49 protein-coding genes, 1 tRNA gene and 1 riboswitch (2 of these 51 only partly in view) are annotated in these 57,671 nt (G+C 46.9%); of the genes, 41 read left to right on the top strand and 9 right to left on the bottom strand.

Features of this window, described 5'->3' with window-relative positions:
* The 21 genes from J2Z28_RS15565 to J2Z28_RS15465 form a co-directional block, all read left to right on the top strand.
* A protein-coding gene (locus tag J2Z28_RS15565) for a universal stress protein (protein WP_047840488.1) crosses the window boundary here: on the top strand, positions 1 to 408 show its 3' portion. 27 nt of this gene lie to the left of the window's left edge; 408 of the gene's 435 nt are visible here — the last part of the coding sequence; its start codon lies beyond the left edge, outside the window; it ends in the stop codon at positions 406 to 408.
* Positions 409 to 678: 270 nt separating this feature from the next.
* Positions 679 to 780, top strand: a riboswitch (purine riboswitch).
* Between the two features lie 194 nt (positions 781 to 974).
* Entirely contained in the window at positions 975 to 1,460 is a 486-nt protein-coding gene (purE, locus tag J2Z28_RS15560; RefSeq protein WP_211083161.1) for a 5-(carboxyamino)imidazole ribonucleotide mutase, read from the top strand.
* Positions 1,457 to 2,659, top strand: a complete 1,203-nt coding sequence (gene purK / locus J2Z28_RS15555) for a 5-(carboxyamino)imidazole ribonucleotide synthase (RefSeq protein WP_211083160.1) — start codon at positions 1,457 to 1,459, stop codon at positions 2,657 to 2,659. Before purE ends, purK begins: the two co-directional genes overlap by 4 nt.
* Complete coding sequence (purB, locus tag J2Z28_RS15550) at positions 2,656 to 3,954, top strand: adenylosuccinate lyase (protein ID WP_211083159.1); 1,299 nt, start codon at positions 2,656 to 2,658, stop codon at positions 3,952 to 3,954. Before purK ends, purB begins: the two co-directional genes overlap by 4 nt.
* 251 nt (positions 3,955 to 4,205) lie before the next feature.
* A complete protein-coding gene (locus tag J2Z28_RS15545; protein WP_211083158.1) occupies positions 4,206 to 5,078 on the top strand; it encodes a phosphoribosylaminoimidazolesuccinocarboxamide synthase in 873 nt (290 codons plus the stop codon).
* A 563-nt stretch (positions 5,079 to 5,641) separates the two neighbouring features.
* On the top strand, positions 5,642 to 5,887 hold the full coding sequence (gene purS / locus J2Z28_RS15540; RefSeq protein WP_017690695.1) for a phosphoribosylformylglycinamidine synthase subunit PurS: 246 nt from the start codon (positions 5,642 to 5,644) through the stop codon (positions 5,885 to 5,887).
* 4 nt (positions 5,888 to 5,891) lie between these two features.
* Positions 5,892 to 6,581 carry a phosphoribosylformylglycinamidine synthase subunit PurQ gene (gene purQ / locus J2Z28_RS15535; RefSeq protein ID WP_036606071.1) on the top strand — a complete coding sequence of 230 codons (690 nt, stop codon included), beginning with the start codon at positions 5,892 to 5,894 and terminating at the stop codon, positions 6,579 to 6,581.
* Positions 6,559 to 8,802 (top strand): phosphoribosylformylglycinamidine synthase subunit PurL, encoded by a 2,244-nt coding sequence (gene purL / locus J2Z28_RS15530; RefSeq protein ID WP_211083157.1) that lies wholly within the window; start codon positions 6,559 to 6,561, stop codon positions 8,800 to 8,802. The genes purQ and purL overlap by 23 nt, the downstream gene beginning before the upstream one ends.
* Complete coding sequence (gene purF, locus J2Z28_RS15525; protein ID WP_036606069.1) at positions 8,787 to 10,265, top strand: amidophosphoribosyltransferase; 1,479 nt, start codon at positions 8,787 to 8,789, stop codon at positions 10,263 to 10,265. The genes purL and purF overlap by 16 nt, the downstream gene beginning before the upstream one ends.
* A gap of 566 nt (positions 10,266 to 10,831) precedes the next feature.
* A complete protein-coding gene (gene purM / locus J2Z28_RS15520; protein WP_101314736.1) occupies positions 10,832 to 11,872 on the top strand; it encodes a phosphoribosylformylglycinamidine cyclo-ligase in 1,041 nt (346 codons plus the stop codon).
* Positions 11,872 to 12,489: a phosphoribosylglycinamide formyltransferase gene (gene purN / locus J2Z28_RS15515; RefSeq protein WP_211083156.1), complete on the top strand. Its 618-nt coding sequence runs from the start codon at positions 11,872 to 11,874 to the stop codon at positions 12,487 to 12,489. The genes purM and purN overlap by 1 nt, the downstream gene beginning before the upstream one ends.
* A gap of 295 nt (positions 12,490 to 12,784) precedes the next feature.
* Positions 12,785 to 14,332 carry a bifunctional phosphoribosylaminoimidazolecarboxamide formyltransferase/IMP cyclohydrolase gene (purH, locus tag J2Z28_RS15510; protein WP_091019800.1) on the top strand — a complete coding sequence of 516 codons (1,548 nt, stop codon included), beginning with the start codon at positions 12,785 to 12,787 and terminating at the stop codon, positions 14,330 to 14,332.
* 129 nt (positions 14,333 to 14,461) lie between these two features.
* Positions 14,462 to 15,727, top strand: coding sequence for a phosphoribosylamine--glycine ligase (gene purD, locus J2Z28_RS15505; RefSeq protein ID WP_211083155.1), 1,266 nt, complete (start codon positions 14,462 to 14,464; stop codon positions 15,725 to 15,727).
* 706 nt (positions 15,728 to 16,433) lie between these two features.
* Positions 16,434 to 17,771 carry a hemolysin family protein gene (locus tag J2Z28_RS15500; RefSeq protein ID WP_211083154.1) on the top strand — a complete coding sequence of 446 codons (1,338 nt, stop codon included), beginning with the start codon at positions 16,434 to 16,436 and terminating at the stop codon, positions 17,769 to 17,771.
* Between the two features lie 285 nt (positions 17,772 to 18,056).
* Positions 18,057 to 19,139 carry a hemolysin family protein gene (locus J2Z28_RS15495; protein ID WP_211083153.1) on the top strand — a complete coding sequence of 361 codons (1,083 nt, stop codon included), beginning with the start codon at positions 18,057 to 18,059 and terminating at the stop codon, positions 19,137 to 19,139.
* Between the two features lie 255 nt (positions 19,140 to 19,394).
* Entirely contained in the window at positions 19,395 to 20,345 is a 951-nt protein-coding gene (locus tag J2Z28_RS15490) for a ring-cleaving dioxygenase (RefSeq protein WP_244988316.1), read from the top strand.
* A gap of 14 nt (positions 20,346 to 20,359) precedes the next feature.
* Positions 20,360 to 20,965 carry an alpha/beta hydrolase gene (locus J2Z28_RS15485; RefSeq protein WP_211083171.1) on the top strand — a complete coding sequence of 202 codons (606 nt, stop codon included), beginning with the start codon at positions 20,360 to 20,362 and terminating at the stop codon, positions 20,963 to 20,965.
* A 216-nt stretch (positions 20,966 to 21,181) separates the two neighbouring features.
* On the top strand, positions 21,182 to 23,473 hold the full coding sequence (locus J2Z28_RS15480; RefSeq protein WP_211083152.1) for a beta-glucosidase family protein: 2,292 nt from the start codon (positions 21,182 to 21,184) through the stop codon (positions 23,471 to 23,473).
* 359 nt (positions 23,474 to 23,832) lie between these two features.
* A complete protein-coding gene (locus J2Z28_RS15475; protein ID WP_211083151.1) occupies positions 23,833 to 24,723 on the top strand; it encodes an alpha/beta fold hydrolase in 891 nt (296 codons plus the stop codon).
* A 292-nt stretch (positions 24,724 to 25,015) separates the two neighbouring features.
* Positions 25,016 to 26,308, top strand: a complete 1,293-nt coding sequence (gene ilvA, locus J2Z28_RS15470) for a threonine ammonia-lyase IlvA (protein WP_017690682.1) — start codon at positions 25,016 to 25,018, stop codon at positions 26,306 to 26,308.
* A 14-nt stretch (positions 26,309 to 26,322) separates the two neighbouring features.
* Positions 26,323 to 26,910: a GNAT family N-acetyltransferase gene (locus tag J2Z28_RS15465; protein ID WP_211083150.1), complete on the top strand. Its 588-nt coding sequence runs from the start codon at positions 26,323 to 26,325 to the stop codon at positions 26,908 to 26,910.
* Positions 26,911 to 27,066: 156 nt separating this feature from the next.
* Here the strand turns inward: J2Z28_RS15465 and J2Z28_RS15460 are convergent, their stop codons facing one another.
* Entirely contained in the window at positions 27,067 to 28,035 is a 969-nt protein-coding gene (locus J2Z28_RS15460) for a hypothetical protein (protein ID WP_211083149.1), read from the bottom strand.
* A 316-nt stretch (positions 28,036 to 28,351) separates the two neighbouring features.
* Here J2Z28_RS15460 and J2Z28_RS15455 point away from each other — a divergent pair, with 316 nt between their 5' ends.
* Together J2Z28_RS15455 and J2Z28_RS15450 are read left to right on the top strand one after the other, a co-directional pair.
* Positions 28,352 to 31,510: a stalk domain-containing protein gene (locus tag J2Z28_RS15455; protein WP_211083148.1), complete on the top strand. Its 3,159-nt coding sequence runs from the start codon at positions 28,352 to 28,354 to the stop codon at positions 31,508 to 31,510.
* Positions 31,511 to 31,902: 392 nt separating this feature from the next.
* A complete protein-coding gene (locus J2Z28_RS15450) occupies positions 31,903 to 32,808 on the top strand; it encodes an AraC family transcriptional regulator (protein ID WP_211083147.1) in 906 nt (301 codons plus the stop codon).
* Between the two features lie 26 nt (positions 32,809 to 32,834).
* On the opposite strand, the gene J2Z28_RS15445 is transcribed toward J2Z28_RS15450, so the two are convergent.
* Positions 32,835 to 33,647, bottom strand: coding sequence for a DUF1129 family protein (locus J2Z28_RS15445; RefSeq protein ID WP_211083146.1), 813 nt, complete (start codon positions 33,645 to 33,647; stop codon positions 32,835 to 32,837).
* Between the two features lie 412 nt (positions 33,648 to 34,059).
* Here J2Z28_RS15445 and J2Z28_RS15440 point away from each other — a divergent pair, with 412 nt between their 5' ends.
* From J2Z28_RS15440 to J2Z28_RS15430, 3 genes are all read left to right on the top strand, one after another.
* The gene (locus J2Z28_RS15440) at positions 34,060 to 34,293 is read left to right on the top strand and encodes a hypothetical protein (protein WP_047840502.1); all 234 of its coding nucleotides are present in this window, start codon (positions 34,060 to 34,062) and stop codon (positions 34,291 to 34,293) included.
* 254 nt (positions 34,294 to 34,547) lie between these two features.
* Entirely contained in the window at positions 34,548 to 35,378 is an 831-nt protein-coding gene (locus J2Z28_RS15435; RefSeq protein ID WP_036606057.1) for an alpha/beta hydrolase, read from the top strand.
* A gap of 103 nt (positions 35,379 to 35,481) precedes the next feature.
* Entirely contained in the window at positions 35,482 to 36,267 is a 786-nt protein-coding gene (locus J2Z28_RS15430; RefSeq protein WP_211083145.1) for a DODA-type extradiol aromatic ring-opening family dioxygenase, read from the top strand.
* A 172-nt stretch (positions 36,268 to 36,439) separates the two neighbouring features.
* Here J2Z28_RS15430 and J2Z28_RS15425 read toward each other — a convergent pair whose 3' ends face one another.
* Both J2Z28_RS15425 and J2Z28_RS15420 read right to left on the bottom strand, forming a co-directional pair.
* A complete protein-coding gene (locus J2Z28_RS15425; RefSeq protein WP_017690673.1) occupies positions 36,440 to 36,652 on the bottom strand; it encodes a hypothetical protein in 213 nt (70 codons plus the stop codon).
* Positions 36,653 to 36,812: 160 nt separating this feature from the next.
* A complete protein-coding gene (locus J2Z28_RS15420; RefSeq protein WP_036606056.1) occupies positions 36,813 to 37,355 on the bottom strand; it encodes a DoxX family protein in 543 nt (180 codons plus the stop codon).
* 338 nt (positions 37,356 to 37,693) lie between these two features.
* Here J2Z28_RS15420 and J2Z28_RS15415 point away from each other — a divergent pair, with 338 nt between their 5' ends.
* The 4 genes from J2Z28_RS15415 to corA all read left to right on the top strand — a co-directional run bounded on the left by J2Z28_RS15415 (position 37,694) and on the right by corA (position 42,018).
* The gene (locus J2Z28_RS15415; RefSeq protein ID WP_211083144.1) at positions 37,694 to 38,767 is read left to right on the top strand and encodes a DUF3048 domain-containing protein; all 1,074 of its coding nucleotides are present in this window, start codon (positions 37,694 to 37,696) and stop codon (positions 38,765 to 38,767) included.
* A 317-nt stretch (positions 38,768 to 39,084) separates the two neighbouring features.
* The gene (locus tag J2Z28_RS15410) at positions 39,085 to 39,705 is read left to right on the top strand and encodes a DUF47 domain-containing protein (protein ID WP_017690670.1); all 621 of its coding nucleotides are present in this window, start codon (positions 39,085 to 39,087) and stop codon (positions 39,703 to 39,705) included.
* 14 nt (positions 39,706 to 39,719) lie between these two features.
* Positions 39,720 to 40,709: an inorganic phosphate transporter gene (locus J2Z28_RS15405; RefSeq protein ID WP_036606054.1), complete on the top strand. Its 990-nt coding sequence runs from the start codon at positions 39,720 to 39,722 to the stop codon at positions 40,707 to 40,709.
* Positions 40,710 to 41,058: 349 nt separating this feature from the next.
* Positions 41,059 to 42,018: a magnesium/cobalt transporter CorA gene (gene corA, locus J2Z28_RS15400; RefSeq protein WP_036668386.1), complete on the top strand. Its 960-nt coding sequence runs from the start codon at positions 41,059 to 41,061 to the stop codon at positions 42,016 to 42,018.
* A gap of 289 nt (positions 42,019 to 42,307) precedes the next feature.
* Here the strand turns inward: corA and J2Z28_RS15395 are convergent, their stop codons facing one another.
* Positions 42,308 to 43,396: a DNA alkylation repair protein gene (locus tag J2Z28_RS15395; protein WP_211083143.1), complete on the bottom strand. Its 1,089-nt coding sequence runs from the start codon at positions 43,394 to 43,396 to the stop codon at positions 42,308 to 42,310.
* Positions 43,397 to 43,530: 134 nt separating this feature from the next.
* Positions 43,531 to 44,166 carry a tyrosine protein kinase gene (locus J2Z28_RS15390; RefSeq protein WP_211083142.1) on the bottom strand — a complete coding sequence of 212 codons (636 nt, stop codon included), beginning with the start codon at positions 44,164 to 44,166 and terminating at the stop codon, positions 43,531 to 43,533.
* A gap of 454 nt (positions 44,167 to 44,620) precedes the next feature.
* Between J2Z28_RS15390 and J2Z28_RS15385 the strand changes: the two genes are divergently transcribed.
* The 3 genes from J2Z28_RS15385 (at position 44,621) to J2Z28_RS15375 (ending at position 45,785) form a co-directional block, all read left to right on the top strand.
* Entirely contained in the window at positions 44,621 to 44,911 is a 291-nt protein-coding gene (locus tag J2Z28_RS15385) for a YerC/YecD family TrpR-related protein (protein ID WP_017690665.1), read from the top strand.
* A 1-nt stretch (position 44,912) separates the two neighbouring features.
* On the top strand, positions 44,913 to 45,710 hold the full coding sequence (locus J2Z28_RS15380; protein ID WP_211083141.1) for a sirohydrochlorin chelatase: 798 nt from the start codon (positions 44,913 to 44,915) through the stop codon (positions 45,708 to 45,710).
* Between the two features lie 3 nt (positions 45,711 to 45,713).
* Positions 45,714 to 45,785 (top strand) — tRNA-Ala (locus J2Z28_RS15375).
* Between the two features lie 343 nt (positions 45,786 to 46,128).
* Here the strand turns inward: J2Z28_RS15375 and J2Z28_RS15370 are convergent.
* Positions 46,129 to 46,566 carry an Lrp/AsnC family transcriptional regulator gene (locus J2Z28_RS15370; protein WP_074093493.1) on the bottom strand — a complete coding sequence of 146 codons (438 nt, stop codon included), beginning with the start codon at positions 46,564 to 46,566 and terminating at the stop codon, positions 46,129 to 46,131.
* A gap of 162 nt (positions 46,567 to 46,728) precedes the next feature.
* Here J2Z28_RS15370 and J2Z28_RS15365 point away from each other — a divergent pair, with 162 nt between their 5' ends.
* A complete protein-coding gene (locus J2Z28_RS15365) occupies positions 46,729 to 48,312 on the top strand; it encodes an MFS transporter (RefSeq protein ID WP_244988315.1) in 1,584 nt (527 codons plus the stop codon).
* 158 nt (positions 48,313 to 48,470) lie between these two features.
* Here the strand turns inward: J2Z28_RS15365 and J2Z28_RS15360 are convergent, their stop codons facing one another.
* On the bottom strand, positions 48,471 to 49,040 hold the full coding sequence (locus J2Z28_RS15360) for a TetR/AcrR family transcriptional regulator (protein WP_211083140.1): 570 nt from the start codon (positions 49,038 to 49,040) through the stop codon (positions 48,471 to 48,473).
* A gap of 168 nt (positions 49,041 to 49,208) precedes the next feature.
* Here J2Z28_RS15360 and J2Z28_RS15355 point away from each other — a divergent pair, with 168 nt between their 5' ends.
* Both J2Z28_RS15355 and J2Z28_RS15350 read left to right on the top strand, forming a co-directional pair.
* Positions 49,209 to 50,135, top strand: coding sequence for a ketopantoate reductase family protein (locus J2Z28_RS15355; RefSeq protein WP_211083139.1), 927 nt, complete (start codon positions 49,209 to 49,211; stop codon positions 50,133 to 50,135).
* Positions 50,136 to 50,206: 71 nt separating this feature from the next.
* Positions 50,207 to 50,623, top strand: coding sequence for a DUF4395 domain-containing protein (locus J2Z28_RS15350; protein ID WP_211083138.1), 417 nt, complete (start codon positions 50,207 to 50,209; stop codon positions 50,621 to 50,623).
* Between the two features lie 95 nt (positions 50,624 to 50,718).
* Here J2Z28_RS15350 and J2Z28_RS15345 read toward each other — a convergent pair whose 3' ends face one another.
* A complete protein-coding gene (locus J2Z28_RS15345) occupies positions 50,719 to 51,435 on the bottom strand; it encodes an NPP1 family protein (protein ID WP_211083137.1) in 717 nt (238 codons plus the stop codon).
* Positions 51,436 to 51,960: 525 nt separating this feature from the next.
* Between J2Z28_RS15345 and J2Z28_RS15340 the strand changes: the two genes are divergently transcribed.
* From J2Z28_RS15340 to J2Z28_RS15320, 5 genes are all read left to right on the top strand, one after another.
* On the top strand, positions 51,961 to 52,845 hold the full coding sequence (locus J2Z28_RS15340; RefSeq protein WP_211083136.1) for a diacylglycerol kinase: 885 nt from the start codon (positions 51,961 to 51,963) through the stop codon (positions 52,843 to 52,845).
* Positions 52,846 to 53,053: 208 nt separating this feature from the next.
* On the top strand, positions 53,054 to 54,835 hold the full coding sequence (gene rlmD, locus J2Z28_RS15335; RefSeq protein WP_211083135.1) for a 23S rRNA (uracil(1939)-C(5))-methyltransferase RlmD: 1,782 nt from the start codon (positions 53,054 to 53,056) through the stop codon (positions 54,833 to 54,835).
* A gap of 974 nt (positions 54,836 to 55,809) precedes the next feature.
* Positions 55,810 to 56,049: a phosphopantetheine-binding protein gene (locus J2Z28_RS15330; protein WP_017690656.1), complete on the top strand. Its 240-nt coding sequence runs from the start codon at positions 55,810 to 55,812 to the stop codon at positions 56,047 to 56,049.
* Complete coding sequence (locus J2Z28_RS15325; protein ID WP_211083134.1) at positions 56,046 to 57,539, top strand: class I adenylate-forming enzyme family protein; 1,494 nt, start codon at positions 56,046 to 56,048, stop codon at positions 57,537 to 57,539. The genes J2Z28_RS15330 and J2Z28_RS15325 overlap by 4 nt, the downstream gene beginning before the upstream one ends.
* Before the next feature lie 49 nt (positions 57,540 to 57,588).
* Positions 57,589 to 57,671, top strand: partial view of a hypothetical protein gene (locus J2Z28_RS15320; RefSeq protein WP_211083133.1) — the 5' portion only. 973 nt of this gene lie beyond the right edge of the window; only the first 83 of its 1,056 coding nucleotides appear in the window; its start codon is at positions 57,589 to 57,591; the stop codon falls past the right edge of the window.

Below are 57,671 nucleotides of genomic sequence, written 5' to 3'. Positions count from 1 at the left end.
TATGATGGTTCCAAAGCTTCAAATAAAGCACTTGATCGTGCGATTGAGCTAGCTAAAGTGTCCCCAAATGCAGTACTGGATGTCATTCATGCTTTTGATTTCCCGCGTGTATTCATCGGTGAGGGACTGGCTCCACTGCCACCTTCACTTAATAATGACTACTACAATCTGGCTGTGCAGACAACAGATGAAGCGAAAGAACGAATTCAGGCTGCGGGTGTAACGGCCAATGTGGATCTGATTCAAGGAGCGGCAGCGGAAGTGTTGCTTGATTTTGCCAAAGAAAATGATTCTGATATCATTATTATTGGTAGCCGCGGACTGGGTGGTATTCGGGAATTTGTCTTGGGTAGTGTCAGTCACAATGTGGTGCAGCATGCGCAGGTTCCAGTACTGATCGTAAAATAATGGATGAAGTGTGGATGCACTGAAAAGCAGGAAGCCGGTTGTCTTCGAGAGATTGAAGAGGAGCCGGCTTTCTTTTATGGGATGAAATGGATGGTTAAGCGAATTTAAAGAAGCAATTCCCGAACATTATATTTGTCAATATGTTAAATGTTCGTCTTTAAGTTGACATTAGCTGTAGGGGATTGTTAGAATGTTAGATGTGTCGATCAGGTAAGAATAAGGTCGAGTAGGAACGAAATATGTAATAAGAGATTACAAAAATAAACGAAGATAGTTTGATAGATATTTGCTCGTATAACGCCGGGAATAGGGCCCGGAAGTATCTACCCGGAAACCGTAAATTTCCGGACTACGAGGAGATACGGCTGAGAGTCGCATGCAACCAGATGCGGACAGCAAGCCCCCTTTTGGCATGCCCAATTGAGGGATACGTATTTCTTGGAGTCCGGTGTCCGGAGAAAATGTGATGTTTTCGCGGGTAGCGGATTTTTTCATTTCACACGTAATAAGAGTCCCTTAATAGTCAGATGTAATCAAAAAAGCGCAGACGGGAGTTGGATGTATTCATGTCACTGCAAGTCGCTGTAATTATGGGCAGCAAGTCGGATTGGGAAACGATGAAACATGTGTGCGAGGTGCTGGACGAGCTGGAGATTGGGTATGAGAAAAAGGTGGTCTCCGCCCATCGTACACCGGATTTGATGTTTGAATACGCAGAGCAAGCAATTGACCGAGGATTCAAGGTGATCATTGCAGGCGCAGGCGGGGCAGCACATCTACCCGGTATGGTTGCCGCCAAAACGATGCTTCCAGTCATTGGCGTACCGGTTCAATCCAAAGCGTTGAACGGTCTCGATTCCTTGTTGTCCATTGTTCAGATGCCTGGTGGTATTCCCGTCGCAACTGTGGCGATTGGCAAGGCAGGGGCAACGAATGCAGGATTGCTGGCAGCTCAAATGATCGGTGCTTTTGACCCGGATGTCCAACGTCGCTCTGAAGCTCGCCGAGAGCGCATCAAACAAGAAGTACTCGAAAGTAGTGAAGAACTATGAATAGAGTCGGGAACCAATCCGGTATAGCAGGAGAGCTAAAAAAAGTCCTGCTGCCCGGGAAAACAACCATCGGCATTCTTGGAGGCGGACAGCTCGGACGTATGATGACGCTCGCAGGAACGGCAATGGGTTATCGATTCGTTACTCTTGATCCCGCTGCGGATGCACCTTGTGGTCAAGTTGCTCGTCAGATTGAAGCTGGTTATGACGATGCCAAAGCTGCACTTGAACTGGCTCGGCAATGCGATGTCATTACGTATGAATTCGAAAATGTGGATGCAGAAGTCGCTGGGCTGCTCGAGCGTGAGTCTTACGTTCCACAAGGAAGTGCGTTACTGTACACCACACAACATCGGTTGCGTGAAAAACGTGCGATCGAAGCTGCTGGAGTAAGAGTCGCGCCTTATCGTGAGATCAAAAGTGCGGATACGATGCTTGCTGCTGTTAGCGAACTTGGAGTGCCATGTGTACTGAAGACGGTGACTGGAGGCTACGATGGCAAAGGTCAACGGGTCATCCGGGAAACAAGTCAGGCTGTTGCGGCATACGAAGAACTTGCGGCTACTGGTGCGGAACTGGTGTTGGAACAATTCATCAAGTTTGAATGCGAGATATCGGTCGTTGTAGCGCGTAGTACAAATGGGGAGATCAAAACTTTCCCGCCAGCGGAGAACATTCATGTGAACAACATTTTGCATGCTTCAATTGTACCGGCTAGAGTTGCCGCAGATATCCAGATTGAAGCGCAAAAGCTGGCAGCAGCGGTGGCAGAATCGATGAAGGCTGTTGGACTGCTGGCTGTGGAACTGTTTGTAGCGGCGGATGGAAGACTGTACGTCAATGAGCTGGCACCAAGACCGCATAATTCTGGTCACTATACGATGGAAGCTTGTGCGACTTCTCAGTTCGAACAACATATCCGTGCCATCTGCGGGTTACCACTTGGGGACACTTCGTTATTGAGTCCGGTTGTTATGGTCAATGTGCTTGGAGAACATCTGGAAGGCATTATCGCCAGAACAGGGCAACCTGATGTAGAAGCGATAGAGCTCGGTGTGATTCCCAAGCTTCACATATATGGTAAAACCGAAGCAAAAACAGGAAGAAAGATGGGGCATGTGAATCTGCTCTGTCAGGATGTTGAAGAAGGATTGCAATGGATTGAACAAACTAATCTCTGGAGGAATACAAATTCATGATTGAACGTTATAGCAGACCCGAAATGAGAGCCATCTGGACCGAAGAGAACAAATTCCAATCATGGCTGGAAGTTGAAATTTGTGCATGTGAGGCGTGGGCCGAACTGGGTGTTATCCCTAAGGAAGAAGCAGCATTGCTTCGTCAGAACGCATCTTTTGACATCGATCGCATCTATGAGATTGAAAAAGAAACACGTCATGACGTTATCGCATTTACACGTACGGTATCTGAAAGTCTGGGTGCGGAGCGGAAATGGGTGCACTACGGACTGACTTCCACAGATGTCGTGGATACGGCTCTGGGTTATGTACTGCGTCAAGCGAATGAGATTCTGGAAAAGGATATCGTGAATTTCATTGAAATTCTTCGTGAAAAAGCATTGGCTTATCAGCACACACCAATGATGGGACGTACGCACGGTGTGCATGCGGAGCCAACGACATTTGGACTGAAAATGGCATTGTGGCATGAAGAGATGAAACGGAACCTGGAGCGTTTCCGCCATGCAGCAGACAATGTACAATACGGCAAAATCTCAGGCGCAGTAGGAACGTACGCGAACATCGATCCGTTTGTTGAAGAGTTTGTCTGCGAGAAGTTGGGCACGAAACCTGCGCCAATTTCGACTCAAACATTGCAACGTGATCGTCACGCGGAGTATATGGCTACACTGGCGTTGATCGCAACGTCCCTGGACAAGTTTGCTACAGAGGTACGTGCACTGCAGAAGAGTGAATTCCGTGAAGTGGAAGAAGCTTTTGCAAAAGGTCAAAAAGGATCTTCTGCGATGCCGCACAAGCGTAACCCGATCGGTAGTGAAAACATCTCCGGTCTGTCCCGCGTCATTCGCGGACATATGGTATCGGCATACGAGAACGTAACGCTCTGGCACGAGCGCGACATCTCGCATTCTTCTGTAGAACGTATCATTCTACCGGATGCAACGATGCTGCTGAACTACATGCTGAACCGTTTTGGTAACATCGTGAAGAACCTGACGGTTTTCCCTGAGAACATGAAACGCAACATGGAGCGCACCTACGGGGTACCATTCTCCGGTCGTATCATGACTAAGCTGATCGACAAAGGCTTCAGCCGCGAGCAAGCGTACGATACCGTTCAACCACGTGCGATGCAAGCATGGGAAGAACAACGCCAGTTCCAGGATATCGTGAAATCCACACCGGAAATCACGGAAGTGCTGAACGAAGAAGAAGTCGCAGATGCTTTCAACCCGTCATGGCACCTGAAGCACGTAGACACGATCTTCAAAAAGCTCGGCTTGAACGACTAATATATTAAGGTTTTGAATTATTCTACTCTCTAAAAGTATAGGTTGATTATGTGTTCACGCTGGAACGGAGAAGGCAGAAAAAACCTGAAGAAGCAAAGCGCTCGCCTTTATCACCGGATTACCCCCTTGAGAAAGGGATCAGAAAAATCCGGGGATAACAGCGATCGGAAGGTTATTCTGCATTCGGAGTGGCCCCGCGTGATGAGGGGAATTGGACGTATACTTTACATCTCCTGAAAGAAGGTGAGCCCATGGCACTGTCCACTGCGGCAGATCTCGTTAAAGCACCTCTGTTATATAAAGGAAAAGTACGTGAATTATACGATCTGGGTGAACATTTTCTGATCGTGGTTACGGACCGTATATCGGCATTTGATTACGTGCTGGACCCGGCGGTTCCCGAGAAAGGAAACGTACTGAATAAACTCAGCAGCTTTTGGTTCGAACTGACGGGTGACATGATGGAGAATCACGTCGTTCATACCGATGTGAATCAACTGGGTGATCTCATCACAGACCCTGAATTGCTCAAAGACCGCATCATGGTAACCCGCAAAGCAGAACGCATTGATATTGAATGTGTCGTGCGTGGATACATCACGGGTGGGGGATGGAGACAATACGAGACGAGTGGTGAAGTGAATGGCATTAAACTGCCTGACGGACTTCGCAAAAACGCCAAGCTCGAAGTTCCCATTTTCACCCCGGCAGCCAAAAACGATGTTGGTCATGATGAAGATATCCCAATGGATCGCATGAAAGAACTGGTGGGAGACGCACTCGCAGTTGAGCTTCAGGAAAAAAGCCTGCGACTGTACGAATTCGCCCGTGATTACTGTGATCAGCGTGGCATCATTCTGGCAGATTGCAAATTCGAGTTCGGCATTGTGGATGGCAAGGTCATCCTGATTGACGAAATCTTCACCCCAGATGCTTCACGCTTCTGGGCCAAAGAGAATTATGAACTCGACATCGAGATCGACAGTATGGATAAAGAGCCAGTGCGCACCTATCTCGCCGGAACCGATTGGGACAAGAACAGCAAACCTGATCCACTTCCACAAGAGGTAGTTGAAGCAACAACCGCAAGATACGTCGATATTTATAACCGTTTAACGAGATAATAACGTTTGAGTAAGCTGCGGGAAAGTTTGGCTTTCGATCGCTGTTGCCCCCGGAATGTTTTGATTGGAATCCTTTTTTCAAAAGGAAACATTCCGGGGGCAAAGGCGAGCACTTCGTTTCTCTAGCTCAAATCTTTCCCTCCGCCAGTGTTCAAACTGGTGGGTGAGGCAATTAAGAGCGGTGGCTTCCCACAGGCAGGGGAAGCCTGAAAAATTAAGAGAATTAAATTCACTAATTACTAAAGTAACTTAAAGACCATTCGCCATTCACTGTTTTGAAGGAATGGTCAGGCTAGACCATTACACACCGTGCAACGTAAAAGGTTTAGGCCTTTAAAAAACGTCGCATGGACTAGCGGAGGGGCGGAATTGTTCTTAAAGGAGCGATAGCGTTCGCCTTTGTCCCCGGGTTTTGACCGCACAGCGGGCCAAAACAATCAAAAAAACCTGGGGACAACAAGCGACCGGAAAGAACAATCCGCCCCGGAGCAAGCGCCCAAGCCCCACCTTTTAACAGCATAAAGCATTTATCCCGTTCATTACTGAGGAGGAACATAAGGATCATGATCAAAGCAACCGTATATGTCACTATTAAGCAAAGCGTACTCGACCCGCAAGGCGTAGCTGTTCAAGGAGCCCTGCATTCTATGGGATTCAACGAAGTGGAAAGTGTACGGATCGGTAAAGTCATGGAATTGAACCTGGATACAACAGATCGTGCGGAAGCGGAGAAACGATTGAAAGTCATGTGTGAAAAGTTGCTGGCCAACACCGTTGTTGAAGATTACCGCTACGAATTGGAGGGTTAATCTCATGAAATTTGCAGTTCTTGTGTTCCCTGGCTCCAACTGCGACATCGACTGTTACAAGGCAGTGGAAGATGCCATTGGGCAAGAGGTTGATTATGTATGGCACACCGCTACAGATCTATCGGCTTATGATTGTATTTTAGTTCCGGGTGGTTTCTCTTATGGTGACTACTTGCGTTGCGGAGCGATTTCCCGCTTTGCACCGGTAATGAACGAGGTAGCGAAGGCTGCTGAACAAGGTAAATATATTCTTGGTATTTGCAACGGATTCCAGATCCTGACGGAAGCGGGATTGCTTCCAGGTGCATTGATCCGTAACACTTCCCTGAAATTCCGTTGTCACGATACGGTATTGAAAGTGGCGAATGCAGATACACCATTTACACGTGACTATGCACCGGGCGAAGAGATTATCATCCCGATTGCTCACGGTGAAGGAAACTATTATTGCGACGAGGAGACGCTCGCGAGTCTGCAAGCGAACAACCAGATCGTATTTACGTACGGGACCAACCCGAACGGTTCCCTGGGTGATATTGCAGGAGTCTGTAACGAGGCTGGAAACGTGGTCGGCATGATGCCGCATCCAGAGCGTGCAGTGGATTCACTGTTTGGTTCGGAAGACGGCAAACGTATGTTTACATCTATTTTGAAAGCATGGAGGGATCGGCATGACGCAGCAGCTATCCGCTAAGGAACCAACAGCAGAACAGGTCGCAGAACATAAACTTTACGCACAAATGGGCGTATCTGACAGCGAGTATGAGCTGATCTGTGAGTTCATGGGGCGCAAGCCAAACTACACGGAAATTGGTGTGTTCAGTGTAATGTGGTCTGAGCATTGTGCTTATAAAAACTCCAAGCCATTGCTGCGGCGTTTCCCAACCACTGGACCACGTGTCCTGATGGGACCTGGTGAAGGTGCCGGTATCGTGGATATCGGTGATAATCAGGCCGTTGTATTCAAAATTGAAAGCCATAACCATCCTTCCGCGGTTGAGCCTTATCAAGGTGCGGCAACAGGTGTGGGCGGCATTATCCGTGATATTTTTTCCATGGGTGCAAGACCGATAGCCATACTGAACTCCCTTCGTTTCGGCAAATTGGAGAGCGATCGCGTTAAATATCTGTTCGAGCATGTCGTATCAGGTATTGCTGGATACGGTAACTGTATCGGTATTCCTACCGTTGGTGGCGAAGTGATGTTTGATGAGAGCTATGAAGGCAATCCGCTGGTTAACGCGATGTGTGTAGGTCTGATTGATCATGATAAGATTCAACGCGGTGTAGCTAAAGGTGTAGGTAACCCTGTGTATTATGTTGGGCCGCCAACAGGCCGGGATGGTATTCATGGAGCAACCTTTGCATCGGTTGAATTGACGGAAGAATCCGAGTCCCAACGGACAGCTGTTCAGGTTGGTGATCCATTTATGGAGAAACTGGTGATGGAATCTTGTCTGGAATTGATCGACACGGGAATCGTGCTGGGAATTCAAGATATGGGTGCCGCGGGTCTGACATGTTCGAGTGCAGAGATGGCAAGTAAAGCGGGTAACGGTCTGGAATTGTATCTGGATCAGGTACCACAGCGTGAAGAAGGCATGACGCCTTACGAGATGATGTTGTCCGAGTCCCAAGAACGGATGTTGTTCGTCGTTGAGCCGAAGGATGAGGCGCAGGCGATGGAGATCTTTGAACGTTGGGGCGTAATCTGTGCCAAAGTTGGTAAAGTAACGGATGATGGTCGTCTGAAATTGATCCACCACGGCGAAGTGGTCGGAGATATGCCGGTAACGGCTTTGGTTGACGAATGTCCAGTGTATGACAAACCTTCTTCTGTACCTGCCTACTACGAGCAAAGTGCTTCCATCGACACGCTTCGTTATGACGAAGTGTCGGATCTCGGCGGAGCACTGAAACAAGTTCTGGCATCACCAACAGTAGCAAGTAAAAAATGGATTTATGATCAATATGACTACATGGTGCGTACAAGCACGGCCGTTCGTCCGGGTTCGGATGCGGCTGTAGTTACGATTCGTGGCACACGCAAAGGTCTCGCGATGACAACGGACTGTAATGGACGTTATGTGTACCTTGATCCTGAAGTTGGTGGACGGATTGCCGTAAGTGAAGCAGCGCGTAACATTGTATGTTCCGGTGCAGAGCCGCTGGCAATTACGGACAACTTGAACTTCGGTAACCCGGAGAAACCGGATATTTTCTGGCAAATGGAAAAAGCGGTAGATGGTATGGCGGAAGCTTGTCGTGTGCTGGATACACCGGTCATCGGTGGTAACGTAAGTTTGTATAACGAAAATGCCAAAGGCTCCATCTATCCAACGCCAGTTGTCGGTATGGTAGGTCTCGTTCATGATACGGATCATATCACGACACAAGCATTCAAATCCGAAGGTGATGTTATCATCCTCCTCGGCGAAACAAAAGCTGAACTGGGTGGCAGCGAGCTGCAATACGCGGTTCATGGTCAGACGGAAGGTCGTCCACCAGAACTGAACTTGCAAACAGAAAAAGCGTTGCTCAGCACGGTGCTGGAAGCTATTCAATCCGGTCTCGTTCGCTCGGCACATGACTTGTCTGAAGGCGGCTTGGCTGTTGCACTCGCAGAGTCTTGCATCAGCGGTAACGTAGGAGCACAGGTGAATGTGGAGACGACGTTGCGTGCAGATCACGCCCTATTCAGTGAGAGCCAATCCCGTATCTTGTTGTCGGCTACGCCAGAGCTAGCGGGTAAACTTGAAGCATTTGTACGTGAGCGTGGTGTACCTGTAGCTGTGATTGGACGTGTAGAAGGAAGTAACCTGACGATTGAATTGAACGGAACATCAGCCGTGAGCGAACCTGTAGGAGGTTTGGCTCAGGTCTGGGAGGATGCGATTCCATGTCTCATGAACTGACGACAGGACCGTTGTGGACAGGCGATTATTATAATGAAGGGTCCGGCAAGGAAGGACTCGACAAATTGAAGGAAGAATGCGGCGTGTTCGGGGTGTTCAGACACCCTGACGCGGCTTCTCTCTCCTATTATGGACTGCATGCGCTGCAACATCGGGGCGAAGAAAGTGCAGGCATGTGTGTGAGTGATGGCAGCCAGTTTAACTATCATCGCGGCATGGGTCTGGTGAAGGAAGTATTCACCAAAGACCTGATGCAGACGCTGACCGGGGATATTTCCATTGGACATGTCCGTTATTCAACGAGTGGTGACAGTAAACTGACAAACGCACAGCCATTGGTATTTAAATACCGTGATGGTGATCTGGCAGTAGCAACCAACGGAAATATTGTGAATGCACCAACGATCCGGCGTGAGCTGGAGCAGAGCGGTTCCATTTTCCAAACAACAAGTGATACCGAGGTCATTGCGCATCTAATTGCACGATCCTCCAAAGGGCTTGTGGAAGCGGCAAAAGAGGCGTTCCAACGCATTGTGGGTGGTTATGCATTTCTGATCATGACCAATGACAAACTGCTCGTGGCTTCCGATCCGCACGGACTTCGTCCGCTGACGATGGGTAAGCTGGGAGATGCATATCTGTTTGCATCTGAGACGTGTGCACTGGAAACAATTGGCGCAGAGTTAATCCGTGACATTGAACCGGGTGAACTACTTGTGTTGGATGCAGATGGTCTACATGAGGATCGCTTTGATCATCACAAACACCGCAAGGCATTATGCGCGATGGAATATATTTATTTTGCCCGTCCGGATAGTGATATGAATGGTACGAACCAGCATGCAGCTCGTAAACGGATGGGAAGCCGGATGGCGATTGAGTCGTTTGTGGATGCGGACTTGGTTACGGGGGTACCAGATTCCAGCATCTCGGCAGCAATTGGATACGCTGAACAGACAGGTATTCCGTATGAGATGGGTATGATTAAGAACAAATACACCGGACGTACGTTTATCCAGCCGAGCCAGGAATTGCGGGAGCAGGGCGTGAAGATGAAGCTGAGCGCTGTGCGTCGCGTTGTGGAAGGCAAACGTGTGGTTATGATTGACGACTCCATCGTACGGGGAACAACCTCCCGTCGGATCGTGAACATGCTACGTGATGCAGGAGCAACGGAAGTACATGTACGGATTACATCACCACCTTTCAAAAACCCGTGTTTCTACGGTATTGATACGCCTGACAGCCGTGAATTAATTGCTTCACAGTTGTCGGTGGAAGAAATTTGCCGTGAAATTAATGCGGACTCCCTGGAGTTCCTCAGTCCTGATGGACTGATTGCATCGATTCAGGGAGATAATCAGGATGATCCTAAAGGCGGACTATGTCTCGCATGTTTTGATCATGATTACCCAACCCGCCTCGACTTCGGCGGCGAAGAAAAATTCGGCTGCAGCTGCTAGCTGTTATGTGGCGAGACAAACGTATCTCGCCGCCCCGTGCGTAGCCCGAGCCCTCAGCCCCGCCTTGCGGAGCAACAGGGGCCAGGGCAGCCGAGCGAAGCAACTGCCCCCGGGCGCAGCCCGAGCCCTTAAGCCCCGCCTTGCGGAGCAACAGGGGCACGGGCAGCCAGGCGAAGCAGCTGCCCCCGGGCACAGCCCGAGCCCTTAAGCCCCGCCTTGCGGAGCAACAGGGGCACGAGCAGCCAGGCGAAGCAGCTGCCCCGGGCCTAGCCCGCGCCCTTAAGCCCCGCCTTGCGGAGCAATAGGGGTTAGGCAGCCGAGCGAAGCAGCTGCCCAGCGGGCTTGCCCCGCAGCGCAGCTGAGCGGGGTTCGCCGACCGATGGCTTGCAGCCAACGGAATCGGCGAACAATCCCGCGAGATCACGCACGAACCAACCATAGCAAGATCACACCAGCCACCTCTGCACCGCTTTTTTGGCGGGTGTCCAGAGGGCCTGCCAAGGTCCTATGGGGTCCTCCCGGGCGGGAGGATTTAGGTGGGGCGAAAAAAAAGGAGATGATTCCACTTGTCTGAAGCATATAAAAAGGCCGGCGTTGATATCGCGGCAGGTAATGAAGCGGTTGAACGGATGAAAAAACACGTGAAGCGTACCTTCCGTCCGGAAGTGATGACAGATCTGGGAGGCTTTGGCGCCCTGTTCGGTTTGAACAAAGATAAATACGATGAGCCAGTGCTTGTATCTGGTACGGATGGCGTAGGCACCAAGCTGAAAATTGCATTTGCCATGGACCGTCACGATACCATCGGAATCGACGCGGTAGCGATGTGTGTGAACGACATTGTGGTACAGGGTGCAGAACCACTTTTCTTCCTTGATTATCTGGCATGTGACAAAGTCATTCCTGAGAAGATCGAAGCTATTGTTGCGGGTATCGCTGAAGGCTGTCATCAATCTGGTTGTGCGCTGATCGGTGGCGAGACGGCGGAGATGCCGGGCATGTACAGTGAAGGCGAATACGATATTGCCGGATTCACGGTGGGTATCGTAGACAAAGCGAAGATCATCAATGGTACAACCATCGCCCCTGGTGACACAGTAATTGGCCTGGCTTCCAGCGGTGTGCATAGTAACGGATTCTCGCTGGTACGCAGACTTTTGTTGGAAGATGCGGGTCTTGATCTGCATGATGAAGTAGCGGAACTGGGCGGTAAGCTGGGTGATTCCCTGCTGGAACCTACGAAGATCTATGTTAAACCCCTGTTGTCCCTGCTTGAAAAGGTAAAAGTAAAAGGCATGGCTCACATTACAGGTGGTGGCTTCATCGAGAATATCCCACGTATGTTGCCTAGCAACGTGAATGTGGATATTGACTACGGCTCTTGGCCGATCCTGCCGATCTTCAACCTGTTACAGGAAAAGGGTGCTGTCTCGAACCGTGACATGTTCACCACATTTAACATGGGTGTCGGGCTTGTATTGGTCGTTAATGAAGCAGATGCATCGGAAGCGCTGCAACAACTGAAAGCATCTGGTGAAGAGGCGTACATCATTGGCCGTGTTACTGAAGGAGATGCGCGAGTAACCTTCACGGGAGCGGATGTTTAATGGCGAACTACCGCATAGCTGTATTTGCCTCGGGTGAAGGGACTAACTTTCAGTCATTGGTCGATGCAGTACGGAATGGTGGGCTGAATGCATCCGTTGATCTGCTCGTGTGTGATAAACCGGCTGCACGTGTTGTGCAGCGGGCACAGGACGCAGGCGTGGAATGTCATCTGTTTACTCCGAAAAATTATGCTTCCCGTGAAGCCTATGAGTCAGAGATCGTGGAAGTGCTTGAATCCAAAAAGATCGACCTGGTCGTTCTTGCCGGATATATGAGATTGCTGACTTCCGTTGTGGTGGATCGTTACGCAGGGCGGTTGATTAACATTCATCCGTCCTTGCTACCGGCATTTGCAGGTAAGGATGCGATTGGACAGGCATTGGAATACGGTGTGAAAGTTACGGGTGTGACCGTGCACTTTGTGGACGGAGGCATGGATACCGGACCGATTATTGCCCAGCATCCGGTTCCCATTTTGCCAGAGGATACGCCTGAGTCAATCAGCCGTTCCATTCATGCTGCCGAGCAGCAGCTTTACCCTGAAGTGGTATCCTGGTTCGCCCAAGGTTTGGTTCAGTTAGAAGGGCGTTATGTCACTGTTAACAAACCGGTTTGATATAGTTTTAAACTTTTTCACACATTAACGGAGAGGACAGAAATAAGCTGTAGAAGCGAAGCGCTCGCCTTTATTACTGGATTTTTACCATTGAGAAATTGTTCAAAAAAATCTAGGAATAACAGCGATCGAAAGATTATTCTGGACTCGTAGTGTTTTAGTGTGAAAATCTATTTATCAACTGTATAACAGAAGTCGAATATTGGTACGCATTTTGTGATATTTCTCGGGAAATAAATCGGCTGTGTTTCGTCAGGAAACGCGAAGCCATGGGACATTAAAGGAGGAGCATATTGTGAGTATCAAAAGAGCGCTGGTCAGCGTATCGGATAAAACGGGCATCGTGGACTTTTGCCGCGAGCTGTCGCAAATGGGTGTGGAGATTATTTCGACAGGAGGTACAAGCAGCCTGTTGTCGAAGGAAGGCGTACCTGTCATCGGAATTTCGGATGTGACCGGATTCCCGGAAATTATGGACGGACGTGTAAAAACATTGCATCCGGCAGTTCATAGTGGGTTGTTGGCTGTGCGTGATAACGAAGAGCACACACGCCAGATGGAAGAACTCGGTCTCGGCTATATCGATCTGGTTGTCGTGAACCTGTATCCATTCCAAGAGACTATTGCGAAACCGGACGTGGCATACGAAGATGCCATCGAGAACATCGATATTGGCGGTCCAACGATGCTTCGCTCGGCAGCCAAAAACCATGCCTTTGTCAGTGTCGTTGTAGACGCATCTGATTACAGCCAAGTGCTGGAGGAAGTGCGCAACGATGGAGATACCACTCTCGAAACTCGCAAACGGCTTGCGGCAAAAGTGTTCCGTCATACGGCGGCTTACGATGCACTCATCTCCGACTACCTGTCTAACGTAAATGGCGATCCGTTGCCAGAGCGTCTGACGGTTACTTACGAAAAACTCCAGGATTTGCGTTACGGCGAAAATCCACACCAGCAGGCGGCATTCTACCGCAAACCGCTGGCTGCTCAAGATACGTTGACAACAGCCGAGCAATTGCATGGCAAAGAGTTGTCTTACAATAACATCAACGATGCGAACGCAGCATTGCAGATTGTCAAAGAGTTTGAAGAACCAGCCGTTGTCGCGGTTAAACATATGAACCCATGCGGCGTAGGTATTGGCGCAAGTATCTATGAAGCTTACAGCAAGGCATATGCTGCAGATCCAACGTCTATCTTTGGTGGCATTGTGGCAGCGAACCGCATTATCGACAGCGATACAGCAGGCAAATTGAGTGAGATTTTCCTGGAAATCGTACTTGCTCCTGACTTTACACAAGAGGCTCTCGATATCCTGACGAAGAAGAAAAACATTCGTTTGCTCAAAACGGGTGAGTTGAATGCTGCTCGTAAACGGGAGAGCCAATTCGTGGTAACGTCCATCGACGGTGGTATGATCGTGCAACAGTCCGATGTACACTCCATTGAAGCGAGCGAGTTGAATGTTGTAACCGATCGTGCGCCATCGGAAGAAGAACTGAAACAGCTGTTGTTTGGCTGGAAAGTAGTTAAACATGTAAAATCCAACGCGATTGTACTTGCTGCGAATGACATGACGGTAGGTGTGGGCGCTGGACAAATGAATCGTGTGGGTGCAGCCAAAATTGCGATTGAGCAAGCGGGCGAGCAAGCAAAAGGTGCTATTCTGGCATCGGATGCGTTCTTCCCAATGGGTGATACGCTGGAACTGGCTGCAAAAGCCGGAATTACAGCGGTAATTCAACCTGGTGGTTCGATCAAAGATGAAGAGTCCATCAAAGTAGCCAATGAATACGGAATTGCCATGGTTTTCACAGGCGTTCGTCACTTCAAACACTAGAACGAAAAAGGTTTAAATAAGGGGTGTCGCCAGTCATACTTATGACTTATGGTACACCCCCTCTTTTTTAGGTTTTTCAACACGCGTTAGCGTAACAAATTCAGTTATGCACGGAGGGGAACAGAGCGAATGGATATTCTGGTAGTAGGCGGCGGTGGCCGGGAACATGCAATCATCTGGGCGCTGGCAAAGAGTCCAAAGGTAGACAAGATTCACTGTGCACCGGGAAATGCAGGTATTGCTCAACTGGCTGAGTGTCATGCCATTGCGGTAAATGAATTCGATAAACTAACGGCTCTTGCTGTAGAGCTTAAAGTGGGACTGGTGGTTATTGGTCCGGATGATCCGTTGGCGGATGGGATCGTGGATGCATTTGATTCGACAGGTATTCCGGTATTCGGACCTCGTCGCAATGCAGCAGAGATCGAAGGAAGTAAAACGTTCATGAAGGACCTGTTGCACAAATACAACATTCCAACCGCAGCCTATGAAAAATTCGACAACTACGAACAGGCTCAAGCATACCTGAGTGAGCAAGCAATTCCGGTTGTCATCAAGGCAGATGGACTGGCAGCGGGTAAAGGTGTGACAGTAGCTTATTCCCGTGATGAGGCTGATCAGGCACTTCGCAGTATCATGGTGGACAAAGTATTTGGTGAAGCAGGAGCCAAAGTGATCATCGAGGAATTCCTCGCAGGTCAGGAAATGTCCATTCTGGCTTTTGTCGATGGGGAGACGGTTCGCCCGATGGCGGCAGCACAGGATCACAAACCTGTATTCGACAACGACCAAGGGCCAAACACAGGCGGTATGGGGACATACTCACCTTTGCCACATATCCCTGCTTCTATTATTGAGGAAGCTGTGGAGACGATCATTAAACCAACGGCCAAAGCGATGGTGTCCGAGGGACGTCCATTCCAGGGTGTATTGTTTGCCGGGCTGATGATTTCACCAGATGGAAAACCCAAAACGATTGAGTTCAACGCACGTTTTGGTGATCCCGAAACACAGGTTGTATTGCCACGTCTGAAGAGCGACTTGTTCGATATCTTCTGGGCAACCGTTCATGGCAAGCTGGCTGATATTGAGATTGAATGGAGTGATGAAGCCGCAGTATGTGTGGTGCTTGCTTCAGGAGGTTATCCGGGTCCTTATGCCAAAGGTGTAGTCATAGAAGGACTGGATCAAGTGCAAGATGCCGTGGTATTCCACGCAGGTACAGCACGTAGTGAAGCAGGAGACTGGGTTACGAATGGTGGACGGATCCTGGGTGTAGTTGGCCTTGGTGCGGATATTGCCGAAGCTAGAAACAAAGCTTATGAACAGGCGGAGCGTATCCATTTTGATGGTAAACATCAGCGAACGGATATTGCTGCCAAAGCACTCGTATAGAATGAATATAAGAGTCCGTAAAGATGTATACCGGAAAGGTATTTGCATCCTGCGGGCTCTTTCCAACGTATATAGATGTATCTTGTGTAAACGGCCGGACTTGTCCATACGGGAAAGACACAAAATAGGAGTAGGTCAGGGCGATCACGCATGTTTAATGCCCTAAACTAAAGGGTAGTATTTTTATAAATTGGACTATACTAAACATGTGAAGATTATCACATTATAAGGTAATACCAAACATATTATATAAAGTAACTAACATACATAAAGACTAATTTGTGAACATTATACTGTAAGCTTGTGGCAAACCATAACGTGCAACTGGATGGTTGAGCGGGAAACATGGTATACTTTTCGGAAACAGGAATGAGTACGAGGGGAGGTGGATATCTATTGGGTAGGCGATATTGTAAATTGTCCAAATGGCGAATCTAGGTGGAGTTAAGCGAGGAACAATTGACAGCATGAGGGGTAACCCGATTTGAATGAAGAAGTTTCTGCAAGTCATTGACTTCATCTTGAATTCCTGTTTTGTAATTTTACAAGGTCAAACGTAAGACTTATACAAAAGATATCATTGAAATCAATTTTATATAAGGCAGACGTCGTGTTGAAAGACTAACAGTTGATGAATGGTTAACACAGTTAACGGATCACGCTGTAACTATCTCTGGAGGTGAATCCCTGAGAACCGGGGAAATCATTGGACATAATTACCGTATTGAATATCGCTTTACTTATTATCTTGATTGCATTGACTGCATTTTTCGTAGCATCGGAATTTGCTGTAGTCAAAATTCGTACATCAAGAGTGGATCAACTGGTCGCGGAGGGCAATAAAAAGGCCGTATTGGCTAAAAAAGTTGTCTCGGACCTGGATTATTATCTGTCAGCCTGTCAGCTCGGTATTACGGTCACTGCTCTAGGACTGGGAGCGCTCGGAAAACCGACGGTTGAGAGATTGTTATATCCGGTATTCAATTATTTAGACGTACCTGCTTCAATCTCGTCGATTGCTTCCTATGCGATCGCCTTTATCCTCGTCACGTTCTTGCACGTGGTTGTTGGTGAGATGGCACCGAAAACGTTGGCGATTCAATTTTCAGAAAAACTGACATTAATGCTCGCCCCATCGCTATACTGGTTTGGTAAAATCATGTATCCGTTCATCTGGGCGCTTAATGGAACTTCACGTGTTCTTCTGCGAGGATTCGGTGTAAAGCCTGCCAAACATGATCAAGCCTACTCGGAGGACGAGATCAAGATCATCATGAACCAGAGTTATGAAGGTGACGAGAACAACAAGACAAAGCTTTCGTATCTGGAAAATGTATTTGTGTTCGACGAACGTGATGCCAAAGACATCATGGTGCCGCGTACGGAACTGGTGACATTAGATCAGGATATGACGTATGACGATATTATTCCTATATTGGATGAACATAACTATTCACGTTACCCTGTCATCGAGGATGGGGACAAGGACCGCATTATCGGCGTTGTGAATGTGAAAAAGATATTGCCTGACATGGTAGCCGCAAGATCATATCAACTAAGCGAGTTCGTTCGTGAGATCCCATTTGTTTCCGAAGTTACAAGTATCCAGGATGCAATGATTAAAATGCAGCAGGAACGTGTACACATGGCCGTGGTCGTGGATGAATATGGGGGTACCTCGGGTATCATTACAATGGAGGATATTCTGGAGGAACTTGTCGGTGAGATTCGCGATGAATTCGATGCCGATGAGGTGGCTGATATTCAGGAGACCGGAGAGAATCAATATCTTATTAATGGCCGGGTACTTTTGGATGAAGTGGAGCGCCAGTTCGGGCTTAGCTTTGAAGGAAATGAAGAGATGGATACCGTTGCTGGATGGATTCAATACCAGAAGGGTGTAGGTGTGGAAAAAGGCGACACGGTAGAACACGGTGATTATGTCTGGACCGTTGTTGATACCGAGAACTATCACATCAAACAAGTTCTTCTGGAACGAGTGAGCGGCGCGCAGGTTGAGGAAGCTACTAGCGATCTTGCGTGATGTTGGTTGGTTCGATCATGACTGTAATCTAGGGTTTGATTGCCTATTTGGCTACTGCCCTCAGAATTTAAAGCGTTTTGGCAACGTAACAGTGTAGGGGACGGAATCGATTCTGAAGAAGCGTAGCGTTCGCGTTTGCAAACCAATTTTAAACCTTTGAAAACAACAATCAGGGAAATTTGGAGGCAATGGCGATCGGAAGAACGAGCCGTCACCGGAACGTCACTCGTGCAAACCTTATTTTAAAATTTAATGGAGGTGAATCCCTCAACCTGAGGGAAATCATTGGACGGAATAATAGCCTTGAATTTATTTTTAGTAGCCGTATTTATAGGTCTGACAGCCTTTTTTGTTGGAGCCGAATTTGCAATTCTTAAAGTACGGATGTCCCGAATCGATCAATTGATCTCGGAAGGCAACAAAAAGGCAGTACTGGCCAAAAAAGTGGCGCACAACCTGGATTATTATCTGTCTGCATGTCAATTGGGAATTACCATCACGGCGCTGGTATTGGGAGCCTTGGGTGAACCTACCGTTGAGAAAATGCTACATCCGCTCTTTGAGCGAATGGAAGTTCCAGCGGCGTTGTCTACCGTGCTTTCCTATGGTATTGCTCTGGCGATCATTACCTTCCTGCACGTAGTTATCGGTGAATTGGCACCGAAAACACTGGCGATCCAGTTTGCAGAAAGAATGACGCTGTTACTGGCACCGCCACTGTACTGGTTCGGTAAAATCATGAATCCGTTCATCTATGCATTGAATGGAGCTGCTCGTCTGTTGCTTAGCATATTTGGTGTAAAACCTGCCGGGCATGATAGCGTTCACTCCGAAGAAGAGTTGAAGCTGATTATGGCACAGAGCTTTGAGAGCGGTGAGATCAACCAGACGGAGCTGGACTATCTCAAAAACATTTTTGCTTTTGATGAGCGTCTGCTTCAGGAGATTATGATTCCACGAGATAAAATTGTTACTTTGAATAAGGAAATGCCGATTGATCAGATCATTGAAACGCTGAATCGACACGAATACACCAGATACCCTGTTATTGCGAATGGGGATCAGGCGCATTTTGTAGGCTTTATTAACACAAAAGAAATGTTGACGAGTGTGGCTGCGGGCAGAGATTTCAATATGGAGACATTTGTTCACAATACACCGAGTTTCTCCGAGCGTTCTCCAATCAAGGATGTACTGATCCAGATGCAGCAAAGCCGTGTACACATTGCAACCGTGAAAAACGAGGCAGGTGCTACAGTAGGTATGGTTACGATGGAGGATATCCTTGAAGAGATTGTCGGAGACATCAAGGATGAATACGAGCATAAAGATTTGGTGAATCCACCAAAAAGAATGAAACTCGTTTAAGAATAAGTGATACAAAGATATTACAGGATTAGCGAAGCAACCTAATCAATCGTTATAACGCTGAGCAGGTTCCCGGAGTGATCGGGGCCTGCTTTTTGTATTAAATCTTAATTTTAAAATAAAAGCTTGCATAATGTGGTTCAATGGATTAATATAAATTTAAAGAATCTTAACTTAAAGATAAATAATAAAAAGCAATAAATAAAAGAAACAAAAACAACCTATGATACAACTAAAACCAAGGGAGTGAAGATTATGTTCAGAACTTCAGGAATTCATCATATTACAGCTTTTGTTGACGATGCCCAGAAAAACGTTGATTTTTATGCAGCTGTGTTGGCGCTCAGACTGGTGAAAAAAACAATAAACTTTGATGCACCGGACGTGTATCACTTGTATTACGGGAATGAGCAGGGTGCACCGGGCACAATCATTACCTTTTTCCCACAGCAGAATTCAAGAAGAGGTGTCATTGGTTCCGGTCAGACTGGAGTAACCGTATATGCGGTTCCTGTAGGAAGCCTGCCTTTCTGGAAAGAACGTCTTGCTTCCTTCGATATTCCATATGAAAATAAAACCAGATTTGGTGAGCAGTACATTCGTTTCTTCGACAAAGGCGGTCTGCTTCTTGAACTGGTTGAGCGTGAAGGTGGTCAGCCAAGCAGCTGGAGTTTCAACGGTGTGACACCGGAGCATGCCATCAAAGGATTTGGCGGAGCCGTATTGTTCAGCCACGTTCCTGAGAAAACCGTGGACGTCTTGGTGAGCAAACTGGGTCTGGAGCAAGTCGGTGAAGAGAACGGACTCCTTCGTCTTCAGGCAAGCGGCGATATTGGTCAGATCATCGATATTCAGTCCACAGGTATCCAACGCGGGATTGGTGGAGCCGGAACGGTTCACCATATTGCATGGCGTGCCAAAGATTACGTGGAACATGAACAAATTCAGCAGGATCTTGAACAATCCGGTTATCATCCAACGCCAGTCATTGACCGTCAATACTTCAACGCTGTGTATTTCCGGGAGCCGGGTGGTATACTGTTCGAACTGGCTACGGATCCTCCGGGATTTGCACGGGATGAACCAGCAGAGAGCATGGGTGAGAAACTGATGTTGCCTGAATGGTATGAACCACAGCGTGAGCAGATTGAGCAATTGTTGCCACGAATTGAAGTACGTGAATGGAAAGGAGAGTCCAAATCATGACCACAACCAATACAATGAAACATATCTATAAAGCAGGTGCTCAGCCGGATGCGCCAACAATCCTGTTGCTTCATGGCACAGGCGGAACCGAGAATGATCTGATCGGTCTGGCGGAGATGATCGCACCCGGAGCTGGCATACTTGGGGTGCGGGGTAATGTATCGGAGAACGGGATGCCCCGTTTCTTCCGCCGCCTGGCCGAAGGCATTTTTGATGAAGAAGATCTGATTGCTCGTACGGCAGAGCTGGGATCTTTTGTCGATGCAGCTGCGCTGGAATACGGTTTTGATCGGTCCAACGTGTATGCACTGGGTTACTCTAACGGTGCCAACATTGCGGCAAGCTTGATCTTCCATCAAGCAGATGTATTCAAAGGTGCAATTCTGCATCACCCGATGGTACCGCTGCGCGGACTGGAACTGCCGGATCTGAAAGGTCTGCCTGTGTTCATTGGTGCGGGCGAGAATGATCCGATTATACCAAGACGTGAAACGGAGGAACTTGCTTCGCTGCTGAGCGGTGCAGGTGCTGATGTAAACACGCATTGGGAGCGTCAGGGTCATCAGTTGACTCGTACCGAGGCAGAAGCCGCGGCAGCTTGGTTTAAGACTCAGGCGTAAATTGGGTGGATAGACGGTTATGAAACGTATAGAGACAGCCTGATCGTGAAGATCGGGCTGTTTTTTCTTTTTATTTAGTCATCGTTAGGAAGAAGAAATGATTGACTGGTGTTATGTAACCGTTACGAACCGGGTAAACATTTGAATGTGTGGTAGATAACCTTGTATGCTTAGTGATATAGCTATGTATCAACATCATGAACTGGAGGGGTTAATGTGGAACGTAACATCAAGGAACTGGTACAGCGGATGACACTGGAAGAAAAAGCGGGCATGTGCTCGGGACTGGACTTTTGGCATCTGAAAGGGGTGGAGCGTCTTGGCATTCCATCCATCATGGTGACGGACGGACCTCATGGGCTGCGCAAGCAGGATGGAAGTGCGGATCATCTAGGTCTGACGTCGAGCGTGCCTGCAACCTGTTTCCCTTCTGCGGCAGGATTGGCTAGTTCATGGGACAAGGAGCTGGCGCGTCAGGTCGGGGTGGCTTTAGGTGAGGAATGTCAGGCTGAGGATGTTGCGGTACTGCTTGGACCGGGTGTAAATATTAAACGATCCCCGCTGGGCGGGCGTAATTTTGAATACTTTTCCGAAGATCCATTGTTATCTACGCAGATGGCTACCGGTCATATTCAGGGTGTGCAGAGCCAGGGTGTGGGTACGTCTCTCAAACACTTTGCAGTTAATAATCAGGAAGAACGGCGCATGTCGATTGATGCGGTGGTGGATGAACGGACGCTGCGTGAGATCTATCTGGCGAGCTTCGAAGGTGCAGTAAAGGATGGACAGCCGTGGACGGTGATGTGTTCTTACAATAAGGTGAACGGTACGTATGCAGGTGAGAATGAATGGTTGCTTACGGATATTCTGAAAGACGAATGGGGTCACGAAGGTCTTGTGGTATCAGACTGGGGAGCGGTCAATGAACGTGCAGACGCCCTTGCAGCGGGATTGGAATTGGAGATGCCAACAAGCGGTGGAATCGGTGAGCGTAAAGTGATCGATGCCGTAGAAAGCGGACAACTGCCGCTGGACAAGCTGGATCGGGCGGTGGAGCGTCTGCTTACGCTGATCTTTAATGCCGTTGATCAAAAGCAAGATGGGGCTACATATAACAAGGATGAGCATCACCAACTTGCGCGCAAGGTGGCGGCCGAGAGTATGGTTTTGCTGAAAAATGAAGAAGGTATCCTGCCGCTGGGACGTGAAGGCGAAGTGGCGTTAATCGGGGCATTTGCGCGTAAACCTCGCTTCCAGGGCGGGGGAAGTTCCCACATTAATCCGACCAAAGTGGATGATATTGTGGAAGAGATGACCCAGGTGGCTGGCGAAAGTGTAACCTTCTCGTATGCCCCAGGTTATCGGATTGAAGCGGATGATGTGGATGAGACATTGATGCATGAGGCTGTGCAGGCCGCACAGTCAGCGGATACCGCTGTTGTGTTCGTTGGATTGCCGGATCGTTATGAATCCGAAGGGTATGATCGTGCCCATCTGCGTCTGCCTGACAATCATATTCGGCTGATCGAAGAGATTGCGAAGGTTCAATCACGTGTCGTCGTTGTGCTAAGCAACGGATCTCCAGTGGAGATGCCATGGCTGCCTCAAGTACGAGCCGTGCTTGAAGCTTATCTTGGTGGACAGGCCGTTGGTGGAGCGATGGCTGATCTGTTGTATGGTGAGGTGAATCCGTCCGGTAAACTGGCGGAGACGTTCCCTGCCAAGCTCAGCCATAATCCATCCTACTTGAATTTCCCGGGCGAAAGGGATCGTGTCGATTACCGGGAAGGCATCTTTGTTGGTTACCGCTATTATGATAAAAAAGAGCTGGAGCCACTGTTTCCGTTTGGTTATGGACTGAGTTATACGACATTTGAATATGCTGACCTGAAGGTAGATCGCACAGAATTGACCGATCAGGATGAGGTGAATGTACATGTTCGGATTACCAATACCGGTGACAGAGCGGGCAAGGAGATTGTACAGTTGTATGTCAGCGATGTAGAGAGCACAGTTATCCGTCCGGTCAAAGAACTGAAAGCTTTTGCCAAGATGGCTCTGGAACCTGGAGAATCCGAAGTGGTGAGCTTCACACTAAACAAGCGTTCATTCGCCTATTACAACGTAGATATGAAGGATTGGCATGTGGAGACCGGAGAGTTTGATATTCAGGTAGGCAGTTCCTCACGGGACATTCATGTGCATACACGTGTGAACGTAGAGTCTACAGCGACATTCCTTCCAACCTATACGCGTAATAGTACATTGGGTGATATCCAGCGTGATCCGGCCCATAAACAGCTGCTGGACCAGGCTTTGCAACAATTCCAGGAAGCCAGTGGGTTCGGCGGTAATGATGCTGGGGATCATGCAGATATGATGGATGCGATGATGAAATATATGCCACTGCGTGCACTGGTTGCGTTTAGCGGTGGGGCCATGACGGAAGAAGCGATGAATGAACTTCTGGAGCAGCTGAACAACAAGGATCATGGTATTCGAGGATAAGGGGGTGCGCCCTTAAACCGAGTATTCGTCCATCCTTGGATTAAGCGATTACGATTATGCGATACGTGCAGGAACTGCGCACGAAGCAACAAGAAGGTGTATGTGAGGTTCAGCGGCACAGTGGCTGGGACAGTTACCCGATCCGATCATGGATCGGGTTTTCTTTTTGCATAAGGAAAAAGGAGCGGGAAAGGAACGGAGGATAACTCTAGCAACGTGACAGAGGTGACAGGACTGCTCTAACTTGCTGAAGCAACATGGTTGTCGTAAAGCATGGATTATTCTATAATGAAGTAATTGATAATCATTTTCAATTAGATTCGGTGATAGATGACTATGCACGTAATCAGGAGGGGAATATGAATCCTAACCCTAGCTCACATACATTTGGTTCAAGTGCGTTTGTTCGGACCCGTGATGGTCGCAAACTACATTATATGTCCAGGGGAACAGGAGAGCTGACGGTTGTATTTGAGTCCGGTATGGGCGCCTCCAGATCAAACTGGGGACTGGTTGCACCAGCCATTGCTGAGCATGCACGTGCAGTTGTGTATGACAGGGCAGGGGCGGGACGAAGTGATGTCGACTCGGCTCCCCGCAGCCTTGAACGCATTGCAGGGGATCTTGGAGAACTGCTTACAGCACTAGGCCCGGGCCCATTCATTCTGGTTGGACATAGCTGGGGAGGTCCGATTGTACGGGCTGCGGCAGCTGCACATCTATCTCGATTACGTGGCATTATTCTGGTAGATCCATCAGACGAGCATTGCGAAATGTATTTTTCCAAGCTTACTAAAAAGAGCTTTGCCATCAATGGTTTCATTATTCCAATCATGGCGCGGACTGGCTTATATAAGATGCTTGGCAGCAAAGCTGGAAGTGTTCAGCCTGACGATGTGGTTGCGGATCACCTCAAGGAGGATTTCACTGTACGGGCAGCCAGTACGATGCTTGCGGAAGGCAAAACGTTTCTGGATGACATGGCAGCGCTGCTGGAACATCCTCCGGCTCTGGGTGATCTGGAAGTTAGCGTGATCTCGGGTACGAACCCGGGCAAGGGAGAGGGGAAAATCAGACCTGCCCTCATCACGGCCCATCGCCAGACGGTGAGCCAGCTGTCCAATGCGAGATGGATTGGGGCAGATCAATCCGGTCATATGGTTATGTATACAGACCCTCAGGTTATTATTGATGAGATTTTACGAATGATAAATGAAGTGAGCCCAGGCGCAAGAACAGATCAAAAGTGATACAATACAAAGAAAAGCAGTGCGCGACATTGCTAGATAAGTTGAATTAATGATTTACACGATAACGGAGAGGACAGAAAGAACTCGAAAAAGCGAAGCGTTCGTCTAAAAGCTTTCTGAAAGAAAGCTGCATCGGAAGCATACGCTATCACCGGATTTTTCCCTTGAGAAAAGGGAATCGAAAAAATCTGGGGATAACAGCGAATGGAGGGTTATTCTGTCATCGTAGTGTCAGTGTAAATAAACTTTAGTTCAACTTATATAGACCATAAAAGCGGAGTGTGGAGACAACATGAAACCAGTTGAACAAGAACCAACGGGAACCACAAGTCCCGGTCGTGCCAGTGTTGGCATGGAAGATATCGTACGCGCACATCATGTGCTGCGTGAGGTCATTGTAAGAACGCCGTTACAGCGGGATGCTGTATTGTCGGCCAAATATAACTGTAATGTGTATCTAAAAAGGGAAGACCTTCAAGTGGTGCGTTCGTTCAAAATTCGAGGCGCCTATAATATGATTCGCAGTCTGACACCAGCCGAGATGGAGAAGGGTATTGTCTGTGCGAGTGCAGGCAACCATGCTCAAGGTGTTGCTTTTAGCTGTAATGCGCTCGGAATTAACGGCAAAATCTTCATGCCCAGTACAACGCCGAACCAGAAGGTGAAGCAGGTAAGACGTTTTGGTGGCAGTAACGTTGAAGTGGTGCTCATCGGGGATACGTATGATGACGCTTATGCTGAAGCGATGCGTGCATGTGACGAACAAGGCATGACGTTCATCCATCCTTTTGATCAACCCAAGATTATTGCAGGTAATGGTACGGTAGCGATGGAAATCATGGAAAGTCTCGATGAGAATGCCGACTATGTATTCGTGACGATTGGTGGCGGAGGGTTGGCAGCCGGCGTGGGAACCTACATGAAGACCGTGAGTCCAGAGACACGCATCATTGGAGTTGAGCCACTTGGGGCAGCTTCCATGAGTGAGGCGATGTTCCGCAAACAGGTTGTGACGCTGGATGATATAGATAAATTCGTGGATGGCGCAGCGGTGAAACGTGTTGGCGATCTCACCTTTGATATCTGCAATAGTATACTTGATGACATTGTGAAAGTGCCAGAAGGCAAAGCCTGCACAACTATTCTGGAACTATATAATGAAAATGCGATCGTTGTCGAGCCTGCCGGTTCCTTGGCTGTTGCGGCGCTTGAGCAATATCGTGAGCAAATCGTGGGCAAGACGGTGGTCTGTGTTATTAGTGGCGGGAACAACGATATTGACCGGATGCAGGAGATCAAGGAACGTTCCCTGATCTATGAAGGTCTGAAGTATTATTTCATGGTTAATTTCCCGCAGCGTGCAGGAGCTTTACGTGAATTCCTGGAGGAAGTTCTAGGGAAAAATGATGATATCACCCGGTTTGAATATACGAAAAAGCATGATAAGGAAAATGGCCCTGCCTTGGTGGGCATCGAGCTGATGTACAAGGAAGATTACCACCCGCTCATTGAACGCATGAACCGCAAAGGTATCGCCTATACCGAGCTGAACAAAAATCTAAATCTGTTCAACATGTTAATCTGATGAATGATTCCAAGATGCTATTAGATCACCAAGAAACATCTCCTCTGATCAGACCTGCGCGCATAGAAGATGCAGATCAGGTCATTCCGTTACTGTATCAGGCGATAGGGGATATAGCATACTCGCTAGCGGGTGAGGCGGATCATGAGAAGGCGATGCAGATTTTGCAGGCGTTTTATGTGCAGGAAAACAATCGGATTAGCTACCGTCATGTGACAGTGATGGAGCAGGATGGGCTGATCGCGGGGATTCTGGTGGCCTATGATGGCGGTGAAGCTGATCGTCTGGACCAGCCGATTCTGGATCGACCTGGACGAAGCCGGGATGAGAAGTATGCATTGGTCAAAGAAACCCGTCCGGGGGAGTATTATCTGGATACTCTCTCGGTAAGTGAAGCTTATCAGGGGCAGGGCATCGGCCGGGCACTGATGGCTGCTTTTGAGCAGCAGGGCAGAGATCTGGGTCACTCACAGGTATCCCTGATTGTAGAACGGGACAACGGCCGTGCGCTAATGCTCTATGAACGGCAGGGATATGTCAAAGACGATGTGATTGTCATCGCAGGACATGAGTATAATCATATGGTCAAACCGATTCAATAGTGCAGGGAGCTGACGGGTTGAGTCAGTTTTGACTATAGAAGCAAAAAGAAACCGCGACAGGAGCGAATCCTGTCGCGGTTTTTGGTATGGTGATATGTTGGAATTTAGCCCAAGTTTTGAATTTGAACCGGGTGTTAACCGTGGAAGCGGATTAACTCAATAATTCGCGTAGTCGCTGACAGGCACATTCTGGTCCAGCCATTTCTCCACCGAAGCTGTTTTCTCATACTTCGATTCCTTAACCACGTCCATAAAGGCATCCAGCTTGGTGAGGAATTCACTATCGACGGATGCAAGACGCTGCAAGACGCCGTTGTAGCCTCTTTGGGCGTTCGCTACCATTTTGTTCGTGTCATAATCAAACAGCGGTGTATTGTTCAGCCCATAAAAGGTATACAGGGTATAACTGTTTAACAGATTATGCACCTGCTTGGCCCGATTTGATTTTGGATGTCGTTCCAGGAATTTTTCCTGGCTGAGTGCTCGAAGGAGAATTTCTTGATAGCCAATGACCAGAGCACCGTCATCCGCAGGCAAGTTTTTTGTTTCCTTTGTCATGATACTGATGTAGCTTGAGATGTCCTCTTTAATTACAGAGGTATATTTCACGAATGCGGCATAATTCATTATGGGATAGAGGGAGCCTTCGAGCATGACGAGGCGGTAGCCGCTGTCACGGGCTTCTTTTAACAGTGCACGCAGATCGGAGTCCTGGGTACGCTCCATGAGTTTGGTGAAGCTATCATTCAACTTGTAAGCCTTGATCATCTTGTCCTGAACGTTAGGAACGAGCAGGCGGTCTGTCATGGTACTTAGCGCCTTCAGGCGAGCATTCTCCAATTGAAGCACCATCAGGGTGGCGTGATGCTTTGTTACTTTTTTGATATGAGATTCGAGATAAATATCCGCGGCAGGCAAGCCGTTCTTTTTGTAGAGCATGGACTGAAATGTTTTATATATCGTTGTTGAACTGGCAGTTGTGACTTTGGTATCTGTGCTGGAAGATACGGCAGCAGCGACTCCGGATAATGGAGCGACAGCCGTTTGGAGCAGCATGAGGATGGCGGTGGCTGTAATGAAGGTGCGCATGCCTTTACGTTTGGCAGATTGGAACGATGATGTCATAGATATGAACCTCCCGTAGTTGAGAAAATGATAGGTGTTGTTCACTAGTCACTATACATTAACCCAATTGGTGAAGGATGTGGTTGCGGAATAGTGACAAATTCTTCTGTTATTTTTAACTTTTGGAGGGTGGAAGATAGAGGGAGATTTCTGAGAAAATATTTTTTGTACAACTGGAAACCTTTGAGCTGATCTGAACGTCTTAGTTGTGCATAGGTAAATACAGGAATTAGTGAAAAGAACAGCGAATCTATTTCGATGTTAACTAAATGCGAGAATGGGGATATGGGATATGAGGAAAGCGGGAGGAAAACAAGTGAAGAAGGTAATGTCAGCGCTGGCTGTATCAGCCATGCTGATGTCCGCACTTCCAACGTCGGTTATGGATGCAGCCGCGAGGATCAGTATATATATTAATGATGCAGAGTTATCATCTGCTCAGGCACCTGTCATGAAAGGTGGACGCGTACTGGTTCCGCTTCGGTCGATATTTGAAGGATTGGATGCGAAGGTACAGTACACGAACAGAACCAAAACGATTGTTGCAACGCGCGACGATCAGGAAGTTACTTTGACACTTGGTTCCAAAACGGCATACATCAACGGGGAAGCGATCTCGCTGGATGTACCTGCGAACACGATTAAGGGCAACACGATGGTTCCAATTCGTTTTGTCAGTGAAGCTTTTGGAGAGAAAGTATTCTGGAACTCCCGTAATCAACGTGTAGATATCAAGACAACGGCAACACCTCCAGTGGATGAGACACAATATGCTGCATGGAACATCTACGGTTCGGTATCCGGAAGTAACGGAGATGGTCGTGACTTGACCGTGAGCTTCACACGTCCAACTTCAGAGAAGGCGGTATCTGCTTACCGGATTATGCTGGTGAAAACTCGCGATGTGAATAGCTTCACGGAGTCCTCAGCAACTGCCGTACCTTCTGCGAACTATACATCTGTTACACCAAATGGTAGCAACCCGAAACTGACACTTAATGCACAGACGCGTGACGTAAACGGGGATCTGCTTAACAGCAATGAAACGTATCGCCTGTATGTACTGACTGTTGGTAACAGCAGCAATAATTATAAAAATGCATTGAACTGGTCTTCCCAAGCCTTGAAGCTCAATAATGTGAAATCCACAGTACAAGCGGTTACAAGTCTGCGTGCTGCAGATATTAGTGACTATGGCGATGGTCGTGATCTGGAGATTAACTTCACGCAGCCGAGCACGACATCTAACATTACGTATTATCGTGCTTTTGTTGTTAAAGCGAAGGACTCTTCTGCGTTCAATCTGGCTGCAGCGAACAAAGTGTCCAGTGCAAACTCCACGATCATATACAAAGGAAACAGTACCGCAGTGAAAAGCCAGCTAACCTCTTCGACACGGGATACTTCTGGCGAAATGATTAAAAGTGGCACAGCGTATGTGGTCTACATCTTGTCGGTAAGCACTAATACAACAACAGACAGCAAGCTGTCCGCAGCATCATCTTCGCTTACGCTGTCCGTGAACACAGCAACCTCTCCAGTAATTACGCAGGTGAAGGATAACTCGGATTATGGAGATGGTCGTGATATTCAGGTGAGTTTCAACCGTTCATCGGATGAGTCCAAGGTGGCGAATTATCGCGTCTTTGTGGTGCGCAACTCGGTTGCCAGCAGCTTCAATCTGACAACGGCAAGCAATCTGTCCTCCAGTTTGTACTATACGGTGAACAAAACAGGTAACAACATTACAACGACTTTGCCTTCATCCATGAAGGACACAAGTGGTTATAATGTAACGAATCTGCAAGATTATCGCATCTTTGTGATGGCGGTGGGCAATCAGCAAAATGGATACACCAATGCGCTGTCAGCTTCCTCCACTGTGCTGAGACTTACAACGACCGGTAACGCGGGAGTTATTAGCAACTTGGCTGTTGCGGATATTAGTGACTACGGTGATGGGCGCGATCTGCGGGTTTCTTTCAATAAAGCTGCGGATGAATCCAGAATCTCTGCCTACCGAGTATATGTAGTTCGTTCCGCTAATGTGGGCAACTTCACGCTGAGCGCAGCTAATGCGTCGAACAACTATACACAGGTGAACAAAACGGGTGGTAACTTGTCCGTTACGCTTCCGAACTATGCGGTAGATACCAATGGTTACACCATTACCAATAACGTTGCTTATCGGGTATTCGTGCTGTCGGTGAATAACAACGGAAACTCCAGTCAGAATGCTTTGTCTGGTTACTCTTCCCAAATTACGTTGACACAGAACGCAGCTATAACGGCTCCGAGTAATGTGTTGCCATCTGATATTGGGGATACTGGAAATGGTAGTGATCTGCGTGTAACGTTTAATAAATCCGCAGATGAGACAAATGTGAATCATTATCGGGTGTTTGTAGTGAAGGCGGGTAGCACGTTTAATCTGAACACAGCGAATGCAGTGAACAGCGCGTATTACAGAACTGTCAGCAAAACGGGAGCTAACCAGACTGTTACTTTAACAAGTAGTTCCAGATCTGTGGACGGTGAACTGATTCGTAATGATGTGGCCTACCAAGTATATGTGATGGCTGTGAATAACAATGCTTCTCTGGCGAATGCATTATCGTCTGCCTCCGGAACAATTACACTGACTTCGAATGCCACTGTAGAGGCAGTGAGCAAGGTAGAGGCAACTGTGAAAGATGCATCGCAAGCTGCAGGCAACGTAACTGATATAACAGTTAAATTTACGAAGCCTGGTAACGAGACAGGCATTAAACGGTATGTGCTAATGGTTGTGCCTGCTGCAACGGCATTTGATCTGAATGCAGCCAAAACAACTGCAAATTCAAATTATGCAACAGTTGTTACTACTACTCCGACAGACTTGCCACTTTCATTGAAGGATAGCAATGGCGGTGATATCAAAGCAGGAGTTTCATACAAGGTGTTTATACTATCGGAATCATCAGATAGTAAACGGGAATCCAATTTGGCATCGTCCCCTGCTTTTACAATTAACGCAAAAAATCAGGCACCCACACCTGTTGAGAAGGTAACGGGTGTAAATGCAAGTGTAACGGAGAATACAATCAACGTAAGTTTCACTAAGCCAACTAATGAGGCAGGCATTGCTCGTTACGATGTGTACATTGTTAAAGAGATTAGCGGTTCGGGTGCTGCTGGGAATGCTTTAGCCAAGGTAATCACTGGTAATACTCCAGGGACAGCAACAGTGAGTATTGGAAATGCTGCCAAGGATTCAGATGATTTAGTTTTCGAGTCAGGAAATTACAAAGTCTTGGTAGTTGCAGTGACAAGTGATTTAACGAAAAATACATCCGTCAATTCAGATGTATTTACTTTTCCTATCACGCTAGCGTCTTCTGGAGCAGACAATGGCACACAAACATCCAATACGGATAGTGGAGCAAGTGCTTCCGGTGGTACTGGTACGCAAGCACCTGCTGGAGAAACCCCATAAAAATAATCAACATTTAATGTTTAAAGCTTGAATCATACATCATCTTGATAAGAGTACAGAGTTAGTGAAGGGCACGGAATCGATTCTGAAGAAGCGGCAGCGTTCGCCTTTGTCTCCGAATTTCTACCTTTTACAGGTTAATCAAGAAATTTGGAGACAACAGCGATCGCAAGAACGATCCGTGACCGGAACGGCCACTCAGAGAAGCGCAATCTATTTTTCAGTAAAGTAACATGTTAACTCCCTTTCCAAAAGAGAAGGGGAGTTTTTTTATTACCATATTGAAAATCTTGTCGCTAAAAAGGTTCCTTAGACCATTGCTGCAATGGGACAAACAGATGGATAATAAAAAGGAATAAGCCTGAAGCCTATGAGCCGAAAGGAATGATGGAATGCTTGCATTTCGTTTGACAGGCCTGCCGGATTCCCGGTTGCCGTTGTACCTGTATTGTGTGGGCACGCAGGAAGAGAAAGTTCTGCATAGACCGGATGGATTTCCGGTGTATCAGTTGTTTTTGTCACGCGGCGGTGAAGGGCAGTTCAAGATAACGGGAAAAGGGACATGGACGATGGGAGCAGGGCAGTTATTCATCGTGGAACCCGAGGTTCCGCATGAGTATGTGCCTCATTCCAAATCCAAAGGGGAACTGGGTTATATCGGTATTGGCGGTACATCGGCTGGTTCGGTACTACAATCCACGGGTTTGCTTCAGAACGAACCGTGCCATATCTCTGGTTTTGAAATCATCTGGTCACGGATGACCAATCTCTGGCATGCGCTGGATCAAGGAGCAACGGAGATGTGGGACACATCAACCCTGATCTACCAGCTCATTTTGGATTTAGCACAATTGAAAATACCATCTGATGTCGGCATAGGAGGTATTGGATCATCGATGGCACAGGACGGCACTGTAACACGTTCTAATCGGGAGCACGATCCGAGCAAGGATGCACTCATCCGAGCAGTAGCATTGATGCATACGCACTATCAGGATGACCTGTTATTGAAGCATGTCGCTGACGCAGTGGGCTATTCGGTTCAGCATCTCAATCGATTATTTCATCATCATTATGGCGTGACAGGACATCAATATATGCAGCGATTACGTTTGCAGAAGGCTTCGGAATGGCTGGACAAGCATCCACGAGCAAGTGTACGAGAGGCGGCAGAGACCGTAGGGATGGAAGTGAACTATTTTATCCGGATGTTCAAGCGGGAGTTTGGTGAGACACCGGGCAAAGGAATCAAACATCGGAACCAGCTCCAAATGGAAAAAGACCTCACGAATTCGTGAAGTCCTTTAATCGATTATATAACGTGTTATGCTGTTTTCTTTTGTCCAAATAAAGGCCTTACCGTTGCAAGCCCCACAACTCCGATCACTGCGCTCACCCACGGAGCCAGTGTAAATACCGGAAGTTTATCACGTAGTGGATACCCTACAAACAGCACAAGGACCACAATGACGATGTAGATGATGATTCCCTTAAGGTTAACCTTAGGTACGGTGTTCTTGTCCGCTCCTTCATCGTCCGGTCGCTCAGCAAGGCGGCGAAGCATCTCCACCAATGCGATACCGCCAACTGCCGCAACGAGCAGAGAGAACAGACTGATGTGTTGGAACGGCTCCGTATCTCCGCCAGTCCAACCCACGAACAATCCCACACATCCTTGAATCAACATGACAAAAGACAAAGCCGCCCAAGCGATCATGGCATACCACTTTGGTGTCCGTTTCACAGGCTCTGGATTCTCGGTTGGCTGTGGTTCTACAGCGTTGGCATTCTTTTTCGATGAAGCTGTTGAACTATTACCACGGGTTGGGCTGGATTTACCCACCTCAACGGCAGCCGTCTTCTCCGGTGCTATATTTGTAATCCCGAGCTGTGCATGGATGTCTTGTTCCAGATCAGGTCCGTATAACTCGCGAGCAGATATGTTATCCCGCTGAGCCTGAACGATCGCTTTTCCTGCGGAGAGTATCCACTCTTCTTGTGTTCTCTCGTCCGCTGGCGCATGACGCGCAATTGTGCTGATCTCGTCATACAGTTTCACATGTTCAGGTGTCATTCGACTCATCTCAGTTATTTGCCGATTCTGTATTTCTTTAAGCTTCTTATAGGAAATCCCCAATGATTGCTCCCCCTGTCTACACACGTTCTGATCTTCCAATTGACTGAAGACCCTGACGGTATTTTAGTATACGGGAAGGGCTCTCGTTTCGCAAAGTCATTCCTTATAAAAAAGCTGCTCATGGTGGACCCATATCCATACACAGGCCAGTATAACACAGGTGCATAACAGCACCAGTTTACCGTGATGTTGAATCCATTCCAGTAGATGTTCCATGAATTCATTCCTTTCGGCAGAAGGATTCCGAGGCATATGCTGCCTATGTTTGTTCGTTTATTTTCCCCCGTTCATGTAAAAAAATACCCTCACGCCTCCCAGATCTAACGATTGTGTGAAGTATGCATAAAGAGCAGCCGATTCCATCACAATAGTAGCATTTCCAACAGAAATCCAAGATTGGAGTGTGCTTGTTATGGATAAACAAACAGAATTGACGCGGAAGCTGCTACTGAACAGCAACTCCCGTGGAGTCGTGGACGAAGTTGTATCCTTTGAAGAGAACCTGGAGGATACGGAGTATGCAGAAGAACTGACAGATGGCAATTTGAAGGGAAGAAGTTTCTGGGACAATAGTGATTCGGGTCATGAGCATGAGTGGAATGGACGGGTGGAGACCCACGAGATGTTCCGTAGAAGCTACGAATAACGATCCTGCAACACTTGGTTTGAATTCCAAACGATATCCGGGCCAGCTGTCATCAGCGTGGCTCATTTTTTTGTGCTTATTATCCGATAAAATGTAGATTGGTAGTCGACGTAGAAAGGGTTCTTACTTACGTTGACTTGCAGGGTACGGGATGATAATATATGAATAACATCTTAATACACACTAAACTTATCGGATTATATATATTTAATAAATGGAAGTTAACAGGCTAAGCGTGGAAAGGGGAAATCGGTATGGAACGTCAGATCAGTATCCGTCATGGACAGGAAGAATTAACAGCTACGATTCATTATCCGGTTGTGAAAGATATCAAGGAGGAGAAGAGTCAGCAACGGGTCCCTCTGGCGGTCATCTGCCACGGCTTCGTTGGTAGCCGGATCGGCGTGGATCGTTTGTTTGTAAAGACTGCACGGGAGCTGGCTGAAGACGGTTATCTGGTCTTGCGTTTCGATTATATCGGTTGCGGAGAGAGCAGTGGGGAGTACGGAGCGGAGGGACTGGAGTCCATGGTGCTGCAGACCCGTTCGGTGCTGGATTACGCGGTGAATTGCAGTGATGTAGATCCTACGCGTGTTACGCTGATTGGTCATAGTCTGGGTGGTGCCGTTGCATTACTAACTGCTGTACGTGACAAACGTGTCAAAAACCTGGTTATGTGGTCCTCCGTGGGTTATCCATTCAATGATATCGTGAAGATTACGGGACGGGAAGTATACGATGAAGGCGTGAAACTGGGTGCGGCTGATTATCTGGGATACAAATTCACACCAACGTTCTTCGAGTCTCTTGCTGAACAACAGCCATTCCAGGAAGCAGTTAAGTTTAGCGGAGATGTACTCGTCGTCCATGGCACGTCAGATGAGATTATTCCTGTAGACTACGCATTCCTGTATCAAAAGGTATTCTGGATGCGCCAAGAGGGCCGCTGTGACAAGGAGATCATCTTCCAGGGCGATCACACCTTCTCTTCAGGTAAAGAGCGGGAACAGCTAATTACGCGTACCAGAGAGTGGCTGGGCGAACGTCAGAAGATCGAGCAGGATTGGCAGCACTGGATGATATAAGTGGCAGGATTACAACTGTTTGGGGATGTCAGCTTGGAAAAGCGCCTTCTTAAGGGTAAAATAGAGGAGTAAGCATTCTATTCGTGTCTGGAGGTTGGCAGCAATGACATTACCCGCACTTTTCATTGCGCATGGTTCTCCCGCTCTGGCGGTGGAGAGCAATGACTACACTCACTTCTTGAACCAGCTTGGAGACAGGCTGCCGGCTCCGAAAGCCATTGTCGTATTTACGGCGCATTGGGATTGTCCTGAACCGTCCGTGACGATGGATGATACACATCAGACCTTGCATGATTTTTACGGATTTCCTTCTACGATGTATACGATGGAATACCCTGCATCTGGGCAGCCAGGTTTAGCGAACGAGATATGTGCTTTGTTCACCCGCAGCAATCTGGCACATCAGCCGATTCGAGGCCGAGGGCTGGATCATGGCGTATGGGTACCGTTGCTCCATATGTATCCCGAGGCTAACATACCTGTGATTGCTGTATCTGTAGACTCGCTGCGTACGCCGCAGGAACAGTATGATATTGGCCGAATGCTGGAACAGCTACGTCATGATGATGTGTTAATCATTGGCAGCGGTGGAACGGTTCACAATTTGCGATTGCTGGGCAATACGGATGAACCGCAAGAGTGGGCGGTTGAATTTGATAACTGGATCGGGGAGCGCTTACAACAGTGGAACACAAGAGAACTGTTTCAATATGAGAAAAAAGCCCCTCATGCACGTACGGCGGTTCCGTCGTATGGTACAGAACACATTGCACCTTTGTTCTACGCCATGGGTACAGCGGATATGTCCCGATCAGCGAAGCGTCTATTCCAGTCTTACCCTTACGGAACGCTCAGTTTGAACTGCTGGCAGTTTGGAGACGGCGTGTAACTTGGAACAGACAACAGCCTGATTATGGTGCTTGAAGCCAGTTTGGTACGGATAACATAACGTGTATTAATGCATACAATTACAATATATAAACAAAAGAAGGTTACTGTACACCCTTGAAGGGCTACAGTAACCTTTTTTCAATATGAGGACTTATTCATGCAATAAATCTTTATTTGCGGATTTCGAACAATTCACAGTCTGTACGCGAATGATAAGCGAGCTCACTGACACTGGATTGTACTACTACGGTGTTGCTGTCAAAACGGATAATGATGCCACCGGAGTCAATCTGGTGATTATCTTTAAAAACTCGAACCTTATACTTCATATTCATGGCTTCCTGGAAGTCCGCATCGGTCTCGAGACGTCGCTGGGTCGGCATATCGTGTACTCCTTTGAAGTTCAACTTTATTTCATCATAATACGATTTTCTGTGGATGGGCAAGTCAGTCAGGCATTCAGGCTGATTTTGAAAAGTAAAAAGCCCTGCTCTCCAGGGGGATTGGGAGCAGGGCCGAGAATTCTATGCTATGAATGATTGCTTAAGCTGTTTTTTGAGTTGGGCTAATCGTTGGTGTGTCTTTAGGAAGATTGCCTTTGTTGTTACGAGTGAACAATCCGCGAAGGTAAGGCAGTACCCAGTGATCCAGCCCGATTTTACCTGCATTTGCACCAGCAACGACAAGGAAGATTTCCATTACAACCAGTTGAGCATTCGTGCTTACTGTTCCCGAGAAGAGGAACGCGAAGTTCATGACCATAGCCATCAGTGCTGCTAGTGTAGTGAAGCAACCGAGGATGAGACCCAAACCTACAAGGAATTCACCCAATGGGATAACGAAGTCGAACAGTCCTGCGTTTGGTACTGCGAATTTTTCAAGGAACGTTGCCCACCAAGCTTGGACAGCCGGGTGATCACCTGTTGCTTTTTCTACCGCACCGGCCAAGAACCCGCCAGCTTGGAATCCGCCAGTCAATTTGCTCCATCCGTGAGTCATCCAATCATAACCGATATACACCCGAAGTACTGTCAAAATCCACATTGCTACTTTGTTTTCTCTAAGCCATTGGTTTGTGCTGAACATATGAACCACTCCTTCATGGAATCTAGTGTGTGTTGTTTTTGTTTTTTCTAAGTGATCACCTTTGATGTCTTTATTGTATAGTTCAAAAGTTATTTTGTTTGTGATTAAAATCACAATCTAGTTTAAATTTTAAGTAAGGTTTGAGAAGTTCACATTTAGGACATATTTTTCTGGCTATATGCTGTTTCAAATGTAAATTTCACGCTGTATCAAGGCCTTCTAGGCGCAGACAAATCGGATGGGGTGTGATTAAATGGAAAGAAATACGTGAAATGGTTGCCTGGATGAGACATATATCACAACTTAGAACCAGGCCATATCGTTCAGGAGGTCCTATATTGAAGCTTTTCAAATGGAACAAAGCAGCATCGGCTGCATCTCTGTTTATTCTCTCATTAAGTCTTGTTGCTTGCCAAAACCAGGAGGTGGCGCAGATGCCAGTTCAGCCAGAACCGACACCTGCACCAGTACAAGAAGAACACGTCGAGGAGTCCAACACGTCTCTCTATACAGCACCTCTGACGGGTCTGCCTGTAGATGAAGCGATTACGCGTCGACCACTCGCCGTAATGATTAATAATGCACCCGCAGCTCGGCCCCAATCGGGTCTAAGTTCAGCCGATATCATTCTTGAAGTACTCGCTGAGGGAGGCATTACCCGTTTCATAGCCATCTTCCAGAGTGGAGGCGGTGCTGAGACAGTTGGACCCGTTCGCAGTATACGTCCATATCTCATTGAGCTCGGAGAGAGTTATGATGGAGTACTTATTCACGCCGGAGGCAGTCCGGAGGCGTATTCCATTTTGCAAAGGCAGCAGAAACAGCATATGGATGAAATCTCGAATGGTGGACCTTACTTCTGGCGTTCCTCGGATCGTAAAGCCCCACATAATCTGTATACTTCAGCGGACAAGCTGAGAGAAGGGTCAGATATCAAAGGTTACAGCCATGATTTCAAGTCGCCGGTATACAACTATAACGAAGAAGGTGCGACATCCGCCGGAGAGGCAGTGAAGCAATTCGATATCCATTATTTATTGGATAGTTACCGGGTGACGTATGATTATGATGAAGTTAGCGGACGATATATGAGAATGGTGAATGGCAATGCAGATCAGGATCTGGATAATGGAACTCAACTTGGTGCAGCGAACATCATTGTGGCAGGTGCAGATCACAAGGTGCTCGATAGTGTAGGTCGGTTGTCTGTCAATCTGGAACAGGGTGGTGAGGCCATGCTGTTTCAGAAGGGCAAGATGATTCGTGGGCAGTGGGTGAAGAAGCAGGGGGATATTATACGGTTTGTCCAGGATGGCAGTGAAGTAGCTCTTGTGCCGGGCAAAACCTTTATCAGCATTGTTCCGAATCAACCTGAATTTTCCAGTCACGTGAAGCTGGCTGTGCAGCAATAAAAGGATGTAATGAAAGAAAACAATGAAACATGTATTCATTTTGTCGTCGAAAAGGCATTATAATTGTTCTTAGCGTGAAAAGTAGAATCTTGTCGATTCTGAATTTTGATGTCGAATTGTAAACGCAGTGTAAAATCTTGACTTGAATTTACCATTATTCCAAATAATTAAGATTCATTTCAGATTAATGTGATAAGAATATAAAAAAGGATCACACCTTTTGTACAAACCATGAAACAAATATGATAAGATATCAAAGGTTGTCATTTCATGTTTCATCGGTTGTCGGCAATTTTTCTCGTAAAGGGGATAGAGCTATGAAGCTTAAGAAGAAGAAGGATATATTTTTTGAGACACTGGAGAATATGGCAGATACGGTTGTTCAAGCGGCAGATTATTTCTCCCAGCATGTTTCCAACCTTCAGGATGTGACTCTTTTTGCTAATGAAATGAAGAAGTACGAGTCGAAATGTGATGATTACGTGCATACGATCATTACAGAACTCAACAAAACATTTATCACGCCGATCGAACGCGATGATATTATGGAGCTGACAACAACACTTGATGACGTATTGGACGGACTCGAAGCAACGGCTTCCCGTTTCTATATGTACCAACTGACAGATCCAGATGATGAGTTCGTCATACAGTTTGCTGAAATTTTGCGCCAATCGGCTTACGAAATTCAGAAGGCGATCCATCTGCTGTCCCAGAAAAAATTGCTCGCGATCCGTGAGTATACCATTCGTTTGAATGATCTGGAAAACCAAGGCGACGAAGTGCTGCGCATGTGTATCAAACATCTCTTCGCTACCGTGTCTGATCCGATTGAACTGATCAAGCGTAAGGAAATTTACGAACGTCTTGAGACAACAACGGATGCTTGTGAAGACGTAGCGAACGTGCTTGAATCCATCATTATGCGTAATTCTTAAGGAGCCAGAGAATAATGGAAACAACGATTTGGGTATTGGGTATAGTCGTCTTCCTTGCACTGGCGTTTGACTTCATCAACGGATTTCACGACACGGCCAATGCCATTGCGACTTCGGTCTCAACCCGAGCACTGACGCCACGTCGAGCTATTCTTATGGCAGCGGTGATGAACTTTGTCGGTGCGATGATGTTCACAGGTGTTGCGAAGACGATTGGGGGGAGTGTGACCGACCCCACCACGCTGGATAACGGGATAGAGGTCGTCATAGTCACCTTGATATCAGCGATTATCTGGAACCTGGTTACATGGTGGTTCGGTATTCCGTCTTCCTCATCACATGCACTTATTGGAGCCCTTGCAGGTGCCGTACTCGTTGGCGCAGGATCTGATAAAGTGAAATGGAGCGGATTCATTGATATCGTCGGAGGTTTGTTATTATCACCTCTGATCGCATTTGCCATCGGTTATGTGGTCATGACGATTCTCAAATATATTTTCGCCAAACGCAGTCCGCATAACGTGAACAAAGGTTTCCGTACGGTACAGATTTTCACGGCAGCACTGCAAGCATTCACGCATGGTACGAATGATGCACAGAAAGCGATGGGGATTATTACCTTTGCTCTGGTTGCAGCAGGTGTGCAGGATAATCTGGATGTTCCGCTGTGGGTTAAAATTTCAGCGGCAACAGCGATGGCTCTGGGTACGTCCATCGGTGGTTGGAAAATCATCAAAACGATGGGTACCAAAATCTTTAAAATTGAACCGATTAATGGTTTTGCCGCGGATATTTCAGCTGCTTCCGTTATTTTCACAGCAACGTTGCTTCACCTTCCAGTTAGTACAACGCACGCGATCACATCAGCAATTCTGGGTGTGGGTTCCGCGAAACGTTTCTCTGCTGTGAAATGGGGACTTGCTGGACGTATCATTATTACGTGGTTCATTACGATTCCGATTACTGCGGGACTGGCAGGATTGCTCTACTGGATTATTTTCTAAAAAGAGAAGTTATCCCGAACGAATTCGGGGTTACCAGACGATCTGTTCATAACTGTGTGAATATCGGGATATGTGGACAATTATACAACAAAAATCAAGAGACGCCTGTGCATGAACGTGTGGACAGGCTGGATATGTGGATAGCCATCCGTGGAATGATAAACCAAAAGAAGATATTCCTGTGGATACAGGGAACTGTGGATAGGGAAATGAGAGAAGCCAACAGGGTTGGCTTTTTTTGTTGTCGAGTTTGAATGCGTCTGTGGATATTTTGGACACGTGGGAGACGTACCTATGGTTAAAGTTGTACAATGACGTAAAGATACAGGACAAGGACGTGGTCTAATTTATGATTCGTACACTCGCCATTACACGAGAACATCAAGTCTCCGTTAACGTACCACTTACACAGCTGGATCTGAACGATTATGCCTGGGTATGGGCCGATTTTAACCAGCCGACGGAAGAGGAAAGCCGTTTGCTGGATACATATTTTCATTTTCACCCTTTAGCTATTGAGGACTGTCTGCATGTGTTGCAACGGCCAAAACTTGATTATTATGATAATCTGCAGTTTCTTGTACTGCATGCACTGAACCCGTCCACACTGGAAGCCGAGGAGGTTGACTTGTTTCTCGGATCAAACTTCCTAGTGTCTTTTCATCATGGAGTTTTGGAGGAAGTAGATGAAGCGTGGGAACGCTTGTTGCACCATGCACATGAACGAACCATCTGGGCGCGAGGTCCGGTGGCTGCAGCTTATACGGTGATGGACAAGCTGGTCGATCATTATTTTCCGTCTTTATTTGCGATTGAGGATGAACTGGCTGAACTGGAGAACAGGGGTGGACAAGAATCGGTTGAAGACTTGATGAACCAGGTGTTTGATCTGCGGACTCGATTGCTGAAGCTCAGACGAACGGTAGTACCGATGCGGGATCTGCTCTATCGGGTGGTCAATTCCCAGCATGTACAGCGAACAGGTGAACATACGGCTTATTTTACCGATATCTATGACCATTTATTGAAGTTGACGGACATGATTGAAGCCGATCGGGAGATGACCGCTGACCTGCGCGACAGTTATATTTCCCTGAACTCCAACCGGATGAATCAGATCATGAAGACACTTACGGTGATTACGACTGTATTTATGCCGCTCACACTGATCGCGGGTATTTATGGCATGAACTTTGCCTATATGCCTGAGCTTCAGTGGAAGTTTGGGTATGGGGCTGTGTTGCTGTTGATGTTTGTGCTTGGTGGAAGCATGGTGGCCTGGTTTGTAAAAAGGGGCTGGTTTAAGTAGAAAATGTTATACCTTACTGCTCCGTATGCAGTTCCATCTTTCTGTTATAAGCGCACGCTATTGCGAGCAGATCATCAGAAGAAGATTGCGTAGCTGAAGCAACCTTTGTTACATATGAAAAGGGCCACTGGACAAGGATCTCAGGCAGGAATGGAATAACCTGTCGGGAGATGATGCTTGCCAGGTGGCCTTTCTGATTCTTCTATTAGAAGTTTTGAAAAAAAATGTATCCACATGTGAATAACTATTCCGCTGCAATAAGCTGTGTATAACTTAGGGCGATTTCCTGTTATTCCACTTCAAGGACAAAAGAAGTCGTTGCTGCCTCTTTACCATTCACAACAATCGTTAGCGTATGTAGTCCAGCATAGTATTTTCTCGTTGTAATGATTTTGAACGATTGTTTGGTGGCTACCTTGGTTCTGCCTGTCGGGTACATTTTATCGGAGCATTTGAACCGTTTGGGAGCCTGCTTGCCGTTTGCCTTCATATAACCCATCTCATATTCAATTCGCAGCATCTGTGACTCGCCACTCTCATTGACCACATCAAATGAAAAATGAAGATCTTCACCAATGCTAATCGTATCCTGGACAAGCTGAAGCTGCTCAATGTGAATTGAATCCTGCTCGTTATAACCAAAAAGACTTAGTGCTTTGCTATGTCCTTTCTTCAGTAATGATCTGCTGGCATGCCGAACAATCCAGTCTGTGTGTACATGTTGTCCGTACCAGGTCGTGGCCAGATCCATAACCAGTTCAGGGTGGTCCTTGGAGATGTCATTCAGATGATTGGCGACGCTTTTGCGAACATAGAGGGACTCGTCCTGTTTCAATGCATGCAGAATCGGAAGTACAGGTGTTGGATCGGTGATAAAGTTCTGGAGTTTCGCACCCCATGGCAAACGTGGCCGGCTGCCCTCACTGGCAAGTCTGCGAATATGCTCCTTGTTGCTCTCTGCCCAGGCCATCATATGTTTCATCGTTTGGATTGGATAATGTTCAATAAACGGGCGTACCGCGAACTCCGAGCTGGAATAAGGTGTGAAGAGGGTCAGATACTTCATGGATAACTCGTAATCCTCTGGGTCAAGTCCGTTCACTTCGATAAAATCCGGCACAAACAGATATTCAACACCTCTCATCGTTGGTGCCGCTTGTTCGATAATATGTAATGCTTCCTCATAATTGTCCGGCAGTACCTGGGTCAAAGCCAGTGTGATTCTGCGAATGCGCGCTTTGAATTCCAACTGTTCCCAGCCTTCAGCGAAAACCAATTCATGAAATTGCTGTGTATCCAGCTTCGGGTAGAATTGACGCAACTGTTCGCCGGTCCGTTCGATTAATGCGGGAGTGTATTTGTCTTTGAAAAGTTCCATGGTCCGCCTCCTTTAGTTACTATCCAGTATACCTCAAATTACAGAAATAAGAACGTAAGTTCCTGAAATTTATTTGTATACGGATGAACGGTGTTAAGGCACCCGCCTTCTGTAAGGGGATGCCTGGATTTTTTTTAACCTTTGCGACTTTTGGGACGGCGCTTCGTGGTATTGGATTTGCGGCGGACTGGAGTTGTATTGCGGCGACGTGTAGCATTCGTTGTTTTGTTCCGACGTTTGTTTTTACGTTTCCGGCGCGGCGTATATTCTTCATAGTCTGCATCAGCTGCGCTGTTATTTGATTTTCCTTTTCCAAAAGGCAGAATGCCCATAACAAGTTTCATCATCGGAGCCATCTGCTGGATACCACCAACGACCTTCTGCATTTTGCCTATTCCACTCATGATCCCATCAATACCGCCGAAGCGGTCGATCATTCCTTTTAACTCACCGATGTTGGCTAATGAAAAGCCGGAACTGCCAGTGGAAGGCGCCGGTACAGGAGCTGGGGGAAGAACCTGAGCTGCACCTCCATATAAGTTCCCGCCAGCTACACCTTGCCCATACGGTACGATTGCAGATGCTTCGACTTCGCCAAAGCCCGGGTAGTGTGGTTCTACGCCAGGGTACATCGGTTGGATCTGGGTTTCATTCAAAGACCGCGGAACCACACCGGGCGGCATATAGGCAGAAGTATGTGCCTGCCGATGAGCATGAGAAGACGGACGGTGCCCTTGTGCTGGCTGGCGGTGATAATAATGCTGTGGCATGAACGATCACGTTCCTTCTATGTTGGATTTCGGAATTGCGTTCCATGAGTTGCATGACAGATGTACATCATAGACCCTTGTGGAACTCCCTTTTGTTATACTGTATGTCATTCGCGGAGAGACGGCGTAGGCGGGTATCCCGGAAAACGGGATATTTGCGGATTTGGGCGCATGTATGATGGCAGGTTCCCGAAGAGTAAAATGCAGTTTAGACACAAAATTGTAACATTTAGGAGGATTGAAATCCTACATAAGTAATCGGATATATACAGGTGAAAACTGGGAAAAAGCGCGTAAATTTCGCCCGATGTGCGTGAGGGGAGGACAATAGTACCTTTTGTAAGCGGTAACATGTATTTTTATTCTGTAGTGCGTGAAATCGGTAACGCTTGAAATACCAACTCAGGGTGAGTACAATGTAGGTACACAGTAACCGCTAGGGGATGATGATGAAATGCAGCTGAAAAAGCTAAATGATAAAAGCATTGAACAACTATTCGAGGCTATTTTGACGTTAAAAGATATTGAAGAGTGTTATGTTTTCTTTGATGACCTCTGCACAGTTAATGAGATCCAATCCATGTCCCAGCGGCTGGAAGTGGCTCGTATGTTGGGTAAAGGCAATACGTATAACCAGATTGAAGCAGAGACAGGTGCGAGTACAGCTACAATTTCACGTGTGAAACGCTGCCTGAATTACGGCAATGATGGTTATAAAATGACGCTGGAACGCCTGGGACGCTAACATGAAGAAGCCGGGCGTACTCATCATCAGTCACGGTTCACAGGAGCAGACCTGGGTGGAATCCGTCGATGACGCGATCTCCCGGTTGAATCTGCCTATTCCATTACCGGTTGAAGCCGGTTTTCTTGAACTTGTGGAAGGACGCCTGATCCAGGACGGTATCGACCGACTGGAAGCACAAGGCGTAACCGATATTTTGGTCGTACCTCTATTTGTTTCGTCCGGGAGTACACATGTGGATGAAATTGAATATGCCATTGGTGCAAAGGAAACACCTGATCGCGAAACGGATCTGGAACCGTTCGATGTGAAGGCTCGGGTTCACTTCGGTTATCCGGTGGATAACGATCCGGATATTGCCGTGATGGTGTGGGACAAAGTCCGATTACTGTCGCAGCAACCGGAGAAGGAAACGATCCTGCTGGTAGGCCATGGGAGTATTCATGATGGTTTTCGCGAGCGTTGGGAAGCCGGAATTTCTTCCCTTGCAGAGCGTGTGCAGGAAGTTAGTGGCTTAGCCCATACGGATTATGCATTGTTGAATCCGGAGAGCGTGTACGACAAAGTGAAGTACTGGAGCGAAGAGCGGGGGAACCGAGTCATTGTGGCGCCGCTGTTTTTGAGTGCCGGTTATTTCACGAGAAAGGTGATTCCGAGCCGACTTAAGGAATTGAATTACGCGTATAGCGGTGAGACGTTTCTTCCACATCCGTTGTTAGGGCAGTGGATGGAGCGCCAGATCCAGATTTTGCTGGAAAGATGCAATGAAGATAAGGCCGAAGTTGGAGCTTCTTCTTGAAAAGGGCCTTAGCGCTCATGGGTGAGCGCATCGCTGGCAGCGATGCGGTCAGGGGTTCGATCCGCCTAGGCTCCATAACGAAAAAAGTCATCACCTCATGTGATGGCTTTTTTTCGTTATGGAGGGGCTCATTGAACGAACCTTGGCTTAGTCCGTGGTATTCATTGAGGTGTACGCCCAAGTACAATGAATTTGTTCGCCGCTGTTTTGGTCTGGTACGGTGGAAAAGAACAAGAACCGCGCAAGCTCATCCAAATTGATTCGGATAATGATTAAATTTTCTACGATCTGTGAAAGTTGAATGAGTGATCCCACACCAAAGGAATTTTCCCTAAGGCTATTCATTAGCCTGAAGGCAAATTCCTTTTTGTATATGTATATGAGAGGAGAGGGAATCTATATTTTTCTTTTATCTGAGTTAATTAGGGAGAGAATGAATGAGAAGTCTGTGATCGATCGGTGAAGACATGACAATCAGGCTCGTATAGGTTCCGTACTTGTCACACTGATTACTAAACTCTTCGAGAGCTCGTGTGGATTCGGTAACAATCTTTAATAAGTAACTGTGTTCGCCGCTTATACGGTGACACTCGGCAACATGGGGAGATGCATGGACAAAATCAAGAAATGCCAGACAGTCTCTAGTCCGAAACAACATATAGGCTGCCGTATGCTTCCCGATTTTTTCAGGAGAGATGACGGTGCGATACTCCTGAATAACTCCGCTTTCTTCCATTCTTTTAACTCGTTCCGTTACAGCAGGTTGAGATAACCCCACGCTTTTACCCAGCTCAGTCATTGAAATCCTTGCCTGATTTTGAAGATATAAGAGGATTTGTTTGTCTACATGATCCACTTTCAATTTCCTCCTTTGAATTTAAGGCGTTTTGTACAAAACTTCTTTAATTAATTTGTATTTTCATTATATGCATTTGAATGTGACATGTAAAATCAATGACTTTAATTATAAAATAATCTACAGCAATAAAATGATTATATATGAAAAGGGAGAGAGAGGATGGCATCATTGAGTAAATACGACTCCAATAAGGTAGGTACAGAAGATTTTAAGGCACGAATGGATAAGGTCAAAAATATAATCGCATTAGCTGCTATATGTTTGTCCACGCTAATGTTCGGACTCGAAATTTCCAGTGTGCCAGTGATACTGCCAACACTGGAAAAGGTATTGCATGGAAATCTCAAGGATATGCAATGGATTATGAGTGCCTACACCATTGCTAGTACAACTGTTCTGATGGCTGTTGGAACGCTGGCTGACCGGTATGGAAGGAAGCGTATTTTTATTGTCAGTCTCATCTTGTTCGGTATTACATCCTTGATTTGTGGCTTGGCGCAAAGCACGATAGTTCTGATCGTCAGCCGATTTCTTCAAGGCGTGGGTGCTGGCGCGATGCTCATCTGCCAGATAGCAATTCTTTCGCAACAGTTTCGGGAAGGAAAAGAACGGAGTAAAGCTTTTGGCGTATGGGGTATCGTGTTCGGCATCGGCCTTGGTTTTGGACCCATCATCGGGGGGATGATCGTGTCGTTTTCGAACTGGCATTGGGTTTTCCTAGTCCACGTCCCACTGACCATCCTCACGTTGATCTTGGTTATAGCCGGTGTGGAGGATTCCAGAGATCCGCAGGCGAAAAAGCTGGACATCATCGGCATCATCACGCTATCGTTGACGGTTTTTGGGCTAGTATACTTTATCACGCAAGGGCCTGAACTCGGCTTTACCAGCGCGACGGCCATCAGTATCCTTGTTGCAACCGCAATATGCTTCACTATTTTTTGGTTTGCAGAAAAACTCAGCACCCATCCGATGTTCGATTTTTCCGTATTCAGGATACGAAATTTTTCTGGCGCTCTTTTAGGCTCCATCGGAATGAATTTCAGTTTCTGGCCGTTCATGATCTATCTGCCGATTTATTTCCAGAGTGGTCTTGGTTACGGCATTGTGCCAGCAGGGTTGTCTCTCTTGGCTTATACACTGCCCACCTTGGTAATCCCTCCACTAGCAGAGCGTCTTTCGCTTCGCTATCAGTCGCGCATAATCATCCCAATGGGTCTGTTTATTATCGGAACCGGCTTCTTATGGATGAAATTAGGCAGCAGCAGCGATCATGCTAGTTGGTTGACCATGCTCCCCGGTTCCCTATTGGCTGGTATAGGGCTTGGCTTAACCAACACGCCTGTAACCAACACGACCACCGGCTCGGTTCCGAGCACTCGTTCAGGCATGGCTTCCGGCATAGACACGAGTGCCAGATTAATCAGCCTAGCTATCAATATCGCATTGATGGGATATATTTTGCAGGAAGGTATCTTGTCTTATCTGAAGGATGTGCTATCTGGGACCATTGATGAAGTGCAATTGAGGTCTTTGGCGGAAAAAATAGCTGGCGGCAACACATCATCTCTCCAGTTGGATTTACTAAATATTACCTCTCTGGATACAGCCGGAGCAATCGCCCATGCAGCTCTTGTGCACGGCTTTGGTTTGGTGATGCTCTATGGCGGTATCGGAGTCTGGATTTTGGCCGCGATCAGTTTTATCATTTTTAGACCCAAGAAAGCTTCGTTGCATAATTAGAGCCTGAAGAATATGTATTTCTGTTAACCTATAATAACTCTCTTCACTGGCCGCGATGCGTGTTCGCGGAGCGATCTGATCGGTTTGCCAAAAAAAACGAAGCCACGTCCTCAGGACGTGGTTTTTGTTTGTTGTAGATCATTTGAGCGAGGATCAGGTTATCCATTAATGGGTGCGTGCAAATTCAGATGTAGCTGCAGTAAACCTATTAATTGGTCAACGATCTCCTCGGCCGGATAAGGCATGGAATTCATAATCCACCACTCCAGGATACCGACTGCAGCGGAAGCAAGAAACTGTATGGTAATCTCTTTTTTCATACCTTCCTGGATTCCACAAGCATCCATTTGATCCTGTACTCCCTGGACCAACAATGTCATCAACTTACTACGGAATGCTGGAATACCTTTTTTAGTAAGTAGTGTGGTATAGGTTGTGGCATGTTGTTCCAGATAGCAGAAGGTTCGGAGCAACGCATCCTTGGCCGTAACGGGTGTTGTAGTAGGGCTTTCGATCATACAGGCATCCAACAACCGCTGCAAATAGGTCTCAATGCATTGTTCCAACAGGTCGAACTTGTCAGCGTAATGCAAATAGATTGTTCCTCGGTTTACATTAGCTCGATCAGCAATTTCGTTTATCGTAATTTGCTCGAAATCCTGTTCTTCCAGTAACCCCACAAAAGCTTCGATTATCGCCTTTCGTGTCTTGAGTACTCGTCTGTCCATGGCCCCTCCTTTGATGGTTTTCAACAATAAGGAATCATTCGTTGATTATTCAACAAAAACGGATATTTTAACGATTGAAGCACAGTAGGTGCTTTGTTACTCTTATTTTATCAACAAATGTTCATAAAGCAACGAATATTGATAAAATATGAAATAGAGGGATAACCAATGAAAATATTAGTGTATGGTGCAGGTGTTTTGGGCAGTCAATTGGCGCACGTTCTGGTGCGCGGTGGCAATGATGTTACTGTTCTAGCTAGAGGGAAGCGGGCAGAAGAGCTGGAGAAGGATGGAATCGTCATCCGGCATGTTTTTCAATTCAAAACGACAGTTGATCCGGTTCGGGTAGCCAGAACGTTGGAAGTGGATGACCAATATGATCTGATTTTTGTTGTCATGAAATATAACGATTTTTCTTCTGTGTTACCTATTCTGGCAGACAATCAGAGCAGCAATATTGTGATTGTGGGAAACAACGCAGATGCGCGAAGCATGCAAAACTTTTTGGAGGTAAACAGCAGGGTAGCAAAACAGGTCGCGTTTGGATTCCATGTGAGTGCAGGGAAGCGGGAAAAGGACCGCATGTTATCGGTCGGTGGAGGCAGCGGACAAATGGTAATTGGCAGTCTGGACGGAGAGATAGGCTTTAAACCTGTGCTGGATCAGGCTTTCCAACATGTGAAAAACAAGTTGAATGTTCTGAGCGATATTGATGCCTGGCTGAAAAGCCATATCATCCCCATTCTGATACTTAATGCGGTGAGTTTTAATGAGAAGCGTGAGATGCAAAAGATGGAAGGCAACAAGCAACAACTTGTGCATATGATTAGGGCGATGGATGAAGGCTTCAGCGTGCTTGAGGCTATGGGCATAACGATTATACCGGAGATTCAGGCTAAAATGATCCGCAAGCATCAACGGATGTTGTACCTTCTGTTGAAGATCTATAGCATGCTTCCGGTTCATAAGCTGGTCACGGGTTCTTTTGGAGAGATTGAGGCGTTAAATAATGCATTTACCGATTGGAAAAAGACAACAGGCATCCCGACTCCCCATTGGGACGTGCTGAAAAGAGATTTTACTATCCTTAAATGAAGTGTTGCTCATTAACCCAATACCGACTGCAATAAAGCCAACTAATAAAATGGGGATAAGGAGATATACAGATGCGGGAAGTGCCCATGCGTTATGTGAAAGCGAATCAGGTCGGTATTGTATTGTTTGTTTTACTCTCGTTTGTGTTCAATCCGCTGGTAGTTCTGGGCGTGCTGTGGAGCATTCAGGTAGTTGGGCTGGCTTCTGGTGGCAAGCTTAATCTGTTTGTGCAGATTGGGAAAGTTGTGTTGACTGGTAAAGGTACAGAGACGCAGGCGTTGGAGCTACAGCGATTCAACAATATTCTGGCTGTGCTCTTCCTGTCTCTGGCACTCATCTCGTTCTCACTTGGCTGGGTAGCAGCAGGTTATGTATTCTCCGTCATGCTTCTCGCGGCTGCAAGTGCTGCATTGCTGGGTTATTGTGTAGGCTGCACCGTCTATTTCTGGTACAAACAGCTGCGTGCAGGTAGAAAAATCGGATTTTGAGGTTGGCTGAAGAAGTGATATAAGTATCCGGGATACTACGATAACTTCATAACGAAATCCCCCTCAAGTGAACTGTCCACTTGAAGGGGATTTTTTTATCTAAACCAGGCTTTGTTTAAATTGTTGGTGAAATTGTTATCGTTGAAAGGCACGTTGGCGCTACCGAAGTCCGTCGTGTTGAGTGCATTTCGTGCCGCAGAAGTCAGATCGTCCCATCCGATCAAAGGCTGAGTTCCACCCACAGCATTAGTAACGCCAAGCTCATGGTTCAGCGGCCAGGTACTATTATAGGAAATCAACGGATGGTTACCTTGTGTATTGTTATTGCTCGGTGTGACTTTGGTGAACTGGCCGTGACCGGAATATGCGATGGAGAGAATTTTGGAATTGGCAGCTGCCGGATTATCGACCCATACAACGATTCCTTCCCAATCATGACGATGGCCGAGTCCAGAGGAAGGGGAGTCTTTGGGGAAATACCACGAATACATGATAGCCCACACCCCATTGTGCCATGCGGAGCGGGAGTAGATCTGCCCTGTACTTGAGCTACAGTTCCCATTCGATGACCCGGACGTATTCAAGCCAGCACTGGTATTGCCCTGTTGATCCACTGCGGGAAAAGGCACGCATCCATGATAGACCTTCAAAAACGGTTGAAAACGCTTGGCTGCTTGTTGCATTACGGTGACTGGTGTGACTTCCTGGAATCCGACAACCTGATCATGATTAATTTCTGCTGCTTCAACAACGGTGACCCAAGGAATACATGCCATAAGCGAAACAAGGAGCATTAACACGATTTTTTTCATTTACACTTCTCCTTCAAGGGTATGATGTGGTGCTAAGTTGAGGGTGCACTAAAACTATATTGGAAAAAGGTTTATGTTATTTATCTTTTCATCTTAAGATTTGTAAATTTGTAGCATATCTATGTCATAATCAGATGAAGGTCATCAAAATTGAAGACTAATTCCTGTCCAAGCGGGCAGAATGGTTGATTAATGAGACTATTTTACATAAAAGGTAGTGGGGAAGATTCAGGAGCGGTGCGTGAGGTTTATTGGGTAATAGGCAGATTAGTGGGTACGGATATGTTAAAATATACTTATACATTACAGGCTAGGACATCTTTACATTTGATGATATGATAGGAGTTAAAGGCTTTGGCATGAGACGGAATTCCTGATGCATAGATATAGGTAAGACGAATGATTAGAGCAACATTAACGCAAGTTCATTATTGTGTAAAAAATATGCCCTTTTGTGGACTGATGCAACGTAAGAATATGAGGTCGTTTAGACTCATGGATAATGTGGAATAGGTGGCGTATGAGATGAAAAAAGCTCGCTTAATATATAATCCGACCTCAGGCCGGGAAGAAATGAAGAAACGTCTGGCTGATATTTTGCAGCGTTTGGATCAAGGTGGTATTGAAGCTTCATGTCACGCAACAACGGGTGAAGGTGACGCAACCCGGGAAGCTGAACTCGCGATTGAGCGCGGATATGACATGATTATTGCTGCTGGTGGCGATGGCACGTTGTACGAAGTGATTAACGGTATGGCCGAGCGGGAGAACCGTCCTCCGCTGGGTGTGTTTCCTTTGGGAACAACGAACGATTTTGCACGTGCACTCGGCATTCCGAGACAGTGGGAAGATTACGTGGATCTGGTCATTAACCAGCAGCTTCGTCCTCTCGATCTGGGCAAAGCGAATGATAAATATTTTATCAACATCGCCGGTGGCGGCTCACTCACTGAACTGACCTATGAAGTACCGAGTCGTCTGAAAACGATGATTGGGCAACTGGCCTATTATATGAAGGGTATTGAGAAAATGGCGAGCCTGTCTCCACAGGAGCTGATTATTCGTGCCGACGGTCAGGAAGAAATCCATGATGAATTCATGTTATTCCTCATCGCCAATACCAATTCGGTCGGAGGATTCGAGAAGTTGGCTCCAGGAGCAACCATTGATGATGGTCTGTTCGATGTGATCGGTGTCCGCAAATGTAATCTGGCCGATATGATCCGCCTCGTAACGCTCGCGCTGCGTGGGGAGCATCTGAACGACAAGAAAGTGGTTCATTTCCAGACGAGTCATATGGAAGTTACGTCCCCGGGATATGTGCAACTGAACCTCGATGGAGAGTTGGGTGGCACATTGCCAGCTACGTTTACCAATCTAAAACATCATCTGCAACTGTTCCATCGGTAAATGATACAATGAAATAACGTTTCTGAGATTCGTTAGAATTTTGGAACGTTATTTTTGGCGTGAATAAGGCAATCCTTTTATTAAATTACGAAATAGTTCGAAACAGTTTAGTTTAACTCAACACAGATCAGATCAACTTAATCAACAAATCAATTCAGCTCACCGTCATTGCAGGCGGTGTACTATATAAGAAAGAAGTGAACATACGTTGTCTAATACGAACCGCAGCGGTCGTGGAAAAAACCGCCGGAATTCGGCTGCTCCTCAAGGGAAAGCTTCAGCTTCCCGTCAGCCAAGTCAATCAACGCAATCAACTCGTCCATCTACAAGTCAGTCAGGTAAAGAGGTGCGGTCACGCGGTGCATCTCTTTCTGGTGTGCGTTCCAAAGGCAGAACACGTGAATCCGCACCAATTGAAGGATTGCCCGTTAGCAAAAATGAAGAAACCGTCATTGAGATCGTTGGCATGAACCATGACGGAGAGGGTGTAGGCCGTGCGGACGGATACACACTATTTGTGCAGGGTGCCCTTCCGGGGGAAACTGTACGCGTGCGTGTAATCAAAACCAAGAAGCAATACGGTTATGCCAAGCTACTTGAGATCGTAAAAGCCAGTCCGGACCGTGTATCCGCACCATGTCCGATCTACGATCAATGCGGCGGGTGTCAGATTCAGCATATGAGCTACGTTGGTCAACTGGCGTGGAAACGTCAGCTTGTGATCGATAATTTGCAGCGGATCGGGAAGCTGAACGTGCTGGTGGAGGATGCGGAAACGCTGGCATCCAATACGCAGGATGATAAAGAGGGCGCCGAACAGCGCGTGCAGGATGACGCTTCAGTTGGTGATGCGAACCAGACAACTGGACCGGCTACATCTGAAGTGCAAATGATCGGCAGCAATCGTATTCGACTTCGCCTTGAAGGTGTCATGAACGAAGAGGATACGGAGCAGGGCATTCGCGTACTGCCTACAATGGGTATGGACGAGCCGTGGCGATATCGAAACAAGGCACAGGTGCCCATTGGTGTGACCGAGGGTGGTCTGGTAGGTGGTTTTTACGCCAAAGGAAGCCATCGCATCATCGATATGGAGAGTTGCCTCATTCAGCATGAGCACAATGACGAAGTGGTCGCAAAGGTTAAAGAGATCGGCAGTCATTTTGGAATTAGCGCCTATAACGAAGAGACAGGTCGCGGATTATTGCGCCATGTGGTTGTGAAGAAGGCGTTCCGTACTGGCGAGATGATGCTCGTACTGGTCACGAATGGTCGAGACATTCCGTACAAAGACGAATGGATTGGCAGTATCCGTGAAGCGATTCCGCATGTGGCAAGCATCTGCCAGAACGTGAATAAGAAACAGACCAACGTCATCTTTGGCGATGAGACCCGCGTCCTGTGGGGCCGTGATGTAATTTATGATTATATCGGTGATGTGCAGTTTGCGATCTCTGCGCGTTCGTTCTATCAGGTGAATCCGGTGCAAACGGAAGTACTGTATGGCAAAACGGTAGAGTACGCTGGACTGAGCGGCAAAGAGACGGTAATTGATGCCTATTGCGGCATCGGAACGATTTCTCTTTTCCTCGCGCAACATGCGGATCAGGTGTATGGGGTAGAGATCGTGCCTGAAGCGATCGAGGATGCGCGGAGCAATGCTCTATTGAACGAGATGCGCAACGTCAAGTTCGAAGTTGGTGCCTCTGAGGACGTCATCCCGCGCTGGAAAGAACAAGGCATCGAAGCTGACGTCATCGTTGTCGACCCACCACGAAAAGGCTGCGACCCGCGTTTGCTCGATACCATCCTGGAGATGAAGCCGGAACGCGTGGTTTACGTGAGTTGTAATCCGAGTACGCTGGCACGTGATCTTCGTGTGTTGGAAGATGGCGGCTATCGCACCGTGGAGGTAACGCCGGTGGATATGTTCCCGCATACGGTGCATGTGGAATCGGTGGCGATGTTAAAATGGAAGGGGCAGGATTAATTCCTACGCCTCTCGTTGTTCCAACTTCCTTATGGATTGAGGACGGGAAATATGTAATGTATGGCTTTGATTGAACCGTCTTTAATAACTTCAATTTGAAGTTCGGTGAAGCGGGATAATTGCTTTATATAGGCACGGAGTTGTTCTTCCGTGTCTTTTTTTGTACCTGTAATAATGAAGTAATTACTGATTTTGCACACCCTAATCCTAATACAGATAGAGGTGAAATTTCTTGAACTATAGGGGCATAGATCTCATCAAGTAGAAGCTTCTTATCATCACGCTTGTAGCCAAATGTGGGTAGAGAAGCCTTGTAGGGCGGTTCGTGAAAATATCATTTTCATGTGGCTCGCCGCTGGCCAACAGCCAGACTTTCGTACCAGTAACTTCTTTCTTTCCGAACGGATGAAAGAGGTTACTGGAAACCGTGTTTTCCAGAGGGCATCAACGGGCTTTTTCAAAACTGTTGACAATTGGTATATTTGTAATTATATTAAATATATCGGGCGCTTGGTGCTGTAAATCTACTGGTGTAAACGCTACCAAGAAAAACTTTACGCAATATAGTTCAATCCCTTCGAGGAAGAGAATGGAGATTTGATGGGTACTTATTCCCGGTTTTGTACACGCACTGTCCATTTACGAGTGAAATTCATCGTAGTTTTGTAGAGCATTTTCAGCAACGCTTCATTGCTTGGGAAAATGCTTTTTTCTTTAGGCTTTGCGATGTTGACGAGGGAACCCTCAAGTATTTCCGTCGTTGTACTCTTCGCGTCAAGCTTTTTATGACATGAACCGTGTCATATTCCACCTCCAACATGAATTGCAGCATCTCTGCAAACAACTCTTTCAGTGCAAATTCACCTTGTTCATCGTTATGAACTTATTCTTCTCCAAAATCACTTTCACTTGCTCATCACGTATACTATCCTCTTTAATCAGCCTTTCTAAAGATTATCTAACGGGGGAATATGATGTCTAAATCAATAGAATCTATCTTGAGAGATGAAATTTTTGCTGAGCTGGACATCGAGTATCCGGAAGGCCACGATACCCGTTTGTTGGACCAAGGGATCGATTCAGTAGGCTTCATCAAGCTTATTGTTTTAATGGAATCGAAGTTTAACATCTCGATCCCTGATGAAGATCTGTTATTTGAGAAGTTCTCCACGGCTGGATTAATCCTTAATTATTTGACTGTGAAAACGCTATGATGACTATCATTCAGCGTCTATTTCTGGAGGCCTCTGATCGCCAAGATCATATTATCCTTGAAGATCTAAAGCAGCAATGGACTTACGCAGAAGTGATGACAGAAGCTTACTTGATTTCTTTATATATCCACAAGAATTTTGAACTTGAGTCCGGAAGTCATCTTGCATTATACACAAATAATGAGCCCTTGTTCATTATTGCGGCGTTGGGCATTCAATTCTGCGGTTATGTGTTAGTACCGGTTCCTTATTCGGCATCCAATACTGAAATTGAAAATATTTTAAATGCCAGTGACGCCAAATTGGTTATCAGCAAATATGCACAGCCTGCGCATTTAAATTGCGACATTCCTTGGGTTACCGCTCAGGATTTATCGCAAGAACCAATGCCTTCGTTTGAATCGATCTCGTTAACCAATCAGTCCGATCCCAATCAATGTGCGATTCTCCTTCCTACATCGGGCACAACCGGAAAATCTAAAATCGTTATGTTATCCCATTGGAATGTATTAACGAATGCCTTGGCACATGGCGGAAAGGTGGGGTATACGGATCAAGATTCATTTCTTGTAACGATGCCCGTTCATTTCAGTTCTACGATTGTCACGCAATTAATTTCTTGCATGCTATATGGAACCCGAATTAAACTTATCAGCTTGCCCTTGCTGCCGCGCACAGCGTTTAAACTGTTTCAGAATAAGGCGGTCACGGGATTCTCAGCGGTGCCTACGCAATTGATGCACTTTGTTTCCGATTTCCATCAGACAAAGAACTGGAGTGCCTTTGATTCCATTGAATTTATTGTAATTAGCGGTGCGGCGATTCCCGCGAAATTAGTAGACCATCTTCAGACTGTATTTCCTCACGCGGACATTATTCAAACCTATGGATTGACCGAAGCTTCTCCGCGGGTGACCATGATGGAACGGGGAGAGCACTGCCTATCCTGTGGATCACCCATAAATGACGTTTCTATTCGTCTTGTTGACAAAGAAGAGAATGAGGTTGAAGGAGCGGCTATCGGAGAAATTTGGGTCAAGGGCCCGAATGTGATGCTCGGTTATTACAAAAACCCGGAGTTAACGAACGCTACCATTGTTGAGGGTTGGTTAAAGACAGGAGATTTAGGATATTGGAATGAATCAGGGTGTCTTATACTCACAGGCCGAAAGAAGAATATCATTATATCCGGCGGTATCAATATCTATCCGGAAGAAATCGAGGAATTTTTGTACGGCTTGAAAGAAGTGGAGGAGGTCATGGTTGTTGGTGTACACGATGATCTATTAGGCGAAGTGCCTATCGCATTTCTGAAAGTTTTTAATGAATGCCTGGTTGATATAGATGCACTGACACGACATTGCAACTTGCATTTGTCATCGTATAAAGTGCCTAGACAATGGAGGGTTATAGATAACATTCCAAAAACAAAAACAGGAAAACTGGACAGGGCAAGTACGAAGCGCTTATTGCTAAATGAGATATACTGATTCGGCATCCTTAAGCCGTTTAACCAAATAACGAGGGGTGAACGAAAGGTTGAAAAATTCAACTCAAACATTGGGAAGAGAAATATTGCCGGTCAGTTATCCGATGATTACAACCTATACGCAACATGCTCA

This window comes from Paenibacillus xylanexedens, from assembly GCF_017874615.1.
Classification (GTDB): Bacteria; Bacillota; Bacilli; order Paenibacillales; family Paenibacillaceae; genus Paenibacillus; species Paenibacillus xylanexedens.
This window is presented reverse-complemented; position numbering and strand designations above follow the sequence as displayed.

Bases quoted from the DNA above. Each gene is read 5' to 3' on its own strand.
- J2Z28_RS15325 (WP_211083134.1), top strand. From the start codon at position 56,046: ATGATGACTATCATTCAGCGTCTATTTCTGGAGGCCTCTGATCGCCAA.
- J2Z28_RS15330 (WP_017690656.1), top strand. From the start codon at position 55,810: ATGTCTAAATCAATAGAATCTATCTTGAGAGATGAAATTTTTGCTGAG.
- J2Z28_RS15390 (WP_211083142.1), bottom strand. From the start codon at position 44,166: ATGCCACAGCATTATTATCACCGCCAGCCAGCACAAGGGCACCGTCCG.
- ilvA (WP_017690682.1), top strand. From the start codon at position 25,016: ATGAAACCAGTTGAACAAGAACCAACGGGAACCACAAGTCCCGGTCGT.
- J2Z28_RS15460 (WP_211083149.1), bottom strand. From the start codon at position 28,035: ATGACATCATCGTTCCAATCTGCCAAACGTAAAGGCATGCGCACCTTC.
- J2Z28_RS15475 (WP_211083151.1), top strand. From the start codon at position 23,833: ATGAATCCTAACCCTAGCTCACATACATTTGGTTCAAGTGCGTTTGTT.
- J2Z28_RS15345 (WP_211083137.1), bottom strand. From the start codon at position 51,435: ATGAAAAAAATCGTGTTAATGCTCCTTGTTTCGCTTATGGCATGTATT.
- J2Z28_RS15425 (WP_017690673.1), bottom strand. From the start codon at position 36,652: ATGCCGACCCAGCGACGTCTCGAGACCGATGCGGACTTCCAGGAAGCC.
- J2Z28_RS15385 (WP_017690665.1), top strand. From the start codon at position 44,621: ATGCAGCTGAAAAAGCTAAATGATAAAAGCATTGAACAACTATTCGAG.
- J2Z28_RS15440 (WP_047840502.1), top strand. From the start codon at position 34,060: ATGGATAAACAAACAGAATTGACGCGGAAGCTGCTACTGAACAGCAAC.
- J2Z28_RS15490 (WP_244988316.1), top strand. From the start codon at position 19,395: ATGTTCAGAACTTCAGGAATTCATCATATTACAGCTTTTGTTGACGAT.
- purF (WP_036606069.1), top strand. From the start codon at position 8,787: ATGTCTCATGAACTGACGACAGGACCGTTGTGGACAGGCGATTATTAT.
- purQ (WP_036606071.1), top strand. From the start codon at position 5,892: ATGAAATTTGCAGTTCTTGTGTTCCCTGGCTCCAACTGCGACATCGAC.
- J2Z28_RS15485 (WP_211083171.1), top strand. From the start codon at position 20,360: ATGAAACATATCTATAAAGCAGGTGCTCAGCCGGATGCGCCAACAATC.
- J2Z28_RS15465 (WP_211083150.1), top strand. From the start codon at position 26,323: ATGCTATTAGATCACCAAGAAACATCTCCTCTGATCAGACCTGCGCGC.
- corA (WP_036668386.1), top strand. From the start codon at position 41,059: ATGATTCGTACACTCGCCATTACACGAGAACATCAAGTCTCCGTTAAC.
- J2Z28_RS15340 (WP_211083136.1), top strand. From the start codon at position 51,961: ATGAAAAAAGCTCGCTTAATATATAATCCGACCTCAGGCCGGGAAGAA.
- purN (WP_211083156.1), top strand. From the start codon at position 11,872: ATGGCGAACTACCGCATAGCTGTATTTGCCTCGGGTGAAGGGACTAAC.
- J2Z28_RS15430 (WP_211083145.1), top strand. From the start codon at position 35,482: ATGACATTACCCGCACTTTTCATTGCGCATGGTTCTCCCGCTCTGGCG.
- J2Z28_RS15395 (WP_211083143.1), bottom strand. From the start codon at position 43,396: ATGGAACTTTTCAAAGACAAATACACTCCCGCATTAATCGAACGGACC.
- J2Z28_RS15420 (WP_036606056.1), bottom strand. From the start codon at position 37,355: ATGTTCAGCACAAACCAATGGCTTAGAGAAAACAAAGTAGCAATGTGG.
- J2Z28_RS15435 (WP_036606057.1), top strand. From the start codon at position 34,548: ATGGAACGTCAGATCAGTATCCGTCATGGACAGGAAGAATTAACAGCT.
- J2Z28_RS15355 (WP_211083139.1), top strand. From the start codon at position 49,209: ATGAAAATATTAGTGTATGGTGCAGGTGTTTTGGGCAGTCAATTGGCG.
- J2Z28_RS15450 (WP_211083147.1), top strand. From the start codon at position 31,903: ATGCTTGCATTTCGTTTGACAGGCCTGCCGGATTCCCGGTTGCCGTTG.
- J2Z28_RS15405 (WP_036606054.1), top strand. From the start codon at position 39,720: ATGGAAACAACGATTTGGGTATTGGGTATAGTCGTCTTCCTTGCACTG.
- J2Z28_RS15380 (WP_211083141.1), top strand. From the start codon at position 44,913: ATGAAGAAGCCGGGCGTACTCATCATCAGTCACGGTTCACAGGAGCAG.
- J2Z28_RS15350 (WP_211083138.1), top strand. From the start codon at position 50,207: ATGCGGGAAGTGCCCATGCGTTATGTGAAAGCGAATCAGGTCGGTATT.
- J2Z28_RS15360 (WP_211083140.1), bottom strand. From the start codon at position 49,040: ATGGACAGACGAGTACTCAAGACACGAAAGGCGATAATCGAAGCTTTT.
- purD (WP_211083155.1), top strand. From the start codon at position 14,462: ATGGATATTCTGGTAGTAGGCGGCGGTGGCCGGGAACATGCAATCATC.
- purK (WP_211083160.1), top strand. From the start codon at position 1,457: ATGAATAGAGTCGGGAACCAATCCGGTATAGCAGGAGAGCTAAAAAAA.
- purB (WP_211083159.1), top strand. From the start codon at position 2,656: ATGATTGAACGTTATAGCAGACCCGAAATGAGAGCCATCTGGACCGAA.
- purL (WP_211083157.1), top strand. From the start codon at position 6,559: ATGACGCAGCAGCTATCCGCTAAGGAACCAACAGCAGAACAGGTCGCA.
- J2Z28_RS15365 (WP_244988315.1), top strand. From the start codon at position 46,729: ATGGCATCATTGAGTAAATACGACTCCAATAAGGTAGGTACAGAAGAT.
- purS (WP_017690695.1), top strand. From the start codon at position 5,642: ATGATCAAAGCAACCGTATATGTCACTATTAAGCAAAGCGTACTCGAC.
- J2Z28_RS15545 (WP_211083158.1), top strand. From the start codon at position 4,206: ATGGCACTGTCCACTGCGGCAGATCTCGTTAAAGCACCTCTGTTATAT.
- purE (WP_211083161.1), top strand. From the start codon at position 975: ATGTCACTGCAAGTCGCTGTAATTATGGGCAGCAAGTCGGATTGGGAA.
- J2Z28_RS15410 (WP_017690670.1), top strand. From the start codon at position 39,085: ATGAAGCTTAAGAAGAAGAAGGATATATTTTTTGAGACACTGGAGAAT.